The organism is Prevotella sp. P2-180, assembly GCF_002251435.1.
GTDB lineage: Bacteria > Bacteroidota > Bacteroidia > Bacteroidales > Bacteroidaceae > Prevotella.
In genome coordinates this window covers 1-45,468 of record NZ_NPJI01000088.1, presented here as the reverse complement: position 1 = coordinate 45,468, position 45,468 = coordinate 1, and the positions used below count along the sequence as shown (strand labels likewise).

37 protein-coding genes and 2 tRNA genes are annotated in these 45,468 nt (G+C 46.3%); 16 read left to right on the top strand and 23 right to left on the bottom strand.

The window, feature by feature from the left end; genetic code table 11:
- Positions 1 to 316: 316 nt before the first annotated feature.
- Complete coding sequence (locus CIK98_RS12165) at positions 317 to 1,927, top strand: AAA family ATPase (RefSeq protein WP_094384602.1); 1,611 nt, start codon at positions 317 to 319, stop codon at positions 1,925 to 1,927.
- Between the two features lie 148 nt (positions 1,928 to 2,075).
- A complete protein-coding gene (locus CIK98_RS12160) occupies positions 2,076 to 2,879 on the top strand; it encodes a hypothetical protein (RefSeq protein ID WP_094384600.1) in 804 nt (267 codons plus the stop codon).
- A 2-nt stretch (positions 2,880 to 2,881) separates the two neighbouring features.
- Here the strand turns inward: CIK98_RS12160 and CIK98_RS12155 are convergent, their stop codons facing one another.
- On the bottom strand, positions 2,882 to 3,064 hold the full coding sequence (locus CIK98_RS12155) for a hypothetical protein (RefSeq protein WP_094384598.1): 183 nt from the start codon (positions 3,062 to 3,064) through the stop codon (positions 2,882 to 2,884).
- Positions 3,065 to 3,074: 10 nt separating this feature from the next.
- On the opposite strand from CIK98_RS12155, the gene CIK98_RS12150 reads away from it, so the two are divergent.
- The 6 genes from CIK98_RS12150 (at position 3,075) to CIK98_RS12130 (ending at position 8,535) form a co-directional block, all read left to right on the top strand.
- Complete coding sequence (locus tag CIK98_RS12150; protein ID WP_094384596.1) at positions 3,075 to 3,215, top strand: hypothetical protein; 141 nt, start codon at positions 3,075 to 3,077, stop codon at positions 3,213 to 3,215.
- Positions 3,216 to 3,395: 180 nt separating this feature from the next.
- A complete protein-coding gene (locus CIK98_RS12145) occupies positions 3,396 to 4,142 on the top strand; it encodes a site-specific DNA-methyltransferase (RefSeq protein ID WP_094384594.1) in 747 nt (248 codons plus the stop codon).
- Positions 4,143 to 4,493: 351 nt separating this feature from the next.
- On the top strand, positions 4,494 to 4,964 hold the full coding sequence (locus CIK98_RS12140; RefSeq protein ID WP_094384592.1) for a hypothetical protein: 471 nt from the start codon (positions 4,494 to 4,496) through the stop codon (positions 4,962 to 4,964).
- Positions 4,965 to 5,276: 312 nt separating this feature from the next.
- Positions 5,277 to 5,798 carry a DNA-binding protein gene (locus CIK98_RS12135; protein WP_094384590.1) on the top strand — a complete coding sequence of 174 codons (522 nt, stop codon included), beginning with the start codon at positions 5,277 to 5,279 and terminating at the stop codon, positions 5,796 to 5,798.
- A gap of 38 nt (positions 5,799 to 5,836) precedes the next feature.
- A complete protein-coding gene (locus CIK98_RS18250; protein WP_172409793.1) occupies positions 5,837 to 5,959 on the top strand; it encodes a smalltalk protein in 123 nt (40 codons plus the stop codon).
- Between the two features lie 434 nt (positions 5,960 to 6,393).
- Positions 6,394 to 8,535 (top strand): alpha-L-arabinofuranosidase C-terminal domain-containing protein, encoded by a 2,142-nt coding sequence (locus CIK98_RS12130; protein WP_172409933.1) that lies wholly within the window; start codon positions 6,394 to 6,396, stop codon positions 8,533 to 8,535.
- A 77-nt stretch (positions 8,536 to 8,612) separates the two neighbouring features.
- Here the strand turns inward: CIK98_RS12130 and guaA are convergent, their stop codons facing one another.
- The 7 genes from guaA to dacB form a co-directional block, all read right to left on the bottom strand.
- Positions 8,613 to 10,259: a glutamine-hydrolyzing GMP synthase gene (guaA, locus tag CIK98_RS12125; RefSeq protein ID WP_094384586.1), complete on the bottom strand. Its 1,647-nt coding sequence runs from the start codon at positions 10,257 to 10,259 to the stop codon at positions 8,613 to 8,615.
- An 18-nt stretch (positions 10,260 to 10,277) separates the two neighbouring features.
- Positions 10,278 to 11,021, bottom strand: coding sequence for a nucleotidyltransferase family protein (locus tag CIK98_RS12120; RefSeq protein WP_094384584.1), 744 nt, complete (start codon positions 11,019 to 11,021; stop codon positions 10,278 to 10,280).
- 190 nt (positions 11,022 to 11,211) lie between these two features.
- The gene (locus CIK98_RS12115) at positions 11,212 to 12,756 is read right to left on the bottom strand and encodes a phosphotransferase (protein ID WP_094384582.1); all 1,545 of its coding nucleotides are present in this window, start codon (positions 12,754 to 12,756) and stop codon (positions 11,212 to 11,214) included.
- A gap of 362 nt (positions 12,757 to 13,118) precedes the next feature.
- Positions 13,119 to 14,750, bottom strand: coding sequence for a chaperonin GroEL (gene groL / locus CIK98_RS12110; protein WP_094384580.1), 1,632 nt, complete (start codon positions 14,748 to 14,750; stop codon positions 13,119 to 13,121).
- A 34-nt stretch (positions 14,751 to 14,784) separates the two neighbouring features.
- Positions 14,785 to 15,054, bottom strand: coding sequence for a co-chaperone GroES (locus CIK98_RS12105; RefSeq protein WP_094384606.1), 270 nt, complete (start codon positions 15,052 to 15,054; stop codon positions 14,785 to 14,787).
- A 136-nt stretch (positions 15,055 to 15,190) separates the two neighbouring features.
- Complete coding sequence (locus CIK98_RS12100; RefSeq protein ID WP_094384578.1) at positions 15,191 to 16,372, bottom strand: mechanosensitive ion channel family protein; 1,182 nt, start codon at positions 16,370 to 16,372, stop codon at positions 15,191 to 15,193.
- Between the two features lie 55 nt (positions 16,373 to 16,427).
- Positions 16,428 to 17,762 carry a D-alanyl-D-alanine carboxypeptidase/D-alanyl-D-alanine-endopeptidase gene (gene dacB / locus CIK98_RS12095; RefSeq protein WP_094384576.1) on the bottom strand — a complete coding sequence of 445 codons (1,335 nt, stop codon included), beginning with the start codon at positions 17,760 to 17,762 and terminating at the stop codon, positions 16,428 to 16,430.
- A gap of 131 nt (positions 17,763 to 17,893) precedes the next feature.
- On the opposite strand from dacB, the gene nadB reads away from it, so the two are divergent.
- Both nadB and aroB read left to right on the top strand, forming a co-directional pair.
- Positions 17,894 to 19,480, top strand: coding sequence for an L-aspartate oxidase (nadB, locus tag CIK98_RS12090; protein WP_094384574.1), 1,587 nt, complete (start codon positions 17,894 to 17,896; stop codon positions 19,478 to 19,480).
- A gap of 35 nt (positions 19,481 to 19,515) precedes the next feature.
- The gene (gene aroB / locus CIK98_RS12085) at positions 19,516 to 20,565 is read left to right on the top strand and encodes a 3-dehydroquinate synthase (protein ID WP_094384572.1); all 1,050 of its coding nucleotides are present in this window, start codon (positions 19,516 to 19,518) and stop codon (positions 20,563 to 20,565) included.
- Here the strand turns inward: aroB and CIK98_RS12080 are convergent.
- Positions 20,550 to 21,971, bottom strand: a complete 1,422-nt coding sequence (locus tag CIK98_RS12080; RefSeq protein ID WP_094384570.1) for an amidophosphoribosyltransferase — start codon at positions 21,969 to 21,971, stop codon at positions 20,550 to 20,552. The genes aroB and CIK98_RS12080 overlap by 16 nt on opposite strands.
- A 335-nt stretch (positions 21,972 to 22,306) precedes the next feature.
- Between CIK98_RS12080 and CIK98_RS12075 the strand changes: the two genes are divergently transcribed.
- The 3 genes from CIK98_RS12075 to thiL all read left to right on the top strand — a co-directional run bounded on the left by CIK98_RS12075 (position 22,307) and on the right by thiL (position 24,367).
- Positions 22,307 to 22,379, top strand: a tRNA-Phe gene (locus CIK98_RS12075).
- An 81-nt stretch (positions 22,380 to 22,460) separates the two neighbouring features.
- Positions 22,461 to 23,279, top strand: coding sequence for a type II pantothenate kinase (gene coaW, locus CIK98_RS12070; RefSeq protein ID WP_094384568.1), 819 nt, complete (start codon positions 22,461 to 22,463; stop codon positions 23,277 to 23,279).
- A gap of 11 nt (positions 23,280 to 23,290) precedes the next feature.
- Complete coding sequence (thiL, locus tag CIK98_RS12065; RefSeq protein WP_094384566.1) at positions 23,291 to 24,367, top strand: thiamine-phosphate kinase; 1,077 nt, start codon at positions 23,291 to 23,293, stop codon at positions 24,365 to 24,367.
- Between the two features lie 7 nt (positions 24,368 to 24,374).
- On the opposite strand, the gene CIK98_RS12060 is transcribed toward thiL, so the two are convergent.
- From CIK98_RS12060 to CIK98_RS12000, 13 genes are all read right to left on the bottom strand, one after another.
- Entirely contained in the window at positions 24,375 to 25,184 is an 810-nt protein-coding gene (locus CIK98_RS12060) for a purine-nucleoside phosphorylase (RefSeq protein WP_094384564.1), read from the bottom strand.
- Positions 25,069 to 26,238, bottom strand: coding sequence for a tetraacyldisaccharide 4'-kinase (gene lpxK / locus CIK98_RS12055; protein ID WP_141210533.1), 1,170 nt, complete (start codon positions 26,236 to 26,238; stop codon positions 25,069 to 25,071). Before lpxK ends, CIK98_RS12060 begins: the two co-directional genes overlap by 116 nt.
- Before the next feature lie 151 nt (positions 26,239 to 26,389).
- Positions 26,390 to 28,165, bottom strand: a complete 1,776-nt coding sequence (gene sppA, locus CIK98_RS12050) for a signal peptide peptidase SppA (RefSeq protein ID WP_094384560.1) — start codon at positions 28,163 to 28,165, stop codon at positions 26,390 to 26,392.
- A 172-nt stretch (positions 28,166 to 28,337) separates the two neighbouring features.
- Positions 28,338 to 29,750: a cardiolipin synthase gene (gene cls / locus CIK98_RS12045; RefSeq protein ID WP_256387774.1), complete on the bottom strand. Its 1,413-nt coding sequence runs from the start codon at positions 29,748 to 29,750 to the stop codon at positions 28,338 to 28,340.
- Between the two features lies 1 nt (position 29,751).
- Positions 29,752 to 31,137 carry a phosphoglucosamine mutase gene (gene glmM / locus CIK98_RS12040; RefSeq protein ID WP_094384558.1) on the bottom strand — a complete coding sequence of 462 codons (1,386 nt, stop codon included), beginning with the start codon at positions 31,135 to 31,137 and terminating at the stop codon, positions 29,752 to 29,754.
- The gene (locus CIK98_RS12035; protein WP_094384556.1) at positions 31,134 to 31,757 is read right to left on the bottom strand and encodes a DUF4827 domain-containing protein; all 624 of its coding nucleotides are present in this window, start codon (positions 31,755 to 31,757) and stop codon (positions 31,134 to 31,136) included. Before CIK98_RS12035 ends, glmM begins: the two co-directional genes overlap by 4 nt.
- A gap of 75 nt (positions 31,758 to 31,832) precedes the next feature.
- Positions 31,833 to 32,867 carry a bifunctional oligoribonuclease/PAP phosphatase NrnA gene (locus tag CIK98_RS12030; protein ID WP_094384554.1) on the bottom strand — a complete coding sequence of 345 codons (1,035 nt, stop codon included), beginning with the start codon at positions 32,865 to 32,867 and terminating at the stop codon, positions 31,833 to 31,835.
- Between the two features lie 9 nt (positions 32,868 to 32,876).
- Complete coding sequence (locus CIK98_RS12025) at positions 32,877 to 33,788, bottom strand: sugar phosphate nucleotidyltransferase (protein ID WP_094384552.1); 912 nt, start codon at positions 33,786 to 33,788, stop codon at positions 32,877 to 32,879.
- A gap of 98 nt (positions 33,789 to 33,886) precedes the next feature.
- On the bottom strand, positions 33,887 to 36,235 hold the full coding sequence (locus CIK98_RS12020) for a BamA/TamA family outer membrane protein (RefSeq protein ID WP_094384550.1): 2,349 nt from the start codon (positions 36,233 to 36,235) through the stop codon (positions 33,887 to 33,889).
- Entirely contained in the window at positions 36,232 to 40,875 is a 4,644-nt protein-coding gene (locus CIK98_RS12015) for a translocation/assembly module TamB domain-containing protein (RefSeq protein ID WP_094384548.1), read from the bottom strand. Before CIK98_RS12015 ends, CIK98_RS12020 begins: the two co-directional genes overlap by 4 nt.
- Before the next feature lie 75 nt (positions 40,876 to 40,950).
- Positions 40,951 to 41,625 (bottom strand): RluA family pseudouridine synthase, encoded by a 675-nt coding sequence (locus CIK98_RS12010; RefSeq protein WP_094384546.1) that lies wholly within the window; start codon positions 41,623 to 41,625, stop codon positions 40,951 to 40,953.
- Between the two features lie 31 nt (positions 41,626 to 41,656).
- Complete coding sequence (gene fabG, locus CIK98_RS12005) at positions 41,657 to 42,415, bottom strand: 3-oxoacyl-[acyl-carrier-protein] reductase (protein WP_094384544.1); 759 nt, start codon at positions 42,413 to 42,415, stop codon at positions 41,657 to 41,659.
- Between the two features lie 62 nt (positions 42,416 to 42,477).
- Positions 42,478 to 43,071, bottom strand: a complete 594-nt coding sequence (locus CIK98_RS12000; RefSeq protein WP_094384542.1) for a TetR/AcrR family transcriptional regulator — start codon at positions 43,069 to 43,071, stop codon at positions 42,478 to 42,480.
- An 85-nt stretch (positions 43,072 to 43,156) separates the two neighbouring features.
- Between CIK98_RS12000 and CIK98_RS18245 the strand changes: the two genes are divergently transcribed.
- The 3 genes from CIK98_RS18245 to CIK98_RS11990 all read left to right on the top strand — a co-directional run bounded on the left by CIK98_RS18245 (position 43,157) and on the right by CIK98_RS11990 (position 44,778).
- Positions 43,157 to 43,306, top strand: coding sequence for a hypothetical protein (locus CIK98_RS18245; RefSeq protein ID WP_172409932.1), 150 nt, complete (start codon positions 43,157 to 43,159; stop codon positions 43,304 to 43,306).
- Positions 43,285 to 43,357, top strand: a tRNA-Met gene (locus tag CIK98_RS11995). The genes CIK98_RS18245 and CIK98_RS11995 overlap by 22 nt, the downstream gene beginning before the upstream one ends.
- A 338-nt stretch (positions 43,358 to 43,695) precedes the next feature.
- Entirely contained in the window at positions 43,696 to 44,778 is a 1,083-nt protein-coding gene (locus CIK98_RS11990; protein ID WP_094384540.1) for a linear amide C-N hydrolase, read from the top strand.
- 65 nt (positions 44,779 to 44,843) lie between these two features.
- On the opposite strand, the gene CIK98_RS11985 is transcribed toward CIK98_RS11990, so the two are convergent.
- Complete coding sequence (locus CIK98_RS11985; protein ID WP_094384538.1) at positions 44,844 to 45,281, bottom strand: transglycosylase SLT domain-containing protein; 438 nt, start codon at positions 45,279 to 45,281, stop codon at positions 44,844 to 44,846.
- Between the last annotated feature and the right edge of the window lie 187 nt (positions 45,282 to 45,468).

Here is a 45,468-nt window from a genome sequence, read left to right as displayed (position 1 = left end):
GTGGTGGGGTAAGGGGAATTTATGCGTCTTTGTGGCGATTTTTGCTGCGTTGCGCCCTCTTTTGCCGCAGTGCCGCTACCTTTTTGACCTCTGTGTCATCTTATGAGGGCGGTTGCGGATTTGAGGTTTATGTAAGACCGCCAGCCGCAGGACAACTGCAAAGGACCCTATATCAGCCTTCCACCATGCCCCCGATAAACGGCACCTCAACAAAAAAAATAAAAGTTTTTGGACTTTTATTTTGTTTTGTCTTCGATTTGCACTATCTTTGCTCCCGAATTGTGGGCATATCACTCCTGCAACAGTCAAACAAACCATGGGTACATATATTAATAGAGGTAATATTGAGTTCAGAGACATCGTGTCTCACGAATATGTTGACAAGACATCGCTGATACCGCTGATTAACGCGAGACTCAATTCCGAGAGCCGTTACAGCTGCGTCACCCGCTGCCGCCGATTTGGCAAGTCGATGGCGGCAAAGATGCTGTGTGCCTATTACGACAAGTCGTGCGACTCGCGAGAGCTTTTCCGAGGATTGATGGCTGAGCAGGACAAGTCATTCGAGACATATCTCAACAAATACAACGTGCTCTATCTCGACGTGACATCATTCACCGCACGGCCGGAAATGAGAAAGAATATTGTGAGAACCATACAGGAGGATATTATTTATGAACTTAAAGAGGCTTTTCCCGATGTAAAATACAAGGACAATTCCGACCTTATGGATGTACTTTCCTCCATCCACCAAGCCACAGAAGAAAAATTCTTCTTCATCATCGACGAGTGGGACGCCATCTGCCGCGAGTTCCCCGAGCGACAGAAGATGAAGGGTGATCCTGACACTGTCACACCCACCATACTTGATGAATATGTCATGCTGCTCCGACGTCTGTTCAAGACACAGAATTCCGACAGAGTATTTGCCGGGGCATATCTCACTGGCATCCTGCCAATTAAGAGGTACAACACCGAATCTGCGCTGAACAACTTTCGCGAATATTCTATGATTAATCCAGGAAAGATGAGCACATCTCTTGGATTTACACACGATGAAGTGGTTTCACTGTGCCGGAAGAATAATATGAATATCCAGGAAATGGAACGATGGTATGACGGATATCGCATCGGTAAAGCTTCAAGAATGTTTAATCCTTATTCTGTCATGAGAGCTATTGATGAAGAAGAATATAGAAGCTATTGGACTACCACCGGAGCCGCCGACTCGGTCATTACATATATCCAGATGAACTTCGATGGACTCAAGGACGATATCATCCGCATGCTGGCGGGAGAACGCGTGTATGTCAACACCACCGAATTCCTCAACGACATGCAAGTCATCAGAAGCAAGAACGATGTGCTAACCGTCTTGATACATCTCGGCTATCTGTCATACGACAGAGACACTTACGAGTGCTACATTCCTAACAAGGAAGTGGCCGACGAGATGAACAATGCAATTAAAGCTACATCATGGACTCCGTTGGCAAATACAATACAAAACTCAAAATTCCTCCTCGACGCCACCATCGCGGGCAATGAGAACGCAGTGGCCCAGGCCATCGACCTGGCCCACGACGAAAACACGAGCATCCTCGCCTACAACGACGAGAACTCCTTGGCTTGCGTGCTCACCGTGGCATATATATGGGCAAGAAATGAATACGTCATCCACCGCGAGTATGCCACTGGCAAGGGATATGCCGACCTGGTAATGATTCCACGCCGCAACGTGAGCAAACCCGCCCTAGTCATCGAACTGAAATTCAACAACACGGCCGACACTGCCATCGACCAGATTAAGCGCAAGCAATATCCCGCAAAGATTGCCGAATACACCGGCGACATCCTCCTCGTGGGCATCAGCTACGACCGTGATTCCAAGCAGCACACTTGCAAGATTGAGAGATATTCAATATAGGAATCATAGGGATAGGTACCAATGATTCGCGAAAAACTAACGAACCAACGTACCTGTCCCTATGAACCTTTTGAATATTTTTCCGTATTTTCTTTTGTTTCTATAATAAAAGTTGTAAATTTGCAAACTAATATTAGTATTTGCGCGTATGGGAGTGTCATATAACGAGAAAGAACAGTCGTTCATGTTTGACTTCGGGCATGACGGCATTAATGATATTGTCAGTCTCACTGGCAATGGATATCAGATAGAGGAATTCGGAAAATGCTTCTATTATGGTTATGAATTTGCCAACCATGTGACAGGAACCACACGCGGACAATTCATCAAATATCTGAAATTCCAAAAATCACTGCGTGCCAACCCTGATCTCACAAAGTTCATAAAAAAGGCTGTGGATAATCTCAACTCCAAGGTTAATCTCTATGATTACGACCTGGTTATCATGCCCGAATCATCGAGCAAGGTCAATGAGTTTATGCTCCGCTACATTTACCGCTTTGCCCAACCAATGCTCCGTGAGATTGAGTTGGTGAAAGCATTGCCTAAGAACATTTCATTTGATATGGACTCGTATGAGAGGCAATATCTTAATGATGTACTTGAAAACGGACGTCCGCGATACTCTGAGAAACAGAAGGAAGAAGTGAAGAGCACGATTAATGCAATGGTTGAGCTTATTCATCAAAAGGACTATTTCACCATAGCCAAGGATGTCAAGAAAAGCCGTTTCCGTCCCTACATAATGAACTTCCTGAAATTTGCCACGGAAGCTGACGAGCAACTCTGCAGGTCTATTCGTCAGCAGAACATTCTGATTGTTGACGACGTGACGACAAGCGGCTCAACCCTCAACGAGATTCTCCGCACTCTCCGCATACTCAACGAGGACAACAATATCACCATATTCAGCATCATTGGAAGAAAGGATCTCATGGCTGATGCGTATTAACATTAATCATATCCCTCCTTAGATGTGTGTTCTATCTTCTTTGCCCCTTTCTCATATTCCCACTTCGCAACTTCATTTTCAGGGATAAAAAACTCTTCCGGCACAAGTTCCTCATCCACGAGATTGCCACCGAGAGTCATCGTGGTGCCCTCATATACAGGAGTGGTGAAAGATGACGTGTTCACACTTAAGGAAATGTATGATTTCTGCGACGAACTTCAGGAAAAGCATCGTGACAATGCTCACGTGAAAGACAAGATAAGGCAACAGTTGCAATTTCTGAGAAACAAGGGTCTTGTGGAATTTTTAGGAAGAGGTAACTATAGACGCTTGTAATTTATTTATTGTATTTTTGTGATCAATAATTAACAATATGAGTATTGCATATTTGTCTCATATTAGCAACAAAGTTATTGATAATCAACCTTTTATCCAATTGATCTTTTTTGATCACAAAAGTCAAACTATGATCTTTTGTATATTTTTTCAAGATATTCCACTACCTTTGCAGCCGCAATGGAATATCAGTTGGACATACACAAGGATAAGGCATTTTATGTGTCACAGAGAAAGGATTTCACCCTCATCAAGGGTGACTCGTTCTCTGCTATGCCCGACTTTGATTTTAAGTTCGACATGATATTCGCCGACCCGCCTTATTGCCTCTCCAACGGCGGAATATCCTTGCAGAGCGGAAAGGTAGTGTGCGTGGATAAGGGAGAAATTCTTAATGTCATCACTTGGCAAAAGACCAATCCGCCTGTGAACATTTCGTGCCGGTTCTTCACCTATTCAACGGAGTTTGTGATATGGGCGAGGAAATCAAAGAAGGTGGCGCATAAGTTTAACTACGACGTGATGAAACGGCTGAACGACGGGAAGCAGATGACCGACGTGTGGCGACTGCCTGCCATCGGCAGATGGGAGAAGTCGTGCGGCAAGCACCCTACGCAGAAACCGCTCGCTTTGCTGACGCGCATCATACTGGCATGTACTGACGAGGGCGACTGGGTGTTCGACCCATTCTCAGGCAGCGGCACAACGGGCATTGCAGCCAACCTGTGCAAACGCCGGTTCTGCGGCATCGAGCGCGAGGAGGAGTTCTGTCGTATGACAATGGCAAGGCGCGAGGAAATAGAGAACCTGAGGATTAAAGCCGACCTGAAAAATCACATCGCCGACCTGCGCACACTCGACTCTGAGCCGATGCAGGACTTATTTGCATGTGAGCCTATACCAGGGGGAAGACCGCCGTTCATATAGACTAATTTTTTTTACATTTCTTGATTAGTAATTCAAGCGAGGCAGTGGACAGGTCAGTGTCCTGCCTCCTCAATAATTTTATAACATTTGAGATTAAATTTTTGAATCCGCGAGTTCAAAATCACTTGTCAAAATGTCAAATATGTTTATATATAGCATATCCGTTACAAAAAGATTCGGTCGTTTGCCACTTTTTCGCTACCTTCGCAGCGTTAAAAGATAAAAGAAGTCATTGGAAGCATAACAAAGCAGCATGTCGTCACGGCGAGTCACATGACTACGATATCATCAGTTGTTATTCTGCAATGACAGAGCACTCAAAACACTAACGTTCAAAAAGAGCTACGCATTATGAGCAACATCTATTTCCCAGACGAAGAGATAACTTTCAATGATCTCTATTTTGTATGCTATATGATAGAACGCACAGCACGCCATCTTCATCAGCGTAATAACTATGTTGTAAAGAAGTTAGGTAAGGCGGCTCTAGAGCGTCAGCTATCCATCGCAGGAACATTGCATTGTCTTAACCCAGAGCAGGTGGTTGCTGACTGGAAGGAAGAGTATGCACTTGAATCAGGAAACTTTGATGTAACATCCATAAATCCCCGATTCACAGACAAGATTCCATCAGAAACCCAAATGGGAAAAGTATATGCACGACTGGTTGATTCAATTACGCCTTCAGGAGGCAACTTTGCAGATTCTATCATCAGCGTCTATGCCTCTCCTATCTGCGAAACGATAGACAACTATAATAGCAGTGCCTACTATGAACCAAGTTACGTTCAGACAAAGGCATATTTGAATGGAACTTTTTGATATAACCGAAGAAAAAGTAAGTCAACATTCATCTGATGGAAAGTCAAGAAAAGACGAACGAATATAAAATTAATGTTAAATCAGAGTAAACCTTATACAGGAAAAGACAATCTCACGTCTACTGACTCGCAATTGCGCGATAATTGGTGCGCAAAAATTTGTCAGTAGAAGAAATTGTGTAAAGGGAAGTGTTTGTTAAATAAACATAATGCAAGGAAATTAATCATGCAATTTATTGCATGATTAAAAAAATTGTAGTATCTTTGCAGCGTATTAGAAAGATTTATTGTTTAATTTAAAAATTAGAGTGTTATGACAATTAAAGTAAAAGCGCAAGAGCGTAAGCTCATGGTCGGCCCAAGGGCTGGTAAGTATGTCTACCAGATGGCCGCAGAAAAGTATTCATCTCTCTCTGAGAGCAAGATGATTGAGGAGGCTTCTCTTCGATCGGGTATCCAAAAAGGTGCTCTCCAAGCCGCGTTCTCTGCTTGCGGCGACGTGATTAAGGCTTGGGCTACTGAGGGCCATTCGGTGCCGGTGCCGGGACTGGGAACAATGCGATTCGGTCTGAACGCAAAGAGCGTGGAGGACGTGAACATGGTGGCGTCGAGCCTCATCACCACTCGAAAAATCATCTTCGTAGCTTCTAGCGACGTGAAGAAGGAACTGATGAACACCGCAGTGAGCATCACCTGCTACGACCGCAACGGAAAGGTGGTGAAGCGTGTGAACTCCAGTGACTCTGGCGTGATTGAGGACCCTGAGAATCCGAGTGGAGGTGAGGATGCCGGTTCCGGCGGAAGCGGCAGCGGTGGCGACGACCTCGGGCAGTAACCCTACAGAGGGAATTAAAAAATTAAAAAATTACGATTATGAGTACAACTAATAAAACGAATACTTGGAAGCTGATACTTCAGCTGATTGTGGCCGCACTGTCGGCAATAGCAACTACTCTCGGAGTGACAAGCTGCATGGGTGCCAATGTGTACTTCTAACTTCTGCAGCATGAGTAAATGCGAAACTTATAATAAATATGATAACAATATGGTCGCCTTTAAGAGCTATGAAGGCGGCCTTTTTATATACTAAAGATATCAAAAACTTAAAATTTGTTTGGTAATCAAAGTAAAATGAGTACCTTTGCACAGAACAATTTTTAACTATAAATATTCTTAAAATGATAAAAAAGACACTTTTTTCCAGTTTTGTCTTGATGGCAATGACGGCTGCTGCTCAAAAAGCAACGATAACAATCGATGTAAACAAGCCTTTACATGCAGTTTCTCCTACACTTTTTGGTATTTTCTTAGAGGATATCAATCTTTCTGTGGATGGAGGTCTTTACCCTGAGTTGGTGCGCAATCGCTCTTTTGAGGATGCGGATTCGTTATGTTTTTGGCAATTCCGCTCTTTGCAAGGCGAAGCCAAAGTGAGAAAGGCTGACCTTTCTAATGCGAAAAATCCAGCAGTTCCTCTCAACGCCAGAAACCGACAGTTTTTGAATGTTGATGCGCAAGGTGATTTTACGCTTTCTAATGATGGCTACTGGGGCATGAATGTGGAGAAAGGAGAGAAATATGACTTCTCTATTGCTTTGCGCACTCCTAACTCTTATCAAGGAAAGATGAAAGCCAAGATAGTTGTTGGTGACAACGTGTTGGCAGAAACTGACATCTCTGATGTAACAGGTGTTTGGAAATATACGAAAGCCACATTGATTCCTACGGAAGCAAGTACCAATGCACAACTTGTCATTGAAGGCAACGGAAAAGGCGAGGTGTGTATGGATATGATTAGCCTTATTCCTCAGAAACGATGGGGAAAGAGCGGTGTGAGGAAAGACCTGGGTGAAGCCTTGGACAATCTTCATCCTACCTTCTTGCGTTTTCCTGGTGGTTGCTGGGTAGAAGGAGAGGAAATTTCTCAGCGTTATCAATGGAAGAATACCATCGGTAAGATCGACAGTCGCATACCTTTATGGAATTTATGGGGATATACAGCAACTCATGGCATAGGATATCATGAATACTTGCAGTTGGCTGAAGACCTTGGCGCAGAACCGTTGTTCTGTATTAATGCTGGAGTCTCACACAAGGAGACAATACCGTCCGATGAGATAGACCAGTGGATTCAAGATGCGCTTGATGCCATTGAGTATGCCAACGGTCCAGTAACGAGCGTATGGGGAGCAGCCAGAGCTCGCAATGGTCATCCTGCACCTTTCAAACTAAAATATATAGAAGTGGGAAATGAGAACTTTGGTAGTGTCTATTTCAAGAATTTCGAGTTGATAGCCAATGCCATCAAGACTCGTTTTCCAGAAATGCAAATCATCTCTAACGACTGGAGTGGCTCACATCCTTCAACTCCTTCTCATGCGATGATTGACGAGCATTATTATAATACGCCAGATTGGTTCATACTCAATGCCAATAAATATGACAATCGCAAGCGTGGAGGAGAAAAAGTGTTTATTGGTGAGTATGCCGTAACTAGTCAATGTGGAAAGGGTAACCTCAGAGGTGCCATTGGTGAAGCTGCATTTATGACGGGATTGGAGCGCAATTCCGATTTGGTGGCTATGGCTGCATACGCTCCTTTGTTCTGCAATGTGGAGCATCAGCGTTGGCCAATCAACTTGATTAATTATGATAACCATCGTTGGTATGGTCTGCCTAGCTATTATGTACAGCAGATGTTTGCTGAGAATCAGGGCACAGTTACGCTGCCTGTTTCTGTGACGGGAAGTCCACTTGTGGATATTCCATCTAGTTCAGGTGGCATTGGTCTGGGTACTTGGAAGAATAGTGCGGAGTTTAAGGACTTGAAGGTTACTACGCCAAAGGGCAAAGTGCTGTATCAAAATAATTTCTCATCTAGTATTGATGATTGGGAAATGCTGGGTGATGGAGAATGGACAGTTAGCAATGGTGTGCTTAGTCAAAACTCTTTGGCAACAGAAGTTACTGCTTTTGTTGGCAATGACAATTGGCGAGAGTATGTTGTTACTTTGAAAGCTCGTAAGTTGTCGGGTGAAAATGGTTTCCAGATATACTTCCATCATCAGAAGGGAATAAACAATCGTACTCGTTGGGACATTGGTGGTTATAGCAATTCCATCAATCAGATGCAGACGATCATGGATTCTCATAGCATCAACTATTCAATCGAGCCAGGACGTTGGTATAACATACGTCTGGAAGTATCCCCTCTTACGGTTAAGGGATATATTGATGGCAAATTGGTGCAGCAGGCTTCGCTTACTGATATAAACAGAAAGACAGTTTGTGCCAGTGCACAAAAAGACGAAAAGTCGGGTGACATTATTGTCAAGGTTGTGAATGCCGGTAATAAAGATCTTACCACAAAGGTTCTGCTCAATGGAATCGGAAAGGTGGCTGATCTGGCAGAGGCAACAGTCCTTTCTTCTGGAAGTAGTCTTGATGAAAACAGCCTGGATGCTCCTACTAAAGTTGTTCCACACAAGGAGCAGGTACGTATCAATGGCAATCATTTAGTACATAAGTTCCCTGCAAACTCTGTTACGGTATTCCGTATTAGTAAGAAGTAATTCATAAAATTACAGACAGAGAAGACCACCATCCGCACCTCTTAAAAGGAATTCGGATGGTGGTCTAACTATATGGGTTATTCCCACTCAATTGTGGAAGGTGGTTTGGAGGAGATGTCGTAGCAGACTCGGTTGACTCCTTTTACCTTGTTTATTATCTCGTTGGATACCTTTGCCATGAAGTCGTAGGGAAGATGGGCCCAGTCGGCGGTCATGGCGTCGGTGGAGGTGACGGCTCGGAGGGCTACGGGATGCTCGTAGGTGCGCTCATCGCCCATGACTCCTACACTGCGCACGGTGGAGAGCAAGACTGTGCCTGCTTGCCATATCTGGTCGTAGAGGCTTACCTCGATCTCGCCGTCGGTCATTGCGGCGGGCACTCCGGCGGCTAACACCTTGCGGGCATCCTCGCCAGAGAGACGTACCTTGTAGTCGCGCAGTCCGCGGATGTAGATGTCGTCGGCATCCTGTAGAATGCGTACCTTCTCGGGAGTAATGTCGCCAAGGATGCGCACTGCAAGACCGGGACCGGGGAAGGGATGGCGGGTGATGAGATGTTCGGGCATGCCGAGCTGGCGTCCCACACGGCGCACCTCGTCTTTGAACAACCACTTCAGAGGTTCGCAGAGCTGGAGATGCATCTCCTTAGGCAGTCCGCCTACGTTATGATGGCTCTTTATCACCTTTCCGGTGATGTTTAGGCTCTCGATGCGGTCGGGATAGATGGTGCCCTGGGCTAACCATTTTGCTCCGGTGATCTTCTTCGCCTCGGCGTTGAACACTTCCACAAAGTCGCGGCCAATGATCTTACGCTTCTGCTCGGGGTCGGTAACTCCGGCAAGGTCGGCAAAGAATTTTTCTGACGCATCGACGCCGATGACGTTCAAGCCCAGACACTCGTAGTCGTGCATCACGTCGCGGAACTCGTTTTTGCGCAACATGCCATGGTCGACAAAGATACAGGTGAGGTTGTTGCCGATGGCACGGTTGAGAAGCACGGCTGCCACTGAAGAGTCTACTCCTCCTGAGAGTCCGAGAATGACGCGGTCGTCGCCCACCTGGGCCTTGAGTTCTGCCACGGTGGTGTCGACAAACGACGCTGCGCTCCAGCTCTGTGTGGAGCCGCAGATGTCTACAACGAAATTCTTCAGCAGCTGGGTGCCTTGTACGGTGTGGAACACTTCCGGATGGAACTGAACTGCCCAGATGCCCTTGTCGCCATTGGCTTCGGGCAGCTTGCTTACTGTGGCACCGTCGGCAGCATAAGCGGCAAAGCGGACGTCTTCTGTCGACGCAATGCACTCAAAGCCTTCAGGTATGGCTGTGATGGTGTCGCCATGGCTCATCCATACCTGTGAGTTCTGCTCAAAGCCCTTGAAGAGCGGATTCTCCACGTTTACTGTCTTCAGGTGGGCACGTCCATACTCGCGCGAGTCAGCCTTCTCCACTTTTCCTCCGAGGGTGTGGGAGATGAACTGTGCTCCGTAGCAGATGCCGAGCACCGGCAGACGTCCTACAAACTGGCTCAGATCGACCTTGAAAGCCTCCGGGTCGTGGACCGAATAAGGCGATCCGCTCAGAATTACTCCGATCACCGATGGGTCGTCTTTCGGAAACTTGTTGTAGGGAAGAATCTCGCAGAAGGTGTCAAGTTCGCGAACGCGGCGACCTATGAGCTGTGTCGTCTGCGATCCGAAGTCGAGAATGATAATCTTCTGTTGCATGTTTCTTTCTTTTTTTTATTATTTGTTGTTAATGAATTTCTCTGCTTTTTCAAGGCTGTCGAGCTTACCCACGTCGAGCAGCTGCAAGCCATCCTTCACTATTCCCCTCACCCTGCTGTGATTGCAAGCCTTTAGATAGAAGTCGATGATGCCGAACTTCTCCTGCCACTCTGTCATGAGAGGGAACAGGTGAGGCGAGAAAACGTGGATGCCTGAGAAGGCATATTGGGTGAAGGTGTGGGGCGAGGAGTTGAGTGGGAGAGATGCTATCGGGCCTTTTGTCTCTCCTGTCTTGATGTTTTTCCATCCGGCGAGTTGCATGTCGTCGGCGAAAACGAGATAGCGTGATGTGTCACGCTGGCTGACGAGCAGTGTGGCATCGTTGTCTTGCGACTTGTTGTAGAGGTCGGCAAGGTCGATGTTGCTCAGTATATCGACATTGTGTATAAGGATGGGCGAGGAGGGGTCGAACAGCGGGGCTGCCTTGCGTATGCCGCCGCCAGTGTCGAGCAGACAGTCTGTCTCGTCGCTAATCCTTATGTCGAGGCCAAAGTTGTTGTTGGCTTTGAGATAGTCGACGATTTGGTTGGCAAAGTGATGTACGTTGACCACTATGCGCTCAAAGCCAGCGTCCTTGAGTTTCATGACGACCCGATGGAGAAGAGGTTCTCCCCCTACCCTCACCAGTGCCTTTGGCATCGTGTCTGTTATAGGGCGCAGCCTGGTTCCAAGTCCCGCTGCAAATATCATTGCCTGTCTCATGTCAAAATATTCTATTTTGAAATTAAAACATTAAAACATTAAAAATTAAAGTTCATTGGCGCAAGGTGTTTAAATTAAAACATTAAAAGATTAAAAATTAAAGTTCATTGGCTCCGTCTTTAATTTTTTAAATCTTTAATTTTTTTCATTGTCGCCGCCATGGTCTTTAATTTTTTAATTCTTTAATTTTTTAATTTCCATTTTGAGCATCAAGCTCAAAATGGATCCCCTGTTCTCTGTGGATTATCTCTACCTTTACGCCAAACTTGCGGTGTATGTGTTCGCCGAGGTGTTGTGCGCTGTAGACACTGCGGTGCTGTCCTCCTGTGCAGCCGAAGCAGAACATAAGGGAGGTGAACCCGCGCTGGATATAGCGACGAACATGTGCGTCGGCCAACTTATACACACTGTCGAGGAAGGTGGTGATCTCACCGTCGTCTTCAAGGAAGCGTATCACGGGTTCGTCGAGCCCGGTGAGTTTCTTGTATGGTTCGTATCGTCCGGGATTGTGAGTGCTACGGCAGTCGAACACGTAGCCACCGCCATTGCCCGAGGAGTCGTCGGGTATTCCCTTCCTGTAGGAGAAGCTGTAGACACGCACTACGAGGGGTCCGCTGCCGTCGTACTTCGAGAAGGTGGCGGGTCCGTCTTGCGGATGAGCCTTATAGACGTTTTTCTCTGCCACCTTGAAGCCATCAGCACGGTTGACGGCGGCTTGTTCTATGCGTGCGAACTGCGGCATCTCGGTAAGTCTCCTTAGCATGTCCATGAGATATGGATAGGGGAAGATGTTGAGTTGGAGAAGCTCGCGCAGGTTTTGTATTGCCGGCGGAATGGAGTCGACGAAGTGTTTTTTCTTCTCGTAATACCCTCGGAATCCGTAAGCGCCAAGTACCTGAAGCGTGCGAAAGAGGACGAAGAGGCTCAGTCGCTGCACAAAATGCCGCGTCGACGGCACTTCGGTATAATGTTTAAGCGAGTTGTAGTATTCGTACACCAGTTCGCGGCGCAGCTTGTTGGGGTATTTTGCCGATGCCTGCCAGAGGAAGGAAGCGAGGTCGTAGTAGTATGGTCCTTTTCGTCCGCCTTGGAAGTCGATGAACATCGGTTTGCCTTCAGTGTCGAGCATAACGTTGCGGGCTTGGAAGTCACGATACATAAAGCTCTCGCATTTCTCTGCGGTGAGGTCTTTTGCAAATAGATGGAAGTTGGCTTCGAGTTTGAGTTCGTGGAAGTCGAGGCCTGTGGGCTTAAGAAAGCAATACTTGAAATAGTTGAGGTCGAAGAGCACACTGTTGGTGTCGAACTCTGCCTGTGGATAGCAGTTGGCGAAGTCGAGTCCCCGTGCTCCCCTAATCTGAATATTCGGCAGTTCGCGTATTGTTCTCACAAGAAGTTCCTTCTCGCTTAGTGTATATCGTCCGCCAGCATTGCGTCCGCCAGCAATGGCGTCAAAGAGCGACGTGGAGCCGAGGTCGGTCTGCAGATAGCACATCTGGTCGTCGCTGACGGCAATGACCTTTGGCACCGGCAGTTTTCTTGACGTAAAATGATTGCTAAGATAGATGAAGGCATGGTTTTCGTCGCGGCTTGTGCCTACCACGCCTACTACGGTGGAGCCGTCGATGGCCGTGATGCGATAGTATTCGCGGTTGCTTCCAGCCCCTTCCATCTTAGCTATGTTGGCAGGTTGTTCTCCTGCCCAATGCTCATAAAGTTTCAAAAGTCTTTCCATTCTTTCGATATTTGCTGCAAAGTTAATGGAAAAAAGAGACAATAGCGAAGAATTATGGCAAAAATCGTAGTTTTTCAGTTGTTTTTTTTCTTTTTTTGAAAAATATACGAAAAATCGGCTACCTCACGGCAGCCGATTCCCAAAAAACAAACTACTTAAAAACTAATCTACTAAAACAAATCAAAAATATCTTTACTTGCTATGTTTGAGCGAAACGTGTGTATAAATGTCACACCACGTTTTTCGAATGCAAAGGTATAACATTCTGTCTAACCTGCCACAAAAACAAAATAGTTTTTTTATTCTTTTATGTTAAATTTGAACAAATTAGCACAGAAAAGTCATATTTTGCTATCTGCAGATTACATCATTCCTCCCATTCCTGGAGCGCCGCCCATTGGCATGGCAGCCTTGTCTTCCGGTTTGTCGACAATGAGGCACTCTGTGGTGAGGAACATTCCTGCGATAGAGGCTGCATTTTCGAGAGCCACACGAGCCACCTTGGCAGGGTCGATGACACCAGCCTTGCGGAGGTCTTCGTAAACGTCGGTGCGTGCGTTGTAGCCAAAGTCGCCTTCGCCCTCACGAACCTTCTGTACTACCACTGCACCCTCGCCGCCAGCATTGGCAACGATCTGTCGCAGAGGCTCTTCGATGGCACGCTCAACGATGTTGATACCGGTCTGCTCGTCGGCATTGTCGCCCTTGAGGTCTTTCAATGCGTCGAGGGCGCGGATATATGTAGTGCCGCCACCAGCCACAACACCTTCCTCCACTGCGGCACGAGTTGCGCAGAGAGCGTCGTCGACACGGTCTTTCTTCTCTTTCATCTCCACCTCACTGTTTGCGCCTACATAGAGCACAGCCACGCCGCCTGAGAGCTTAGCCAGACGTTCCTGGAGCTTCTCCTTGTCGTAAGAGCTGGTGGTGTTTGCTATCTCGTTCTTTATCATTGCCACACGCTCGGCGATGAGCTGCTTGTCGCCAGCACCATTAACGATGGTGGTGTTGTCTTTGCTTACGGTGACCTTGTCGCAGGTTCCGAGCATGTCGAGTGTGGCCTGTTCGAGCTTCAGTCCTTTCTCCTCGCTGATGACCAAGCCTCCGGTAAGTGTAGCGATGTCCTCAAGCATTGCCTTGCGGCGGTCGCCAAAGCCAGGAGCCTTAACGGCGCATATCTTCAGTCCGCCACGCAGACGATTGACAACGAGTGTTGTAAGTGCCTCTGAATCGACATCCTCTGCTATTACGAGCATTGGGCGTCCGCTTTCGGCAGCAGGCTGCAGTATGGGGAGGAAGTCTTTGATGTTGCTTATCTTCTTGTCGTAGATGAGAATGTATGGATTGTCCATCACGCACTCCATCTTGTCGGCGTCGGTTACGAAGTAGCCACTGAGGTATCCACGGTCGAACTGCATGCCCTCAACAACGTTGGTATATGTGTCGCGGCTTTTGCTTTCCTCGATGGTGATTACTCCATCTTTGCTTACCTTGCGCATTGCGTCGGCAATGAGCTTACCGATTTCGGGATCGTTGTTGGCGGAAACAGTAGCCACCTGCTCAATCTTGTCGTAGTTGTCGCCCACCTGCTCTGCGCTGTTTCTGATATGCTCAACAACAGCAGCCACAGCCTTGTCGATACCGCGCTTGAGGTCCATTGGGTTTGCACCTGCAGTAACGTTCTTCAGTCCTACGTTCACGATGCTCTGTGTGAGGATAGTGGCAGTGGTTGTTCCGTCGCCGGCATCGTCGCCAGTCTTGCTTGCCACGCTCTTTACGAGTTGTGCGCCAGTATTCTCAAAGCGGTCTTCGAGTTCCACTTCCTTTGCCACTGTCACACCATCTTTTGTAATCTGTGGTGCACCAAATTTTTTCTCAATAATGACGTTACGTCCCTTTGGTCCGAGTGTCACCTTTACTGCGTTGGCCAGCTGGTCTACGCCTTTCTTAAGCATTTCACGTGCGTCGACGTCAAATTTTATTTCTTTTGCCATGATATTTCTTTTTTATGTCCAATATTTGTTGTGATTATCCCAAAATAGCGAGTACGTCGCTCTGACGCATCATAAGGTATTTTGTTCCCTCGAATTCGAGTTCGGTGCCGGAATATTTTCCGTAGAGCACTTCGTCGCCTTCCTTCAGAATCATTTCTTCGTCTTTCGTTCCGTTGCCAGTAGCGACAATTTTGCCGTGGAGTGGTTTTTCCTTTGCAGTGTCGGGAATGATGATGCTGCCGACTTTTTCTTCTGCTGGTGCAGGGAGTACGAGTACTCGGTCTGCCAATGGTCTGATGTTCATAATGTTGTTATTATTTATTAAGTTATACATTCGTTTATGGCATTATCGTAGACTTTTTGTCTTTTTTGCCTTCACTTGCGACCTATGCCAAAAGCGTGCCAAACTGACAAGGTGTGACATTTTGTCAGTCGGAGTGTCACCTTATATTATTATATTGGAACACATGCAAACCGAAATCTCTCATCGCCACATACAGCTGTTCGAGTATGTCGTCCATGATGTTCTCATAGCTTTTCCACGATTTCTCGTGAAGGAAGAAATAGAACTCGAGTGGAAGACCCGTGGGAGTCGAATCCAGTTGGCGAACCATATAAAGCATGTCGGTGTTAATCTCAGGAAGGGTGGCCAGGTAGCGGTCGACATAGCGGCGGAAAGTGGTGAGATTTATATTGTCGTCGGTTATTTCGTCCATTGTGACAAACTTTTTGTCCAAATAGTGATTCCTCATCACCCGTTGGCGTAAATCCAGGTCGAAGCGACGTATTGACCTGAAGTCGATATACACTCTTCTTGCCACCCGACGCCCTTCGCCCTGAGTCATTGTGTTCCAGTTTTGGAACGATTCGTCAACCAATGTCTGAGGGGTGATGGTCACCGTGGTGTTGTCGAAATTGCGTACCTTGACAGTGGTGAGTGTGATGTCGTCGACCACTCCGTTGACTCCAGCCTTGCTGACCGTTATCCAGTCGCCCTTGTGCAACATGTCGTTGCTCGTGAGGCGTATTCCTGCCACAAGTCCTGAGATGGTGTCCTTAAACACGAGCATGAGCACTGCCGACGTGGCACCAAGACCGGCAAGAAGGTGAAGCGGGCTGCGATCGATAACGATTGACACTATGGCTATGACGGCGAAGAAGATGACGATAATCTTCAACACTCCGCAAAACGTGAGCATATACTGGTGGCGGGCACTGCGATGGTCGGCGTCGAGCTCTCTGATAGAATTGATAATGGCCAGTCCTAACTTTGTGGAAACAAGGGTGATATATATAGATGTGACCCGCTCAAGTATCAGTTCCATCACAGGATAGCGATAGAAGATATGCGGAATGAGCATCCAAATGACTATTGCCGGCACTATCATGCAGGCTTTCTTCAGCGTATGTGGATTGAGAAGGACATCGTCCCATTCGGCCTGGGTCTTCTCAGTGATGCGCACTGTAAGCGGAAGCACTATGCGGTGGCAAAGGATGAAAGACAGCCAGGAGAGAAACAGGGCTGAGAGGACAAGTACTATATCGGCTGAATATACCGACAAGGATGTTGAGATGCCACACATTTGACACCATTGCTCGATTGTGATTCTTATCTGTTCCATATTGTTGTTGTTTAACTCCTTAACTCCTTAACTTCTTAACTCCTTAACTCCTTATCTACGGCCTACACATCGCCTCACACACCCGGTTTTGAAACGAGCGGCCGTTGGAGTCGTGGATTACGCCTTGGTTGATGATGGAAAACGCAAGCACATGGCCATTGGCGGCTGTGCAATATCCGGCAAGCGAAGTGATGCACGTAAGAGTGCCTGTCTTGGCGTGAACATTGCCTGAGGCAAAACCACCACGCATGCGCCGCTTGAGTGTTCCGTCGACACCGGCTATGGGCAGCGAGGGATAGAGATGGATGTAGATGTCGGCATTGCGATAGGCATAACGCAACAAGGCTACCTCCAGTTCGGCTGTAAGATAGTTGTAGAGCGAGAGACCGCTGCCATCGGCTATCTTGTAACGAGTGGGGTCGAGACCCACTTTCCTTATCAGTCGCGATATGGCTTGGCGGGCATGCCTTGCCTCGGCGGGCCTGTTGCCTCCTGAAGCGGCCAGCTGGTAGAAGAGTGACTCGGCATAGAGGTTGTCGCTATCTTTCATCATGCGCATGAGTACCTGGTCGATGGTGTGGAAACGGGAGCACACAATGTAGGCTCCGTTGGGGACTGATGACTCTCCGGTGGTAACATCCAGCACAATGCCTACTTCACTCAGCTCCTGTTCAAAACGAGACAGAAAATCGTCATGACGAGACACAAGAAGGGGCGAGAGTACCGGATTGTCGTCGTCCCAGCACCATCCCTCGCCAAGCAGGTCGGCACTCTTCATGGTGCGGTCGGCAAGGATGCGTCCGCGTATGGTGTCGACACCCATTGACTTTATGCGGTCGACAAAGGCCTTCATGTCGTCGGAATTGAAAAGGGGGTCGAAACCGCCAACGCAATAGATATCGCCCGTGAGAGTGCCGGAGTCTACACGGCCTGTATAATAAAGAGAGGTGCGAAACTGGTAAGAGCCTCCCAACTTGTCGATGGCGGCTATGGCCGTGACAAGCTTCATTGTAGAGGCGGGACGTAGCAACTGACGATGTCCACGGGTGTAAAGGGCACTGTCGGCAGTGAGGTCATAGACCATCAGACCAAGCTGTGAGGTCTCAAACATGCTGTGGTCGACAAGTGCATCAAGACGGCGACAGAGATTTTGGGGCCAAGGGGAAGATGCTGATAATGAATCATCAGGCAAGAGGGAGTCGAGGGCGAGGGAGTCGGCGACGAGGGCTATGGTGTCGCGAGCCGACGTGTCGCTGTCTTCATGGTCGGCACTCATGTCGGAATGTACTGTAGGCTGGTCGTGGTCAGGCAAAACAATCTGTGCCTGTACACCCATCGCAGACACCATCGCCATGAGGAAAAATGCTAATATGTGTACAATCTTTTTCATTTGGTCAATAAAAAACTGTGCAAAGTTAATGAAAATTGGCCGAAACGCAAAAATAATGGCAAACGTTTTGCGTAAATAAATAAAAATACTTAATTTTGCACCATGATTTATAGCATTTACAGTAAAACGATATGGTTTTCAAATATGACTTTCTGATTATCGGCGCTGGTGTCGCCGGTATGAGTTACGCCCTTAAAGTAGCAAGAGCGCACAAAGGTAAGGTGTGCATGATATGCAAGACTTCGCTCGACGAGGCCAACACATCGTTTGCACAAGGTGGAGTGGCTTCGGTCACTAACTTGAAGCTTGACAACTTCGAAAAGCACATAGAGGACACTATGATTGCCGGTGACTACATCAGCGACCCTAAAGCGGTGGAACTGGTGGTGAAAAAAGCACCGGAGCAAATCAAGGAACTCGTGAATTGGGGGGTGAACTTCGACAGGAAGGACAACGGTGAGTTTGACTTGCACAGAGAGGGAGGACACTCGGAGTTCAGAATACTACACCACAAAGACGACACCGGAGCGGAGATACAGAGAGGACTGATGGAGGCTGTGAGAAACTGTCCGGACATCACGGTAAAGGAAAACCATTTCGCCGTGGAAATCATTACACAACACCATCTCGGTGCAAGGGTGACAAGAAGAACACCATATATTCACTGCTACGGAGCTTACGTGCTTAACCCGGAAACCGAAAAGGTGGACACATACCTCAGCAAGGTCACCGTAATGTGTACCGGAGGATGCGGGGCGGTGTACCAAACGACTACCAACCCCGTGATTGCTACCGGCGACGGAGAGGCCATGGTATACAGGGCTAAAGGTACTGTGGCTGACATGGAATTCGTACAGTTCCACCCTACGGCTCTGTATCATCCAGGAGAGACACATCCGGCATACCTCATCACCGAGGCCATGAGAGGATATGGTGGCATACTGAAACTGCCTAACGGAAATACCTTCATGGAAAAATATGACGAGAGACTCTCGCTGGCTCCAAGAGACATTGTGGCACGGGCTATAGACAAGGAAATGAAAATTCACGGCCTGGACCACGTCTGCCTCGACGTGACACACAAAGACCCTGAGGAAACAAAACGACACTTCCCTAACATCTACCAAAAATGCAAGTCGATGGGAATTGACATCACATCTGACTACATTCCTGTAAGGCCGGCTGCACACTACATGTGCGGAGGAATAAAGGTGGACCTTAACGGACTATCGAGCATCGACAGACTCTACGCCCTCGGAGAATGCTCCTGCACCGGACTGCACGGAGGAAACCGACTGGCCAGCAATTCACTGATTGAAGCAGTGGTGTATGCCGACACTGCAGCCAAACACTCACTTGAACACGTAGACCTATACGACTTCAATGAGAAAGTGCCGGAATGGAACGACGAAGGTACACTCACCAACGAGGAAAAAGTGCTCATAACACAAAGCGTGAAAGAGGTGGGAGAGATAATGTCAAACTACGTGGGAATAGTAAGAAGCGACCTCAGACTTAAACGTGCCTGGGACCGACTCGACATGCTATACGAAGAAACCGAAAACCTCTTCAAACGCGTGAAGGCAAGCAGAGACATCTGCGAACTACGCAACATGATCAACGTGGGATACCTCATCACACGATGGGCCATAGAAAGAAAAGAATGCAGAGGACTGCACTACACAATAGACTATCCCGTACACGCTTACGACAAGTAATATAGCGGACAAGGGAGGTAAATAAAAATAACTTCATGGAAGCTCAAAAAGTAATAATATCCGACAATATTAAGAAACAACTCGGAAACGAGATTGAAAAAACTGACCACGACCGTCTGTTTGTGCTCTGCGACACAACCACACAAGAATGCTGCCTGCCTCTCATCAGCGACATCAACCCGGTGAAAAAGGCAAAAGTGATTGTGATTGAACCTACCGACACTCACAAGAATCTCGACACAATAACTCATGTGTGGCAGGAAATGCAAAACGGCGGAGCTACACGACACTCACTCTTGGTAAACCTCGGAGGAGGCATGGTGACCGACCTGGGAGGTTTTGCCGCGTCAACATTCAAAAGAGGTGTGAAATTTATAAACATTCCAACTACACTGCTTTCGATGGTGGACGCATCGGTGGGAGGGAAGACGGGAATAAACTTCGGGGGACTGAAAAACGAAATCGGCGTGTTTAACAATGCCGACGCAGTGATACTCGACACAGAATTCCTCAAAACCATGGACAACGACAACCTATGCTCAGGATATGCCGAAATGATTAAGCACGGACTCATCAACAACGAACAGATGTGGACTGAACTGCTGACATTCGACATTCTCAACCCTGACCTCAACCAACTGAGACGAATGGTGGCTGAATCGGTGGCTGTCAAACAACGCATAGTGCTCGACGACCCTTTCGAACACGGCATAAGAAAAGCTCTTAACGTGGGACATACCATAGGCCACGCCTTCGAGTCGTTTGCCATGCGGCGAAACCCTATTCTTCACGGACATGCCGTGGCTTACGGAATAGTGTGCGAGCTATACTTGAGCGCAGTGAAAGCTGGATTCCCGACAGAAAAAATGCATGCCACAGTGCGGTACATACGCGAACACTATGGACGCATGGGAATCACTTGCGACAACTATGAGGAACTTCTTGAACTGATGACGCACGACAAAAAAAATACCGCCGGCGTGATCAATTTCACTTTACTCGGCGGTATTGGTGACATTCGCATCAACCAGACGGCTTCAAAGGAAGACATCTGCGAAGCTCTGGATTTTTATCGTGAGGGATGACAGCACTTGCTGCTTCCATCGAAGCAGTGGGTGCAAACCTTGCACTTTGGCAAACCTATTGACTCTATCAACGTTTCTATCTTGTTGAAACGCAGTGTGGTAAGACCAAGGCGGCGGGCTATCTCGTCGACCATACGCTTATACTCCGGTGAGTCGGTAGTGGAATATTTTTCGAGCTTGGCATTCTCGTCGCCCTCAAAGTCGCGGATTATGCGGCGGGTGATGAGCTCAAGGTCGCTCTTTGAAGAGGTGAATCCTATGAACGGACAACCGTATACTAGCGGAGGACAGGATATGCGGGCATGAACCTCCTTTGCTCCACAGTCGAAAAACGTGCGGACATTGTCGCGCAACTGTGTACCACGCACAATGGAATCGTCGCAGAACACAACGCGCTGGTCTTTCATGATGGCACGATTGGGAATGAGTTTCATCTTTGCCACAAGGTCGCGACGCGACTGACTGCCAGGGGTAAAACTGCGTGGCCATGTGGGAGTGTATTTCAGCACAGCTCGCTTGTAGGGCACGTTATGACCTTCTGCATAACCAAGGGCAAAGCCCACTCCTGAATCGGGAATGCCACACACCAAGTCGGCCTCGGTTTCATCTTCCTCACCAAGCATCTTTCCGCAACGCTCTCGTACATACTCTGTATTGATGCCTTCATAGTCGCTGGCAGGAAAACCATAATATACCCAAAGGAAAGAGCATATCTGACTGCAACCCGACTCGCCCTGAAGTACTTCCATACTGTCGGCACGAAGCCTGATTATCTCTCCAGGAGCCACGTCGCGCACTGTCTTGTAGTCGAGGTTGGGAAATGCCGTAGTCTCGCTTGTCACGGCATAGGAGTCGTCGCGACGACCAATGACAAGTGTAGTGCGGCCTGTATAATCGCGAGCGGCAATGATGCCGTCCTCGGTAAGCACAAGCATAGTGCAAGAACCATCAATTTTTGAAAACACCTTGTTGATGCCGTCAACAAAGTCCTTACCCATATTTATGAGCAAAGCTACAAGTTCTGTCTGGTTAATCTTGTTTGCCGACATCTCACTGAAGTGCATGCCTTGCGACAATAGTTCTTCGGCAATGTCGCGCTGATTGTTGATCTTCGCCACTGTCACCACAGCATAGCGTCCGAGGTGAGAATTCACTATTATCGGCTGAGGATCGGTGTCGCTGATGACACCAAGGCCCTGACAACCTTCAAAACTGTCTAACTCGTCTTCAAACTTAGAGCGAAAATAATCGCGTTCGAGACTGTGTATTGACCTTGAAAAACCTTTCTCAGAGTCAAACGTCACCATTCCGGCTCTCTTTGTCCCAAGATGGGAATTATAGTCTGTGCCATAAAACAAGTCGTTTACACAGTCTTTTTTTGATATGGTTCCAAATATACCACCCATGTTTTAAGTTTATATATTATTAATATGGTGTAGCCATAATTTTATGGCATTGTCCGTTTTTGCGCTGCGAAGTTACTACATTTCTGTGAAATATGCAAGAAAAATACATTATTTCAATGGAAAAGAAAATAATAGACTATCATAACATAATTACTATATATACACCAAAAGTGTAAATTTATGTAAAAGAAAGACGCAATACAAAAGACTTTTGTTAACAGAATATAAAAGAAAGTAGTTTTCCGCTGAAATATTTTTTTATTCCAGAAATAGTTCGTACCTTTGCAACCGCAAACGAGAAAGCTACCAAACATCAAGCTTCTCAACAACAAAAAGGTGCCATAGCTCAGTTGGTAGAGCAAAGGACTGAAAATCCTTGTGTCCCCGGTTCGATTCCTGGTGGTACCACTCCTCCTTTCATTAGAACCCCTGTTTAGCTTCGGCGACAGGGGTTCCCTCTTTTATATACAAACCATCAACAATCCAAATATGCTAATAGGAATAGACGTAGGCATCAGCACTACAAAAATAGTGGGAATAATGGATGGCGAAGTAGTGTCGCCTATACGTATCACCGCAGTAGACCCTGTCACCTCGCTTTATGGGGCTTTCGGAAAATACCTCCACGACAATAATTTTAGACTTGAAGACATTGACCACGTAATACTCACAGGAGTGGGAAGCGAATATATATCACAACCTATTTATGGACTTCCGACATCAAAATGCGACGAATTTGTGGCTGACGGACTCGGGGCTCGTTATGAGTCGGGAATTGACAAAGCCATTGTGGTGAGCATGGGAACGGGCACTTCATTCGTGAAATGCGAGGGATGCAACATGGAACACATTGGAGGTATTGGAACTGGAGGGGGAACGCTGCAAGGTCTTTCCAGGCTGCTGCTTAATACAAACGACATCAAGTTTGTATCGGAGATTGCAACTAGAGGAAACTTGGGGAACATCAACTTGCTCATTGGCGACATCAGCGCAAAACCTCTACCGGGATTGCCCATGGACGCAACTGCCTCTTTATTCGGAAAGGCTCAAAGCAACACTTCCCAAGAGGACATTGCAAAGGGACTGGTATGCCTCGTCCTGCAGTCTATAGGAAGCGCGGCGATTCTTGCAGGACAAGGTACGGGAATTAACGAATATATTCTCATCGGAAACCTCACACTGCTGCCGCAATGCAACGACATATTCCCGGCAATGGCTAAACTATATGGTGTGAACTTCCACATACCGAAACATTCGGTATTCTGCACTGCCATAGGTGCAGCTTTGAGCTATAAACAACAATTATAACACAACAGAACATGACAGACATTTCTGCTCTCGGTGAGTTTGGACTTATAAAAAGGCTTACCGACGGCCACGAGCCGAAAAACCTTTCCACTTTATATGGCGTAGGAGACGACTGCGCCGTATTGCATTATGGAAACAAGGAAACACTGGTTACGACAGACATGCTTATGGAAGGCGTACATTTTGACCTTACATATATCGACATGGTGTCGTTAGGATATAAGGCGGCCATGGTGAACATTAGCGACATTTTCGCCATGAACGGATATCCTCGACAGATGACCGTTTCGATGGCTTTGAGCAAGAGATTCAAAGTGGAAGACATCGACAACTTCTATCAAGGACTGAGAATGGCTTGCGACAAATGGAACGTAGACATCATAGGAGGCGACACCACTTCTTCGTATACTGGACTGGCCATATCCATAACTTGCATCGGAGAAGCTGACAAGGAAGACATCGTGTACAGAAACGGTGCCAAGGAAACTGACCTCATTTGCGTGAGCGGTGACCTCGGCGCTGCATACATGGGACTGCAACTGCTGGAAAGAGAGAAAACGGTTTACTACCAACAGGTGGAAGAGGCAAAGAAAAAAGGTAACAAAAGATTGCTGGAAGAACTCTCACAATTCAGCCCTGACTTCGCCGGAAAGGAATACTTGCTGCAACGACAACTGAGGAGCGAGGCTAGAGGCGACATAATAAAAAAACTTAGAGACGCAAACATCAAGCCTACGGCTATGATGGACATAAGCGACGGACTGAGCAGTGAACTTATTCACATTTGCTCTCAGAGCCATGTAGGATGTAGGATATTCGAAAAAAACCTGCCCATCGACTACCAGACGGCAGTAATGGCGGAAGAACTAAACATGAACGTCACCACATGCGCACTGAACGGAGGTGAAGACTACGAACTGCTGTTTACAGTGCCCATTGGCGACCATGAGAAAATACAAGCCTTGGACGACGTAAAACTTATCGGACATGTCACAAAAGAAAGTTTAGGCCGAATACTTGTCACACGTGATGACCAAGAATTCGACCTAAAAGCTCAGGGATGGAACCCGTTGAAAAAAGAGATGTGAGACTCTATCAGCACCTGTTGATCATCTCACGCATGATTTCCGTCATCAGCGGCTGAGCGTTGTTGGCGGCAATCTGCACCTCCTCGTGGCTCACCTCCACCGGAGTGTCCTCAAGACCGAGGTCGGTGATGATGCTGATACCGAAGGTCTTTATGCCACAATGATGGGCCACAATAACCTCTGGAACAGTGCTCATGCCCACTGCATCGGCACCTAAACGATGATACATCTTATATTCGGCAGGAGTCTCATAGGTTGGGCCTGTCACACCGATATACACTCCGTGTACCACACGAATACCCTTCTCCTCGGCTATCTTGTCGGCTTGGGCTATCAAGCCAAGATCGTAGGTCTCGTGCATGTCGAGGAAACGAGGACCTGGGGGAAAATTCTTTCCACGAAGAGGATGCTCGGGGAAGAAGTTGATATGGTCGGTGATAATCATAAGGTCGCCAATCTTGAACTCAGGATTCATTCCACCGGAGGCATTGCTTACAAACAGGGTCTTTATGCCCAATTCATACATCACACGAATGGGGAAGGTGACCTCTTTCATGGAGTAGCCCTCATAGTAGTGGAAACGGCCTTCCATGGCCATAATGTCCTTGTCGCCCAGCTTGCCGAAAATCAGTTTGCCTGCGTGGCCTTCCACTGTAGATACAGGGAAATTGGGTATATCACTATATGAATACTCGTAGGAATCAGTGATTTCGGAAGCTAATTGTCCGAGGCCTGTTCCCAGAATTATGGCTGTTTCGGGACTTGTTGTCATCCTTTGTTTTAGCCAAGATGCTGTTTCTTGAATTTTTTCGTACATAACCTATAATATTTTCGTTAAACTTTTCTTGATTCTCCATAAAGGCTATCTTAACGGGAAGAGCGTACATATTGTGACGCACATCCTCGCTAAGTCCTTCTGTCTCCAACAAGCGAGTCGTATCCTTCTCGGTGGTGACTATTAGCTTGGGATGAGGCAAGGAGGCATAGGTGTTGTTGATGAGGTCGACGTCGGCTGAAGTGAACCGGTGATGGTCGGAGAACGTGAGCTTGTGAATGTGCTTTGTATATGGCTCAAGGTCGACTGCAAGCTGCTTGGGCGAAGCTATGCCTGTAAGCAAAAGGACGTTTATGTCGGGCGTAATGCTGCTAAGCGGACGTTCCTTGCCGCAGAACACCGGACAGAGGTTGTCGTAGACTAAGGTCGTGAAGTAGAGATGCTGATAGGGGAAAAGGTTCATGGCCTTAGTGATGACACGAAACTCCATGGGCTTCAAGTCCTTGGGACACTTCGTCACTATCACTATGTCGGCGCGGTTCTTTCCATTGAGGGGCTCGCGCAAACGTCCTGCCGGCAAGAGCTTGTCGTAGATAATCAGACGATGATAGTCAACAAGCAAGATATTTATGCCTGGCTTGACATAACGATGCTGAAAGGCATCGTCGAGAAGGACGACATCGATATCTTTCACTGTCTTACCGTCTGTAAGGCGACGAATGCCGTTGACACGGTCTTTGTCTACTGCCACTGTTATGTCGCCAAACTTCTTCTTCATTTGCATCGGCTCGTCGCCAATGAGGCGTGCCGTGGCTGAAGAGTCGGCAATGATAAAACCATGGCTCTTACGCTTATAGCCTCGGCTGAGCACTGCCACTGAAGCATGTTTGCGCAACAACGACACAAGATACTCCACATGTGGTGTCTTGCCTGTTCCGCCCACCGTGATATTACCAACAGAGATGACCGGGATATCGAAGCTATGCGACTTCAGCAGTCCTACATCAAAACAAAAATTACGTAGCCTTACCCCTAAGCCGTATAGCCAGCTTAGGGGAAGAAGCCATTCGTTTATCTTTATAAAATCGCCTTCCATTGTTTCAGGATTTTTGTCCTTCCATACCTTACTACCCAAAGTAGAGTTAATTTATTTAAGTTTCGCATTTGGCTTAACTCCTTAACTCCTTAACTCCTTAACTCCTTAACTCCTTAACTCCCAATTACTTCCCTTTATTGCAAAAGTTGAGTTACTTTATTACCAAATAATATGGCATGCGTGTCTGTAAAGGATGTTGACCTTTGACATTCTTTATAAGCTTCACCGGTTCGTAATACTCACCAAGCGTAGCTTTTATCTGCTCGTCAAGATAGTTGCCGCCATTGTTACCTAAACTGCTAAACAACTGATCAAGGAAGTCAGGAGCAGCTGGATAGGACTTGGTCTTGTAGTCGGTGCCCAACTTGGCAAGTTCAGCCGCCTTTGTCACAGCTACATCTATTCCGCCAAGAGCGTCGACAAGCTTTATCTTCTTGGCATCCTGTCCTAGCCAAACTCGTCCCTGAGCAATCTCATGCACATCGGCCTTATTCATCTTTCTGCCCTCTGCTACACGATTAAGGAACTGGCCATACCCTCTGTCGATATATCTCTGAAGAATGGTTATCTCTTCTGGTGAATAAGGACGCGAAACATTACCAAAGTCGCTGTGTGTGTTTGTCTTCACAACATCAAACTTCAGCCCGAGCTTCTGGGTCATCAAGTCGCTCACATCAGGGAACATTCCAAAAATGCCTATGCTGCCGGTAAGTGTGGTGGGCTCGGCTACGATATAATTGGCGGCACAACTGATGTAATAACCACCAGATGCAGCATAACCGCCCATGGAAACCACAACAGGCTTCTTGGCCTTGAGCTTTCTTACGGCATTCCATATCTGCTCTGAGGCATAGGCACTTCCTCCGGGAGAGTTCACACGGAGAACAACGGCTTTCACATCGTCGTCGTTCATGAGTTCTTCAAGGTCCTTCGACACTGTGGGGCCGCAGATAACGTTACCTGTCTGTCCCATCTCGCTATCGACTACATCGCCGTAAGCATAATACACGGCTATCTTATTGTCGGAATTGTTTTTCACTGCCGGCAGATTCACCATGTCGATGACTGACATCTGGTTTACAACCTCATCGTCGTCAAGACCAAGACGTTTCTTAATAGTTTTCTTCACCTCGTCGGTATAGAGGAGTTTGTCAACTAATTTTTTCTCCACAAGAGACTTCGGGTCGTCGAATGTCACGAGACTGTCGGCATACTCGTTGAGTTTGGCTACTGGTATCTTACGGCTGGCAGCAACGTCTCCCACTATGGAGTTCCATATACCAGTGAGGTACTTTGAAGTCTGAAGGCGATTAGCGTCGCTCATTTGATCTTCGGTAAATACTTCTGTGGCACTCTTGAACTTACCCACCTTTACAATCTGCATCTTCACGCCCACCTTTGCAAGCAGGTCTTTGTAGAACATGGGCTGCGCACTCAGTCCGTGCCAATCCACCGTTCCGTAAGGATTGAGCAGCACCTCGTCGGCCACTGAAGCCACGTAATACGATGATTGTGTGTACTGGTCGCCGTAAGCCACTATCCACTTGCCGCTCTTCTTAAAATCAACGAGCGCATTGCGCAATGCCTGGCACGAAGCTGGAGAATCTGGCGAGAACAATCCAGCCTCGATATATATTCCCTTGATGTCGTCCTCAGTCTTAGCCCTCTTGATGGCATAGAGCATATCGTCAAGACCGACACTCTCGGCTGCGCCACCTATCATTTGTCCAAAGGGATTTCCGTCTGAACGCTCTGTCACTATACCGGACAGAGGCAATACGAGTACCGATTTTTCCTTTACTACAGTGGTTGCTTCCTGTGAAGCCACCATACCCATGATGGAGATGACACTGATAATGCCGATAACAATAGCGAATGTCAAAATGCCGATAACAGTCGCTAATACATACTTGAGAAACTCTTTCATAAATAAAAAATATTAATAATTTCTGCAAACTTACACAAAAAAAATGAATTATCCGCTTATTTAATGAAAAAAGTGATGAAACTGCTTCATTTTCATACAAAAAAAGCAGCAGAAAGGTCCTTTTTCCTTCATCTCACACTACTTTTAACCTTCATTAAAACGAAAAGGCTTGTCACATCAGAGGCGACATCAGGCGGGTTATACTTTCCCACAACTTAACAATAAAATGGTGCTTGCGAGACTCGGAGAGATTAAAGGCTGAACAGTGTTTCTCGTCTTCAAGAAATATTTCCTTGAAACGACATGCGGTGGAAGAATCATAGAAAAACACGTTTGCCTCAAAATTGTTCTCAAAACTACGGAAGTCGATATTCGTTGAGCCACATGAGGCAAGGCTATCGTCGACAACCCACATCTTACTATGAAGAAAACCTCCTTCATACAACAATACCGTAGCACCAATCTCTGCAAGGTCGGACAAGTATGACTGCTGCGCCCACTGAACAAAAAAGGCATCGGTAGAAACCGGAACCATCACCCTTACGTCGATACCAGCAAGCACTGCTGCCTTCAAGGCCGACAATATAGTCTCGTTGGGCATGAAATAAGGTGTCTGGATATAGATATATTTACGGGTACGCATGATTATGCTGAGAAGTCCGTTCATGATTTCTGGATATGGGGTGACAGGCGTGCTCGTCACAATCTGCGCAATACAATTGTTCACATTACAGGTTGACTGAGGTGGATAGTAACGGCGGTTGCTGATAATGGTGCGGTCGACAAAATACCAATCGACCAGAAACGCTCGCTGCAGTCCATATACTCCACCACCAGTAATTCTCACCATGGTATCGCGCCATGGACGGTCTCCCCTACCCTTCACATAACGAAGAGCCAAATTCATTCCGCCGATATATCCAACCCTTCCGTCAACCACGATAATCTTGCGGTGGTTGCGATAATTAACCTTACTCGTGAAATAACGAAACCTTACTGGCATAAAAGGCCAAGCCTCAATGCCTTCCTGGCGCATCTTCTCGAAAAATTCTCTCTTTACCCTCCAACAACCCACATCGTCGTAGATGAGCCTTACCTCTACACCTTTGCGTGACTTGTCGATGAGCACGTCGGAAAGAAGATTGCCAAGGGAGTCGTCCTCAAAAATATACATGTCGATATGGATACTTTGAGTGGCATTGCCAATAGTGGAAATAAGATCTAGGAAAAAAGAATGGCCATCGGTGAATATTTCAACTTCATTATCCTTAAACGGAAGACAGAAATTCTGATTGGCGAAAAGGTCGACTGTCACACGATGGTTTTCGGGCACATGAAGGTCTTGTTGCACCACAAATTCAAGCATGGAGCGCTTGGTGAGTTGGTCAAGGCTACGTTGGCTCATCAACTTTTCGCGGCGGGTGTTACGACCGAAAAAGAAATAAAACAACAAACCAACAACTGGCATAAAATAAATCACCAACATCCATGCCATTGTCTTGGCGGGCTGTCGGTTGTCCATCAAGACATGGACAATGGCCATGATCTTGATGGACTCGTAGACTATAAGGAGCGGTGCGCTCACATTAAACCATTTCTTCCACTATTTTCATTATTTTCTTTCCGAGATTGTCGGCCTCGTCCATTGAAGAGGCTTCGCTATAGACACGGATAATCGGTTCAGTGTTTGACTTACGAAGATGAACCCACTTGTCGGCAAAGTCTATCTTCACACCGTCGATATCTGTCACTTGCTCGTTGGCGTACATCTCCTTCACACGCAAGAGTATGGCGTCGATGTCTGTATCGGGAGTGAGGTCGATGCGGTTTTTGGCTATGAAATACTCTGGAAGCGTGGCACGAAGTTCGGTCAGAGTCTGCTTGCGCTCTGCAAGGAGAGAAAGGAACAGGGCTATACCTACAAGTGCGTCGCGACCATAATGGCTCGCTGGATATATCACACCGCCATTGCCCTCGCCGCCTATAACGGCATTCACTGTCTTCATCTTCGTTGTCACGTTTACCTCTCCCACGGCAGAGGCAAAATACTGACCGCCATGACGAAGGGTGACATCGCGAAGGGCACGTGTGGAGCTTAGATTGCTGACTGTGTTGCCATGAGTGTGACCAAGTACATAGTCGGCCACTGACACTAAGGTGTATTCCTCGCCAAACATTGTACCGTCTTCACTAATAAAAGCAAGACGGTCGACGTCGGGGTCGACTACTATACCCATGTCATAACCTCCTTTTTTCACCTCGCTCATTATGCCCTGAAGATTCTTCTCTAGCGGTTCGGGATTGTGGGCAAAACGACCTGTGGGCTCACCATTGAGTATAGTGTACTCCACTCCGAGGGCATCAAGAAGACGAGGAAGAATGACACCGCCAACACTGTTGATGGCATCGATACACACGCGGAATTTACGTTCTTTTACTGCCTCAACATCAACAAGTTCAAGGTCTAGTACGCCTTTTATATGACAGGAGTCGAAATCATTGTCTGTAGTGTAAGAACCGAGATTGTCTACATCTGCATAGACAAAGTCTTCGCGGGCTGCGATATCAAGCACTTCTGCTCCGTCGGCAGCTGTCAGAAACTCGCCCTCAGAGTTGAGCAGTTTCAATGCGTTCCACTGTGTAGGATTATGACTGGCAGTGATGATAATGCCACCATCGGCATTATGATGGCGCACAGCCAACTCTGTTGTCGGAGTTGTAGCAAGTCCAAGGTCTACAACGTCGAAACCCATACCGAGCAATGTTCCGCAAACAATACTTCTCACCATCTCCCCCGAAATGCGTGCATCGCGACCCACCACGACGCGAGGACGATGGTCTGCCTTTGCATTCCTAGCGATAAAAGTGGCGTAAGCAGAAGTGAATTTTACGATGTCAAGTGGATTAAGCGTATCGCCGGAAGCACCGCCGATTGTACCGCGTATGCCTGAAATTGATTTAATTAATGTCATCTTTCTCTTTGATAAGTGATTACATAATGACAGGCATAGACGCTTTGCTGGGCGTAAGCCTGACCTTTGGAATGAGGCACGATGAGGTTCACCTTTGATATCTCCTCATCGGCCGATGTCTGACGTCCGATGTTGATATACAACAACGGTATGAGCCAACCTTCGGGCACAGAATTGCCGTAATAGCTCTGCATGACGCCTTGTATAAACGAAGCTGTGATTGTGCTTCCTATTCGTTGTACGGTGAATTTGTCAGGATAAGTGTTGGTATTCATATTTCCCGCCTGATAGTAACTGTCGTTGATGTTATACTCAGCAAAGCGGCAAAGGATGTTCACTTGCTTGTTCTCTTCCAGTTTCTCCCCGGCACCACGTCTTTCTATCTGCATGTATATGCCGCTCTTTTCAAGATAAACATATTCATTGTTCTCAACGGAAGTCTTTTCTCCGTTAGCAGTGAAAGTGGCCTCGTCGATTACCTTGATGTTGTTTTCTGCAATATAGGCTGCAATGGCATCACGCTCTTTCTCTTTCTTCTCGCCGTAAGTTTCATAATCGTCGCACGACATGAAAGTGAAAGCCGCAAGTGCCATGATTGCAAAAAAAATTGTTCGTTTCATTCTATTTTCTTTTCTGTTAATTACAAAATCGGGTGCAAAGATAAGAAAAAAAGCTCAAACAAGAAAGATATTTCACTACTTTAACTTGCTTTCATACGCAAGAATAGCCTTTTCTGTGATTTTTACCGCTTCGTCGATAGAACAGAACAACTTACCGCCTGAGGCATTGAAATGTCCGCCGCCATTGAAAAATTCGGCTGCCATCTCGTTGCAGGAAAAATTGTCGACACTACGCAGCGACACAAGGATATGGTTGTCGCGCTCGGTATCTTCACGAAGGGAGATGCTTAGCTGCATGCCCTTAATTTGCAGAGGCATATTGACCAAACCCTCACTGTCGCCTTTTACATACTGGAAACGTTTCAAATCATCTCGCGTAAGGGTGAAATATGCAGCATGGCCATCAGCCAGCACTTTCATCTTCTCATACAAGACATATCCCTGAAGACGTAGACGATTCTCGCTGAAGGTATGGAACACGTTACGATATATCTTATCCTTGTCTATTCCTTTGGTAATTAGCTGACAGATTATGAAGAAAATCTCCGGACGAGAGCTAGCAAAAGTGAAACCTCCGGTATCGGTCATCATTCCACAATATACCGACGAGGCATACTTGCGGCCGAGCTTGTCAAACAGACCTAGTTGCCACACTATTCGGAACACCATTTCGCAGGTTGAGCTAAGCGACGGATGAGACACAGTCAAAACGGTGTCTATGGAAGGGTTCAGATGATGGTCGATAAGCACTTTATCGCCTCTTGCCGCACTAAGGCTTGCCTTCATGACATCTGTTCTTGATAACTCGTTAAAATCAAGACAGAATAACAGGTCGGCATCGGCTATATAGGCATCGGCCTCGTCACTGCGCTTGTCATAACGCACAATAGTCTCTATACCAGGCAGCCAACGAAGGAAATCGGGAAACTGATCGGGAACTATAATGATTGGTTTTTTGCCAAACAAACGGAGTGCTTCCGACCATGCTAACGATGAACCTATGGCATCGCCGTCGGGACTGACATGGCTGCAGACAACAATATTGTCTGCAGCCAAGATAAGTTCACGAAGTTTTTCAAGCTCCTCCGAAGTCAGTAAGTCAATATTCATTATTCTTTTTTAGAATAGTTTATTGGGATATACACCCTCATTTACAAGTTGCTGGATACGGTCTACGGTATCCTGACGGTCGGCGGCATAGGTCACGCCAAACCATTTGCTGGTAGTATCGAGAACCTGTACTGTTGACGTTCCCTCGTTGATAAGTTTGTTGACCATAAGAGGAATGAAGAACTCTGCCTTGAGATTCTCCATTGTCTTTGGCTCGGCAAGGAACTCCTTGAAATATGCCTCACTATACTCGAAATAGTCGGGAGTGAAGCCCCACATGTTCATCGACACAGGAGTGTTTTCTTCTACGGGTATCCACTTGCCTTCCTCGTCCTTGTAACATATAGGACCGTCTACGCGCATTATCTCTGTACGCTCCACAACAGTGGTGAGATTGCCCTGCTCGTCCTTTGAACAGATGCCACGGGCTACGGTGCCATTCTCCGACAACGTGTTTCCTACTCGGAATCCTACCATGGCATACTTGTTTTTACTTCCCTCGGGAAGGTCGGAAAGGAACTTGCCTATTACTTGGAATGCGTCGCGATTATAAAAGTCGTCACAGTTGATTACACAGAATGGTTCTTTCACTACATTCTTTGCCATAAGCACAGCATGGTTTGTGCCCCAAGGTTTCACACGGTCGGCAGGACAGGTAAAGCCTTCGGGAAGGGCATCGAGACTCTGGAAACAGAGTTCAACGGGCACATGGCCTTCATACTTGCTAAGGATTTTCTCACGGAAGTCTTGTTCAAAATCCTTGCGAATGACAAAAACGATTTTGCCGAAGCCTGCCTTTATGGCATCGTAGATGGAATAGTCCATAATAGTCTCGCCATTGGGACCAAGACCATCAAGTTGCTTCAGGCCACCGTAACGGCTTCCCATTCCGGCTGCTAAGAGTAATAAAGTTGGTTTCATTTTTTCTTTTTATTAGTTATAATTTCGGTTGATAACCTTTTTAACTGCAAAATTAATATATTATTTTTTAAATTACAAGCTTTTGGCGACTTTTTTTATCAGAAAGGATAACCTATGGCAAAATGGAGCGTCTGATTGTCCTTAAAACTGTTGATATTGTAGAATCCACTCTTCCCTGTGTCAAAAGGTAAGTGAAGACCTACTCCCCAGTCGAGACGTATAACAAGGAAATCAAGATCGTAACGGATGCCAAAGCCTGTGCCTACTGCTATCTGACGATAAAAACGGTCGAAACGGAATATGCCTGGTTCCAAAAAATTACGTATCGCTTCGTCATCGCCTACATTGACATTGTAGTTCCAAACGTTGCCGGCATCGAGAAACAATGCGGCTGAAAGACTGCCAAAGATTCGACGGCGGTATTCCAGGTTTGCCACAAGCTTGATGTTGCCGTTGTTGAAAATATAATTCAACTGGTTATCGCCACTGTTGGCAACTCCACCTGGACCTATGCCACGAATGGGGAATGCACGGAGACTGTTGGCGCCACCCACATAAAACTGCTCACTGAACGGGATGTAGTCGCTATTGCCGTAATTGTAGATAATGCCGGCATTGACATGGGCAAGAAGCTGGGAGTTGAGGTCAAGGGTCCAAGTCTTGCGGAAGTCGGTCTCAAATTTCAAAAACTGGGCATAGCTGGTCTTAAATAGTTTCTTCCCAACCTCATTCCAGTCTTTGCCAGCTGCCATCATCCCAAGGGAAAGCAGGTTTCCGGATTCTGCTAATGTGAACTCCCAACGAATGGGATTTAGACATGAAGACGGGCTAGTATATATATAGGTATAGCGCATCTGGGGTACAAACATGTCTTCCATCATGCCTACAAGATACAGATTCTCGGCCATAAGGGAGTCGAGACGGCTTGAAAGGGTCTTCGTAAACTGGTATTTCACTGTCAGGGGCGAAAACTCATGTTTGCTGGTGGGTGATGTCTGCCAACGATATGTCCACTCACCGGATACCACGTTCATGCGATAATAGTCTGGACGGTAGACAGTATTGGTAGACAGTTTTGCCATGGTGGAGGACTGGGAGAAGAAACGGCGACGTATCACACGTCCGGCACTGTCGCGCTTTACACGGAACTCCTTAAAAAATGGTGCTATGATGCGCGGAAACTCCACAGACAAGTCGGCACCATACTCATAGTTGCTGCTTGAATTGCGTTTATTGGTCTCCCATGCATAAGAACCGTGAATGTTGACGTCGAGCTTCTCACCGCCACGGAAGGCGTTGCGACGTGTTAAACCGGCTTTCAGTTCTGGTCCCATACGGCCTATGGTCTTATTTTTGAAATTTCCCTCAAAATATATGTCATATGGCCGGTCAAGGATGCAGTCTAGGGTCAGGTCGAGAGTGTCGCATGCCATAGTGGTGTCACGAGGCGTAAACTTAAAGTCTACAGAACTGAAAAGGCCCATGGAACTGAGTTTTACTGTAGTCTCTTGATAGTCAGAGAAGCTATAGACTTCATTATGGCGCATTTTCATATTGCGCATTACAACACGAGGTCGCAAGGGCGGCTTCTTTCCGCTGTATTTAATAGAGAAGAAGCGGTAGCGAAGGCTGTCGGTGAGGCGTTCTGTATAAGTGCGTTGCATGTTGATATGAATATTGCCGATATGCCATTTATGGAGAACCGACTCAGGAAGATCGGAGGCCAGCTGCAGTCGAAGGGCGGCCTTGTTTGGCTCTGACAGAGTGTCGGCAAGATATGATGCATAGCCTGCTTGGTAATAATAATAGCCATGATCGCGGAAGAGAGTATATAAGCGCTGGCGCTCACTATCGAGTGACGATACGTCGAGAGGCGACCCTTTCTTTATCTTCGCCTCTGTCACCGTAGACGCTATAAGACTGTCGGCCTCGGCGGGGAAGTCGACATATTCCAATGTGTCGACGGTAAAGATCTCGCCGACATTCACATTATAGCCTATCTTACACTTCTTCGGATTTTTCTGTTGCACGTTCTCATAACTTACCTTCGAGTGAAGATACCCATGATTACGCAACACTGTCTGGGCCACCGACGCACGTAATGCCGGATTGACCCAACTCATAAGCACAGGCTGTTTGCCAAAACTCTTAACCATCCATTTTGAAAAGCCATCATCCTTACCTGAGAAGGCATTCCATATCCACAAACCATAAGGAAATGGTGTCCGATAGTATGAACTGCCAAAAAGTGCACCATTGGGGGCAGTGGCAAGTGCAGCCTCCACCTCTGCCTGTGTAGCAATAAAGTGGTCGCTGGACTTATAGTTGTCGTACTTTATCTCTGTCAAGCCTACAAATAGCTGGTCGTCATCGGGTATGCCACTCGTTGTAGAACAACTTGTCATGACGCATAGCGCTACGAGTAGTGCAAATATTGATTTCTTCATTCTTTTGCTTCCTTTCGATTATTGGTTGTTGAGTCTGCCTTCTGATTGTTCTCATCATGGACTATCGGTATCACTTCGTCATCCTTCTTGAAAAGGTCTCTGAAGTTCTGTAACGTCTTGCGCAAAACAAAGCCGGCTCCATACTCTTGGGTGTAACCGTCGAGCCAGTCATAGGAATTGTTATTATAAAATAAGGTGACATACTTGTTTGCCGTGTCGTCAAGGCGGTATTCGAATGTCACGTTGTCGAAAAACGAATTGTTCTGTTGCGACTGTACATCTGCTCCCGTAGACACCTTGCCACCAACAGATATCTTCAGCCTGTTATTCCAGAAGCGTTTTGCAAACTGGAACGAGTAGTCGGTGTGGATTGAGCCTTGGGCATTGGTAGAGTTGTCGATGCCGATGGAAAGGTCTAGGGTACGCAACGCACTGCCTGTTATCTGGTTTATCTCACTGTTGAGGAAAGAGCTGAGTGCATTGTTCATAGAAAACGACTCTGTATTTCCGTCGGCAAGATACATTCCCGTGGTGAGCATTGTCACTGCAAGTTTCCCTCGTTGTTCTACACTCATGCTCTGCAGCTCGTTATGCAACGTAAGGTCTTCTGGTGCGTCGAGGGTAAACTCAAGCCCCATATCCTGCAAAGTGCGTGTGATGACTATGCCACTGACGAATTTCACACTGCGTCCTGCTCCATTGGTTCCTGTCACAGTGGCCTTCGTTTCTTCCTCGGCCGTAATGTTGAGTTGCGGGTTCATAATATCGCCATGGAACTCAAGGTAGCTGCCGTCTTGTATGGTGAAGGTCTTCAAAGGTATGACCGGAAGTGAATACTTCATTTTGCCGTTACTCAGTGTATATCGTCCGTTGAGCATTAATCCGTCAACAACGTTATACCTCATTCGTAGCGAACCGCCTCCGTTCAGATCTATGTAGTTTGAATGGTCGGCATTAAGATACGCCATGACATGAACACCATTTGATACGTTCAGCGACATATCCATAGTGAAACCTGTTATCGGCGGACGCACTATCTCCACTTGGGTAGTATCGCTAAAGTCACGGAACCTCACAAGCTCATCAAGACGATTGTCGGTCGTAATGGGGCTGTCGCGTAAAATATATCCCATGTCAGTCTTGCCAAGCACGTCGAGTTTTCCCTTCATCACCAAGTTGTCGATAAGTCCTTTAATTGTACCGTCAATATTTACATACGCCTTGCCGTAAGCCACACTCTTGTTGTTTTCCTTCTCACCGATAATCTGGTAGTCACGGGCACGCATCTTCAGGTCTACCATAATACGATCAAGATTGCTAAAATCTACATTTCCCATTATGTTTAGAGGATTGTCGTTATGGGCATAAACCGTAAAATTCTCAAATAGCAACCTGCTGTCGCTTATTTGAACCGGGTCGTCATCAAAACGTAAACGCATGCCGTATGGCACACTTACCAAGAATGACGAATTGAGATATATCTCTCCATTGACCACAGGCCGATCGAGATGGCCAGAAACTGAAAGCATGCCTTCGGCTTGTCCTTCTAAACCGAGAAGTTGGTCGGGTACGAAACCATTTACAAGGTCAAGCGGTGTTTGTTTCAATTCTATAGTGGCCTCAAGGCGCGGTTTCACCTCGTCGAAGTAAGTTCCTGACAAAGCGCCTATCTCACGGCCGTTCTGACTCAGCATCACCTCTACTACATGCGACACTCCTTCACCCTGCAAATAAGCTATTTCCGAACCTATATTGCCCATAGGAGAGTGTTCGTATGTCATGTCGTTTACCATAAGGTCTGACATTACTGACAGTTTCTCTTCCTTGTCAAGCATCACATGGAAGTCGCCATTGAGCAATCCGCCTACATGAGGCATATATGGTATGACATCCGATAGTTTGCCAAGGTCAAATTTGTTGAGACTGACAGTAAGGTCCTGAAGCATGTTCTCGTCATATTCATCAGGCGAGTATAGTTTCAAGCCGGTTCCGTCGTCGGCTATCAGGTCTACCTTTGCTGTCACACGGTTGTCGCGGGCAAGAAACACGAAGTTGTTCTCGTTAATGTTAAAAGCCTTATAACCTAAAAGCTGGCGGTATGGGGCAAGGGTGACACAAATGCCACTATCGAGCATCTCGGCTTTCACTGAGGCATCTACACCCAAGTTGTCCTTTGCATCGAAGAACTTTACTGCCGCACCGGCTTTATTGCCGTCGAGATAGCCGTCAAGAAGGGCACGGAACACAAACTGCGGATTGCGTTTGTTGTTTTGCACCAAGGCAGAGACGTTTACACGCTCGTCGTCCTGACTCACACGAAATCCTATAGTGTCGATGCGAACGCTGTCATATACCATTGAGTAGATATGACCATGTCCTTGCAGGCCGTCTTTCGGCGATGACTTCAAATCGCACGACAACGAATGGAAATCGAGTCCTTTGTATCTCAAAAAGTTTGCTACGGGGTTGTCATTGCCGCTTAACAGATGTAACCTCATGACAGGAAGCAACTCGCGCAGCCTTTGTTCGTCTATCACGAGTTGTGACTTGTGCAGCGACAACTCGTTGCCTATTTCTTCAACCTGTTTCAGAAGACTCTCATATCCACCCTGGGCCGCAAAGTTAAGTTCCAGATTGCCACTATATACCTTTGCCCATGTAGTGTCACGAGTAGTAGAGAGATCTATGACAAGGTCTTCGGGACGGTATGTCTTTTTATCAGTACGTATGGTAAAGTCGTTGAAAAGAGCCTGAAGCTTATGGGTCTGATGCAAATCGGACGCCACATCTACATGGGCGCACATACTCGCAGTCAAAGGTTTCTTGCTAACACGTAGCGACTGCATATCTGCCCAACGTATGTCGGTGCTCAATGTGGCTTGCAGCTTCCTTGTTGACACAAGGGCATCAAAGTTTATTTCGCCATCAAGAAGGGCATTGCTGCTATTGAGCCTTGCATGGGCCACACCATTTTCCAAAAGTGCGGAAAGTGTGACATTATCAACATTCAGATGCCCATAACCAAATTGCCGTACATTAGCTTCTGCCTTCAGTCTTGTACTTTTCGAAAGCATCGAAAAGCCACGACCGCTTACATTCACATCGCCACTAAATAGTTTCAGTGAGTCGAGTGGCATGAAATGACGAATATCAAGATTTGCGACGTCAATATTTGCAGAATAACTCTCTGTAGGCATAATTATACGCCCGTCAAACTTCACTTTCCCACGCCCTTCTCTCAAAGTGAGGGCTGCTCGATAATCCTGTCCGTCAGCCGACAACTGACCATTGAGTTTCATACCTTTCGGTATACGGTAAGAACCATCTGAAGAAAGAATACTGTTGAGAAACGACAGATTGCCAGTGGAGGCATTTACCTTTACCTTTGCCTTCATCTTTTCCATCCGTGTAGGATTCAAGGCATATCCTTTTGCTTCCAAGTCAAAGGCATCGGGCAGACTAGCGTAGAGTGTGTCAATATCTACACGGCGAAGGTTGCCATTGGCAGAAGCGACAAGTCGTAACGCCCGCTCTGGATAACGATGTACAAAATCAATAGGTAGTGCCCCTGCATAACGCAAAAGGTCACCCTTACCCAATTCGGCAAATAGATGTAGTCTTACCTTACCGGGATCGTGTTGTTCAAAAGCGTTTAGGTCAATGCTACAGGTTGCAGAAAGCTTCGAATCGGCAGTGGATAGATTTACCACCGGAATATCTATCTTTGAGGAATCAAGGGCAACTGGCATAAACATATCCGTAATGGCAAGGCCACTCTTCTCTTTCATCCGAAACTGTCTCACTATTAAGCCTGCCTTCGGGTCTTGATAGAACAACGAATCTACCACTATTCCTATATCGCTTAATTCTATATGATTTGCGTCAAGACCATTCACATAAGGCTCATACTTATTGTCAACCGACAACTTTGAACCATGAAAAGCTATACGGCCGGCTTCATAACGCAGTGTGCCAAGATCTACAAAAGTCTTTTGAACCTCAAACTTCTTGATGGCAGCCGCCACTTTCATAGTGTCTCCTATGGTGTGAAAAGCCACCTTCGTGTTGCCTATGCTGGCCTTGGCTATTGATATTTTCCATTTCGCTTCAGATGCCGTGTCGTCTGGCGGCAACGTGTCGGGCAACATGGCTATGTCTACATCTCCACCGTCAAGCGAAAAACCGTCTACATTGACAGTCTCATCCAATAGGTCCACACCGCGACCTTTCATCTCTATCTGCGAAACAAATCCCTTTACACGCGCTGCAGATATGAAACCGTCGGTGTCAAACTTTGCATCGTTGACCCTAAACTGATCTATCACTACCTTTCCTTTAAACAAAGGCCATAACTGCACATCTGAAACAATAGACCTCACGTCGGCTATTGTGTCTCTTACATTTGCAGACTTCTCGTCAGGCTTGATAAAACAGACTTTCTCAACCCGTAAATCCAGTGGGAAACTCAACGTCACACGCTCCACGCTAACGTCAGCACCTGTAGCCTCGGACAAATATCCTACTGCCTTCTGCACAATATAATTCTGTACAGATGGTATATATAATAATAATGTTGCCACCAAAAACAATACAATGGGTGTCAACAATATAGAAGTAGTCCACAACAGAAACTTTTTCATCAGTGATTCTTTTTTCTGCAAATGTAGGCTATTTTTCCCAAATAAAAGAAGTATTGAAGTGAAAATATCAAAAAATCACTCCCTATTTAGTATTTTTTTCCATAAGGGGTCTTTGGGAAGGGGAGCGTCCAGTACGATTCTTTGCTTGCTGACTGGATGAACGAACTCTACATGACGCGACAATAGCGAGATACTTCCGTCAATATTACTTCGACGAGCTCCATATTTCAAATCACCACGTATAGGACATCCCATGGCCGCCAACTGGCAACGTATCTGATGATGCCTCCCTGTCAGCAGACGGATTTCCAATATATGAAAATTGTCTCCAGAGGCAAGAAGCCGATAGTCAAGAACGGCTTTCTTCGAATCCTTCACCTCATGGTCGTAGGCAAAACTCTTGTTAAGTTTCTCATTGCGTACTATCCAATTCGTCAGACGTCCCTCTGTCTGAGACGGACGGTTTTTTACTATAGCCCAATAAGTCTTATGCACCTCACCTGTGCGGAACATCTCGTTCAGACGACTTAAAGCCTTTGATGTTCGGGCAAAGATCACTAGACCGCTTACAGGACGATCAAGACGATGAGTAACGCCAAGAAACACGTTGCCCGGCTTGGAATACTTCACCTTTATATATTCCTTCACAAAATCAGAGAGCGGAGCGTCGCCAGTCTTGTCGCCCTGAACGATCTCTCCGCTTTCCTTATTCACCACTATCACGTGGTTATCTTCATAAATTACTTCCAATTGTAAAAATGATCAATTGATGAATCCACTATTACATGTTCATTCCACCGTCAATCTGGATTACCTGTCCAGACACATAGCTTGACATGTCAGAGGCAAGGAACAGACACACGTTGGCTATATCCTCCACCTGACCACCACGACGGAGTGGTATCTTCTTCATCCAGTCCTTGCGGATGTCCTCAGGAAGCTGAGCTGTCATGGCTGTCTCGATAAAGCCGGGAGCAACGGCATTGGCACGCACACCCTTTGGACCTAATTCCTGGGCAATAGACTTTGCAAGGCCTATCATACCTGCCTTTGAAGCTGAATAATTGCACTGTCCGGCATTACCATGAACACCTACAACGCTCGACATATTAATGATTGAACCGCTACGCTGGCGAAGCATAATTGGAGCACAAGCATGGATAAAGTTGAAAGCCGACTTCAGATTCACGTTCAGCACAGCATCCCACTGCTGCTCAGACATACGAAGCATCAGACCATCCTTAGTGATACCGGCATTGTTTACCAATACGTCGATGGTACCGAAGTCTTCCTTTATCTTGGCTACTACAGCCTCTGTCTCAGCAAAATCGGCTGCATTGCCAGCATAAGCGTTGCACTTCACGCCAAGAGCCTCTATCTCCTTACGTGTTGCCTCAAGACCAGCTGCCATTTCATCGTTAAGTACAAGATCTGTAAATGCGATATTGGCTCCCTCCTGAGCAAATTTCATGGCAACGGCCTTACCGATACCACGTGCTGCACCTGTTATTAGGGCAGTCTTACCTGATAATAATCCCATTTTTTCTTTTCTTTTTATAAATGTAAATAATTATATTCTTTGTATCCTTTATTCAACTACAACTATTTAATCAAACTCTTTCCCAAAGCTCCGTACACAACCTTTGCCACAAGAGGCTTACTCGTCTCCTCGGTCATGCCATGACCAAGACGTCCGTAGATATACGGCACCTCAAGACCCTTTATACAATAATGTGTAATGTCTGCTACAAGTTCCACATTTTCTATGTCAAACTCCCCTTCTGCCTTTCCTTCAGAATAAACCTTACGGAACAGTTCTATCTCGTCCTCATCGAAATTCTTACGCTGCTTTTCCACCATCCATATATTGCGGAAAAACTCAGCTCTTAGATTTCCATTACGAACCACCGTCTCCTTTATCATGCTAAGGTGAGTATATATCAATTCAATAATCTTTTCTTGCGGACGGATTTTCTTTGCAGCCACTTCATCCAACTTGTCAGACAAGCGTTCCAACTCCGATTCAATGACAGCATAATACACCTCCTCCTTACTCTTGAAATATGTATAAAGAGTACGGCGACCTTTACCCGACGAAATGGCTATGTCATTCATCGTGGTATTCTCAAAACCATTTTTGGCAAATAGCTGGCGGGCTACGTCCACCAATTTCTGTCGAGTCTTGGATATTGACATCTGCTTTCCCTCCTATTTTCTAAATATTGCACATTCATGTTACCGTGTGCAAAATTAATTATTATATTTGAAATAAACAAGAAAAATGGAAGAAATAAGCAAAAAAACTGGAAAAACAAAGCAAAATAGAGGATATATTGAAAAAAAAAAGCATTTTTCTTGCATGATTAAAAAAAAAGCAGTACCTTTGCACCCGCAAATAAGAAATAACACCGCGGAGTGGAGCAGTTGGTAGCTCGCCAGGCTCATAACCTGGAGGTCGCATGTTCGAGTCCTGCCTCCGCAACAACAGCTGGGTAACAAGCTTAATGATAGCGTGTTGCCCAGTTCTTTTTTTCAAGTGGGACGAAATTCTTCCATGCGTTATGAGATTTCCCCCCTTTTCCCTCTCTCACTTCTGCTTAATCAACTCTTCCAAACCTCCATTTTTTTCGCAGCTCTTCAAGGTTACGTTTCACCTGCTCAGAATAGAGTTTAACAGGTAATAGCCGTTTTCAAAATATAAAAGTTAATTAATGGAGTTGAAAAACTAATATTACATAAAAATCATAAGCGAGAATAACAACGATACCCAATAATCGCTATATTTGCAGCTGATAACATACAATAAAAAAGGAGGTAAACATGAAAAAACTATTTTTGATGGTAGCCTTTGCCATTTTTTCATCGTTCCAGCAAAAGGCGGAAGCATGCACTGGCATCACGCTGAGAACAACAAACGGCTCGCCTGTAACAGCGCGTACCATAGAATGGGCAGGCAATGATCTGGAAAGCCGCTATACCATTGTACCACGTGGTTATTCACAACGTTCTTTCACTCCTTCAGGAGGGAAAGACGGTATGACATTCACATCACTCTACGGATATGTTGGACTGTCAGTGGAAAAGGCGGAATTTGTAGTGGAAGGCATTAACGAGGCAGGACTTACTGCCGGACTCTTCTATTTCCCTTCCTATGGTGAATATGAATCTTACAGCGAAGACAGTAGAGAATCGTCAATAAGCGACCTTCAACTAGTGTCGTGGATTCTAAGCAACTTCAAATCTATCGACGAAATGAAAAAGGCCATTTACGGTATTCATATCGTTACCATCGACCCTCGTGGTTCTACAGTCCACTGGCGCATCACCGAGCCCTCAGGCAGACAAGTGGTGCTAGAGATTATCGGGAAACAATTGCGATTCTACGAAAACAAGCTTGGCGTACTAACAAACTCTCCCAGCTTTGACTGGCATCTTACAAATCTCAACAACTACACCAACCTCTTCGCCGGACCAATCTATTCACGTGAGATTGGCGACCTTACACTTACTGCATTCGGTGGAGGTGGAGGATTACATGGAATCCCTGGAGACATGACACCGCCTTCGCGCTTCGTACGGTCAGCTTTCTTCCAAGCCACAGCACCCAAACAAGCAACAGGCGAAAAGGCAGTCTTCCAAGCCTTCCATCTACTTAACAACTTCGACATACCTGTTGGTATACAGTTTTCTGAAATACAAACAGTGCCAGACATCCCAAGTGCCACCCAATGGACTGTTGCAACCGACATAGCCAATCGTCGTATCTATTACAAAACAATGCATAATAATACCATACGATGTATCGACTTAAGAGCTATCAACTTCAAAAAAGTAAAATACCAATCAGCACCACTTGACAAGAGAAAGACGCAGCCAGTGGAAATGGTACACATCAACAAGTAGTCTTCCTAATAGTCAATAATAAACATAAGAGGCCAACTGTCTGTCATGACAATTGGCCTCTTATACTATTTCTTCATATTTCGAATCACCTTGTTATAATAACGCTGAGTTCTTTTTACACTATAGCGCATACCACCATTCCAAGAACGGATAGCTTTTTCTACATTGTTCGTAGGGTTGAAATAAGATTGGATAAGCAGAAACATCTCCTTTGACTTCGTTACACTAAATCTGTCCTTAAGTGTATATCTCTTTTTACTGTTTCGCTTCTCCAGAATTCGATTACATTCTTTCACTAATATGGGAGTAATCTGCATTGCTCCACAAGAATTTCCACTTACCGCATTTGAGTCTCCTTCGCTCTCAACTTGTATGATGGCCTGCATCACCGGTTCCCAATCAAATTCTGACTTTGGTCTTTCTACCTTCTCAGTGGCTGCATAAAGCGGCATAACTGAAATCATAATAAAACTTAGACATACAATTCTTAATACTCTATTCATAACATAATTTTTTCGGAGTATCAGTCTTACCCAAAGACCATGAACAACTCATAATAAACTATTCGTTATTCTACTCCAGTTATTTACTTAAGTATGACCGTCCCACACGGGACATTGGTGTCACCTATTTTATTTCGAGTGCAAAGTTAGGCATATTTTTTTAAGCAACCAAATAATTTTAAGTATT

What these genes read in the sequence shown, in the direction of transcription:
- CIK98_RS12165 (WP_094384602.1), top strand. Translation starts at nt 317, where the DNA reads ATGGGTACATATATTAATAGAGGTAATATTGAGTTCAGAGACATCGTG.
- CIK98_RS12160 (WP_094384600.1), top strand. Translation starts at nt 2,076, where the DNA reads ATGGGAGTGTCATATAACGAGAAAGAACAGTCGTTCATGTTTGACTTC.
- CIK98_RS12150 (WP_094384596.1), top strand. Translation starts at nt 3,075, where the DNA reads ATGTATGATTTCTGCGACGAACTTCAGGAAAAGCATCGTGACAATGCT.
- CIK98_RS12145 (WP_094384594.1), top strand. Translation starts at nt 3,396, where the DNA reads ATGGAATATCAGTTGGACATACACAAGGATAAGGCATTTTATGTGTCA.
- CIK98_RS12140 (WP_094384592.1), top strand. Translation starts at nt 4,494, where the DNA reads ATGAGCAACATCTATTTCCCAGACGAAGAGATAACTTTCAATGATCTC.
- CIK98_RS12135 (WP_094384590.1), top strand. Translation starts at nt 5,277, where the DNA reads ATGACAATTAAAGTAAAAGCGCAAGAGCGTAAGCTCATGGTCGGCCCA.
- CIK98_RS18250 (WP_172409793.1), top strand. Translation starts at nt 5,837, where the DNA reads ATGAGTACAACTAATAAAACGAATACTTGGAAGCTGATACTTCAGCTG.
- guaA (WP_094384586.1), bottom strand. Translation starts at nt 10,259, where the DNA reads ATGCAACAGAAGATTATCATTCTCGACTTCGGATCGCAGACGACACAG.
- CIK98_RS12120 (WP_094384584.1), bottom strand. Translation starts at nt 11,021, where the DNA reads ATGAGACAGGCAATGATATTTGCAGCGGGACTTGGAACCAGGCTGCGC.
- CIK98_RS12115 (WP_094384582.1), bottom strand. Translation starts at nt 12,756, where the DNA reads ATGGAAAGACTTTTGAAACTTTATGAGCATTGGGCAGGAGAACAACCT.
- groL (WP_094384580.1), bottom strand. Translation starts at nt 14,750, where the DNA reads ATGGCAAAAGAAATAAAATTTGACGTCGACGCACGTGAAATGCTTAAG.
- CIK98_RS12105 (WP_094384606.1), bottom strand. Translation starts at nt 15,054, where the DNA reads ATGAACATCAGACCATTGGCAGACCGAGTACTCGTACTCCCTGCACCA.
- CIK98_RS12100 (WP_094384578.1), bottom strand. Translation starts at nt 16,372, where the DNA reads ATGGAACAGATAAGAATCACAATCGAGCAATGGTGTCAAATGTGTGGC.
- dacB (WP_094384576.1), bottom strand. Translation starts at nt 17,762, where the DNA reads ATGAAAAAGATTGTACACATATTAGCATTTTTCCTCATGGCGATGGTG.
- nadB (WP_094384574.1), top strand. Translation starts at nt 17,894, where the DNA reads ATGGTTTTCAAATATGACTTTCTGATTATCGGCGCTGGTGTCGCCGGT.
- aroB (WP_094384572.1), top strand. Translation starts at nt 19,516, where the DNA reads ATGGAAGCTCAAAAAGTAATAATATCCGACAATATTAAGAAACAACTC.
- CIK98_RS12080 (WP_094384570.1), bottom strand. Translation starts at nt 21,971, where the DNA reads ATGGGTGGTATATTTGGAACCATATCAAAAAAAGACTGTGTAAACGAC.
- coaW (WP_094384568.1), top strand. Translation starts at nt 22,461, where the DNA reads ATGCTAATAGGAATAGACGTAGGCATCAGCACTACAAAAATAGTGGGA.
- thiL (WP_094384566.1), top strand. Translation starts at nt 23,291, where the DNA reads ATGACAGACATTTCTGCTCTCGGTGAGTTTGGACTTATAAAAAGGCTT.
- CIK98_RS12060 (WP_094384564.1), bottom strand. Translation starts at nt 25,184, where the DNA reads ATGTACGAAAAAATTCAAGAAACAGCATCTTGGCTAAAACAAAGGATG.
- lpxK (WP_141210533.1), bottom strand. Translation starts at nt 26,238, where the DNA reads ATGGAAGGCGATTTTATAAAGATAAACGAATGGCTTCTTCCCCTAAGC.
- sppA (WP_094384560.1), bottom strand. Translation starts at nt 28,165, where the DNA reads ATGAAAGAGTTTCTCAAGTATGTATTAGCGACTGTTATCGGCATTTTG.
- glmM (WP_094384558.1), bottom strand. Translation starts at nt 31,137, where the DNA reads ATGACATTAATTAAATCAATTTCAGGCATACGCGGTACAATCGGCGGT.
- CIK98_RS12035 (WP_094384556.1), bottom strand. Translation starts at nt 31,757, where the DNA reads ATGAAACGAACAATTTTTTTTGCAATCATGGCACTTGCGGCTTTCACT.
- CIK98_RS12030 (WP_094384554.1), bottom strand. Translation starts at nt 32,867, where the DNA reads ATGAATATTGACTTACTGACTTCGGAGGAGCTTGAAAAACTTCGTGAA.
- CIK98_RS12025 (WP_094384552.1), bottom strand. Translation starts at nt 33,788, where the DNA reads ATGAAACCAACTTTATTACTCTTAGCAGCCGGAATGGGAAGCCGTTAC.
- CIK98_RS12020 (WP_094384550.1), bottom strand. Translation starts at nt 36,235, where the DNA reads ATGAAGAAATCAATATTTGCACTACTCGTAGCGCTATGCGTCATGACA.
- CIK98_RS12015 (WP_094384548.1), bottom strand. Translation starts at nt 40,875, where the DNA reads ATGAAAAAGTTTCTGTTGTGGACTACTTCTATATTGTTGACACCCATT.
- fabG (WP_094384544.1), bottom strand. Translation starts at nt 42,415, where the DNA reads ATGGGATTATTATCAGGTAAGACTGCCCTAATAACAGGTGCAGCACGT.
- CIK98_RS12000 (WP_094384542.1), bottom strand. Translation starts at nt 43,071, where the DNA reads ATGTCAATATCCAAGACTCGACAGAAATTGGTGGACGTAGCCCGCCAG.
- CIK98_RS18245 (WP_172409932.1), top strand. Translation starts at nt 43,157, where the DNA reads ATGGAAGAAATAAGCAAAAAAACTGGAAAAACAAAGCAAAATAGAGGA.
- CIK98_RS11990 (WP_094384540.1), top strand. Translation starts at nt 43,696, where the DNA reads ATGAAAAAACTATTTTTGATGGTAGCCTTTGCCATTTTTTCATCGTTC.
- CIK98_RS11985 (WP_094384538.1), bottom strand. Translation starts at nt 45,281, where the DNA reads ATGAATAGAGTATTAAGAATTGTATGTCTAAGTTTTATTATGATTTCA.